General features: G+C 70.3%; 34 protein-coding genes, 2 tRNA genes and 1 pseudogene. 22 read left to right on the top strand and 15 right to left on the bottom strand.

Features of this window, described 5'->3' with window-relative positions; all coding sequences use genetic code 11:
- Positions 1 to 116: 116 nt before the first annotated feature.
- The 5 genes and pseudogenes from ACWD2L_RS25930 to ACWD2L_RS25910 form a co-directional block, all read right to left on the bottom strand.
- Positions 117 to 2,072 carry a radical copper oxidase GlxA gene (locus ACWD2L_RS25930; protein ID WP_351343174.1) on the bottom strand — a complete coding sequence of 652 codons (1,956 nt, stop codon included), beginning with the start codon at positions 2,070 to 2,072 and terminating at the stop codon, positions 117 to 119.
- A gap of 3 nt (positions 2,073 to 2,075) precedes the next feature.
- The gene (locus ACWD2L_RS25925) at positions 2,076 to 3,851 is read right to left on the bottom strand and encodes a glycosyltransferase family 2 protein (protein ID WP_351343172.1); all 1,776 of its coding nucleotides are present in this window, start codon (positions 3,849 to 3,851) and stop codon (positions 2,076 to 2,078) included.
- A 119-nt stretch (positions 3,852 to 3,970) separates the two neighbouring features.
- A pseudogene (locus ACWD2L_RS25920) lies at positions 3,971 to 4,144 on the bottom strand (thiamine-binding protein); the annotation flags it as partial.
- 96 nt (positions 4,145 to 4,240) lie between these two features.
- Positions 4,241 to 4,534 carry an MTH1187 family thiamine-binding protein gene (locus ACWD2L_RS25915; protein WP_351343170.1) on the bottom strand — a complete coding sequence of 98 codons (294 nt, stop codon included), beginning with the start codon at positions 4,532 to 4,534 and terminating at the stop codon, positions 4,241 to 4,243.
- Complete coding sequence (locus ACWD2L_RS25910; RefSeq protein WP_351343168.1) at positions 4,531 to 4,875, bottom strand: DUF3817 domain-containing protein; 345 nt, start codon at positions 4,873 to 4,875, stop codon at positions 4,531 to 4,533. Before ACWD2L_RS25910 ends, ACWD2L_RS25915 begins: the two co-directional genes overlap by 4 nt.
- Positions 4,876 to 5,005: 130 nt before the next feature.
- On the opposite strand from ACWD2L_RS25910, the gene ACWD2L_RS25905 reads away from it, so the two are divergent.
- From ACWD2L_RS25905 to ACWD2L_RS25890, 4 genes are all read left to right on the top strand, one after another.
- On the top strand, positions 5,006 to 5,644 hold the full coding sequence (locus ACWD2L_RS25905; protein ID WP_351343166.1) for an AIM24 family protein: 639 nt from the start codon (positions 5,006 to 5,008) through the stop codon (positions 5,642 to 5,644).
- Positions 5,645 to 5,649: 5 nt separating this feature from the next.
- The gene (locus tag ACWD2L_RS25900; RefSeq protein WP_351343179.1) at positions 5,650 to 6,303 is read left to right on the top strand and encodes an AIM24 family protein; all 654 of its coding nucleotides are present in this window, start codon (positions 5,650 to 5,652) and stop codon (positions 6,301 to 6,303) included.
- Between the two features lie 38 nt (positions 6,304 to 6,341).
- Positions 6,342 to 7,088: an AIM24 family protein gene (locus tag ACWD2L_RS25895; protein ID WP_351343177.1), complete on the top strand. Its 747-nt coding sequence runs from the start codon at positions 6,342 to 6,344 to the stop codon at positions 7,086 to 7,088.
- Between the two features lie 133 nt (positions 7,089 to 7,221).
- Positions 7,222 to 7,698 carry a MarR family winged helix-turn-helix transcriptional regulator gene (locus tag ACWD2L_RS25890; RefSeq protein ID WP_351343164.1) on the top strand — a complete coding sequence of 159 codons (477 nt, stop codon included), beginning with the start codon at positions 7,222 to 7,224 and terminating at the stop codon, positions 7,696 to 7,698.
- A 4-nt stretch (positions 7,699 to 7,702) separates the two neighbouring features.
- On the opposite strand, the gene ACWD2L_RS25885 is transcribed toward ACWD2L_RS25890, so the two are convergent.
- Together ACWD2L_RS25885 and ACWD2L_RS25880 are read right to left on the bottom strand one after the other, a co-directional pair.
- The gene (locus ACWD2L_RS25885; protein ID WP_351343176.1) at positions 7,703 to 9,139 is read right to left on the bottom strand and encodes a sensor histidine kinase; all 1,437 of its coding nucleotides are present in this window, start codon (positions 9,137 to 9,139) and stop codon (positions 7,703 to 7,705) included.
- 23 nt (positions 9,140 to 9,162) lie between these two features.
- Positions 9,163 to 9,834 (bottom strand): response regulator transcription factor, encoded by a 672-nt coding sequence (locus tag ACWD2L_RS25880; protein ID WP_351343162.1) that lies wholly within the window; start codon positions 9,832 to 9,834, stop codon positions 9,163 to 9,165.
- Between the two features lie 137 nt (positions 9,835 to 9,971).
- On the opposite strand from ACWD2L_RS25880, the gene ACWD2L_RS25875 reads away from it, so the two are divergent.
- A complete protein-coding gene (locus tag ACWD2L_RS25875; RefSeq protein ID WP_351343160.1) occupies positions 9,972 to 10,610 on the top strand; it encodes a PepSY domain-containing protein in 639 nt (212 codons plus the stop codon).
- Here ACWD2L_RS25875 and ACWD2L_RS25870 read toward each other — a convergent pair.
- From ACWD2L_RS25870 to ACWD2L_RS25860, 3 genes are all read right to left on the bottom strand, one after another.
- Complete coding sequence (locus ACWD2L_RS25870) at positions 10,577 to 11,881, bottom strand: MFS transporter (RefSeq protein WP_351343159.1); 1,305 nt, start codon at positions 11,879 to 11,881, stop codon at positions 10,577 to 10,579. The genes ACWD2L_RS25875 and ACWD2L_RS25870 overlap by 34 nt on opposite strands.
- 149 nt (positions 11,882 to 12,030) lie before the next feature.
- Positions 12,031 to 12,987 carry a methylmalonyl Co-A mutase-associated GTPase MeaB gene (gene meaB, locus ACWD2L_RS25865; protein ID WP_351343157.1) on the bottom strand — a complete coding sequence of 319 codons (957 nt, stop codon included), beginning with the start codon at positions 12,985 to 12,987 and terminating at the stop codon, positions 12,031 to 12,033.
- 47 nt (positions 12,988 to 13,034) lie between these two features.
- Complete coding sequence (locus tag ACWD2L_RS25860; protein WP_351343155.1) at positions 13,035 to 14,237, bottom strand: acetyl-CoA C-acetyltransferase; 1,203 nt, start codon at positions 14,235 to 14,237, stop codon at positions 13,035 to 13,037.
- Between the two features lie 138 nt (positions 14,238 to 14,375).
- Between ACWD2L_RS25860 and mce the strand changes: the two genes are divergently transcribed.
- The 9 genes from mce (at position 14,376) to ACWD2L_RS25815 (ending at position 26,092) form a co-directional block, all read left to right on the top strand.
- Positions 14,376 to 14,816: a methylmalonyl-CoA epimerase gene (gene mce, locus ACWD2L_RS25855; RefSeq protein ID WP_351343153.1), complete on the top strand. Its 441-nt coding sequence runs from the start codon at positions 14,376 to 14,378 to the stop codon at positions 14,814 to 14,816.
- Between the two features lie 242 nt (positions 14,817 to 15,058).
- A complete protein-coding gene (gene scy, locus ACWD2L_RS25850; protein WP_351343152.1) occupies positions 15,059 to 19,069 on the top strand; it encodes a polarized growth protein Scy in 4,011 nt (1,336 codons plus the stop codon).
- 192 nt (positions 19,070 to 19,261) lie between these two features.
- Complete coding sequence (locus ACWD2L_RS25845; protein WP_351343151.1) at positions 19,262 to 20,197, top strand: coiled-coil domain-containing protein; 936 nt, start codon at positions 19,262 to 19,264, stop codon at positions 20,195 to 20,197.
- A 334-nt stretch (positions 20,198 to 20,531) separates the two neighbouring features.
- Positions 20,532 to 21,251 carry a hypothetical protein gene (locus ACWD2L_RS25840; RefSeq protein ID WP_351345199.1) on the top strand — a complete coding sequence of 240 codons (720 nt, stop codon included), beginning with the start codon at positions 20,532 to 20,534 and terminating at the stop codon, positions 21,249 to 21,251.
- A 57-nt stretch (positions 21,252 to 21,308) separates the two neighbouring features.
- Positions 21,309 to 22,076: a GntR family transcriptional regulator gene (locus ACWD2L_RS25835; RefSeq protein WP_351345196.1), complete on the top strand. Its 768-nt coding sequence runs from the start codon at positions 21,309 to 21,311 to the stop codon at positions 22,074 to 22,076.
- Positions 22,077 to 22,211: 135 nt separating this feature from the next.
- Positions 22,212 to 23,282, top strand: a complete 1,071-nt coding sequence (locus ACWD2L_RS25830) for an ABC transporter ATP-binding protein (RefSeq protein ID WP_351345193.1) — start codon at positions 22,212 to 22,214, stop codon at positions 23,280 to 23,282.
- Positions 23,275 to 24,186 carry a 2-aminoethylphosphonate ABC transporter permease subunit gene (locus ACWD2L_RS25825; RefSeq protein WP_451191547.1) on the top strand — a complete coding sequence of 304 codons (912 nt, stop codon included), beginning with the start codon at positions 23,275 to 23,277 and terminating at the stop codon, positions 24,184 to 24,186. The genes ACWD2L_RS25830 and ACWD2L_RS25825 overlap by 8 nt, the downstream gene beginning before the upstream one ends.
- Positions 24,173 to 24,970, top strand: a complete 798-nt coding sequence (locus ACWD2L_RS25820) for an ABC transporter permease (RefSeq protein ID WP_351345190.1) — start codon at positions 24,173 to 24,175, stop codon at positions 24,968 to 24,970. The genes ACWD2L_RS25825 and ACWD2L_RS25820 overlap by 14 nt, the downstream gene beginning before the upstream one ends.
- 57 nt (positions 24,971 to 25,027) lie before the next feature.
- Entirely contained in the window at positions 25,028 to 26,092 is a 1,065-nt protein-coding gene (locus ACWD2L_RS25815; RefSeq protein WP_351345187.1) for a 2-aminoethylphosphonate ABC transporter substrate-binding protein, read from the top strand.
- Between the two features lie 10 nt (positions 26,093 to 26,102).
- On the opposite strand, the gene ACWD2L_RS25810 is transcribed toward ACWD2L_RS25815, so the two are convergent.
- Positions 26,103 to 26,882, bottom strand: coding sequence for an HAD-IIA family hydrolase (locus ACWD2L_RS25810; protein WP_351345184.1), 780 nt, complete (start codon positions 26,880 to 26,882; stop codon positions 26,103 to 26,105).
- Positions 26,883 to 27,017: 135 nt separating this feature from the next.
- Between ACWD2L_RS25810 and ACWD2L_RS25805 the strand changes: the two genes are divergently transcribed.
- Positions 27,018 to 27,605: a hypothetical protein gene (locus ACWD2L_RS25805; RefSeq protein ID WP_351345182.1), complete on the top strand. Its 588-nt coding sequence runs from the start codon at positions 27,018 to 27,020 to the stop codon at positions 27,603 to 27,605.
- 7 nt (positions 27,606 to 27,612) lie between these two features.
- Complete coding sequence (locus ACWD2L_RS25800) at positions 27,613 to 28,314, top strand: class F sortase (protein WP_351345179.1); 702 nt, start codon at positions 27,613 to 27,615, stop codon at positions 28,312 to 28,314.
- A gap of 221 nt (positions 28,315 to 28,535) precedes the next feature.
- Here ACWD2L_RS25800 and ACWD2L_RS25795 read toward each other — a convergent pair whose 3' ends face one another.
- A complete protein-coding gene (locus ACWD2L_RS25795) occupies positions 28,536 to 29,039 on the bottom strand; it encodes an ANTAR domain-containing protein (protein ID WP_451191542.1) in 504 nt (167 codons plus the stop codon).
- A gap of 417 nt (positions 29,040 to 29,456) precedes the next feature.
- Between ACWD2L_RS25795 and ACWD2L_RS25790 the strand changes: the two genes are divergently transcribed.
- Positions 29,457 to 30,449: a glycoside hydrolase family 6 protein gene (locus tag ACWD2L_RS25790; RefSeq protein WP_351345173.1), complete on the top strand. Its 993-nt coding sequence runs from the start codon at positions 29,457 to 29,459 to the stop codon at positions 30,447 to 30,449.
- A 125-nt stretch (positions 30,450 to 30,574) separates the two neighbouring features.
- Here the strand turns inward: ACWD2L_RS25790 and ACWD2L_RS25785 are convergent, their stop codons facing one another.
- The 3 genes from ACWD2L_RS25785 to ACWD2L_RS25775 all read right to left on the bottom strand — a co-directional run bounded on the left by ACWD2L_RS25785 (position 30,575) and on the right by ACWD2L_RS25775 (position 35,174).
- Entirely contained in the window at positions 30,575 to 32,512 is a 1,938-nt protein-coding gene (locus tag ACWD2L_RS25785; RefSeq protein WP_351345948.1) for a radical copper oxidase GlxA, read from the bottom strand.
- Entirely contained in the window at positions 32,509 to 34,491 is a 1,983-nt protein-coding gene (locus tag ACWD2L_RS25780) for a glycosyltransferase family 2 protein (RefSeq protein WP_351345951.1), read from the bottom strand. Before ACWD2L_RS25780 ends, ACWD2L_RS25785 begins: the two co-directional genes overlap by 4 nt.
- Before the next feature lie 609 nt (positions 34,492 to 35,100).
- A tRNA-Lys gene (locus ACWD2L_RS25775) sits at positions 35,101 to 35,174 on the bottom strand.
- A 234-nt stretch (positions 35,175 to 35,408) separates the two neighbouring features.
- Here ACWD2L_RS25775 and ACWD2L_RS25770 point away from each other — a divergent pair.
- From ACWD2L_RS25770 to ACWD2L_RS25750, 5 genes are all read left to right on the top strand, one after another.
- Positions 35,409 to 36,698, top strand: a complete 1,290-nt coding sequence (locus ACWD2L_RS25770) for a peptidoglycan-binding protein (RefSeq protein ID WP_351343417.1) — start codon at positions 35,409 to 35,411, stop codon at positions 36,696 to 36,698.
- Between the two features lie 98 nt (positions 36,699 to 36,796).
- Positions 36,797 to 37,909: an SPFH domain-containing protein gene (locus tag ACWD2L_RS25765; RefSeq protein ID WP_351343415.1), complete on the top strand. Its 1,113-nt coding sequence runs from the start codon at positions 36,797 to 36,799 to the stop codon at positions 37,907 to 37,909.
- Between the two features lie 151 nt (positions 37,910 to 38,060).
- Complete coding sequence (locus tag ACWD2L_RS25760; RefSeq protein WP_351343413.1) at positions 38,061 to 38,672, top strand: lytic polysaccharide monooxygenase auxiliary activity family 9 protein; 612 nt, start codon at positions 38,061 to 38,063, stop codon at positions 38,670 to 38,672.
- Positions 38,673 to 38,895: 223 nt separating this feature from the next.
- Positions 38,896 to 40,566, top strand: coding sequence for an AMP-binding protein (locus tag ACWD2L_RS25755; RefSeq protein WP_351343411.1), 1,671 nt, complete (start codon positions 38,896 to 38,898; stop codon positions 40,564 to 40,566).
- 54 nt (positions 40,567 to 40,620) lie between these two features.
- Positions 40,621 to 40,694: transfer RNA gene (locus ACWD2L_RS25750), tRNA-Lys, on the top strand.
- Positions 40,695 to 41,053 lie beyond the last annotated feature (359 nt).

The following is a 41,053-nucleotide window of genomic DNA, read 5'->3' as shown; positions in this document are numbered from 1 at the left end:
AGGGGCTTGAAAAGCCTGCTCAATCGCCGGCGGGGCTTGATATTCAAGCCCCGCCGGCGATTGAGGCGCGGGGTCCGGGGCAGAGCCCCGCGACCGCCACCACGGCTCCGTGAGCCTTACGTCACCTGGATCCACTTCGCTTCCGACGACACCCCATCCGCGTCGGACACGAACACCATGTACCACCCCGGCGGCACCAACGTCCGGTCCCGAGGGACGTCCACCGTCACCGAACCCTTGGACTTCGTGACGTCGAGGGCGATCGAGCGCTGCTCGACGTCCGTCGTGTGCGTCACCGCGGACGGCCGCATGAGGCGGGCCTTGACGATGCCGTCCGCGTCCTTCGTGCGGAACGTGGCCTCACCGCTCGCCGGGAGGGTCTCGGGGCCCGCCCCGAGGACGGGCCGCTGGTCGCCGCCGCGGTGCAGCGCGGGCGGCGTGTAGATCTCCATGCGCTGCTCGAAGTGGCCGAGCTTGGTGTTCTGCTGGTTGTCGTAGAGCGGGTCGGAGCCGAAGCTGGCGACCCGGCCGTCGGGTAGCAGCAGCGCCTCGGAGTGGTAGTTGCGGCCGACCTTGGGGGCGGCGGCCTCCCGGAAGGCGTTCTGCTCGGGGTCGTAGAACTGCGCCTTGAAGATGTTGCTGGCGCTGCGTCCGCGGTAGTCGGACGAGCCGTTCGTCGTGAAGACGGAGTCGTCCGGCATGATGACGGAGTTCAAGTAGCGGGTGCCCTGCGGGAGTTGGGGGCCCGTCTTGAAGGCGGGGTTCTCCTCCTTCAGGTCCACGACCGCCGTGCGGGACGTCGCCTTCTTGGACTCGCCGACACCACCACCGCCGAGGATCATGAACCGCTGGTCCTGCGCGGGCGGCAGCAGCAGTGAGGACGAGGTCTCCGTCTGGTCCGTGTCGGTGAGGCCGGGGACCTTCTCGAACTTGTTGGTCTTCAGGTCCCACAGGCCGGGGACGCGCCCCTTGGTGGCGGGGCCGTAACCGGCGTTCGAAGCCGGGTAGAAGAGCTTGCCGCCCTTGGTGAGGAAGAGGGCCGGGTACGTCGGGAAGTAGCGCTTGGGGCCCATCGACCACTTCTTGGTCTTCGGGTCGTAGATCTCGTTGTCACCGGGGTCGATCATGCCGACGTCGTCGAGGCCCGAGACCGCGAGCACCTTGCCGTCCTCCAGGCCGACCAGCGTGGGGTACCAGCGGGCCTTCGCCATCGGGTCGACCGGCACGTACCGCTCGGCGACCGGGTCGAACTCGTACGCCTCCTTGATCCCCTGGAAGTCCTGCTTCTCCATGGTGATCTTCTCGGAGAGGCCGTACGTGTTGTCGGCGTCCTTGCCCCGCAGGCCCTCGATCTCGTACTGGGCGTTGTCGTCGGTGACGTACTGCTTGCCCTTGCGGGCGGCCTCGACGAAGACGCGTGCCTCGCTCGCCTTGACCGTGGTCTTCCACGGCTGCATGACCCCGGCGGCGTTGCGCTTCTTGTCGTAGGCGCGCTTCGCCTTCGGGACGGTGACGTCGAACTTCGACACGTACTCGGTGCCGGAAGGGGATCGGAACTTCGTGCCCTTCTTCAGGTGCACCGCCTTGTCGGGGCTCTCGTTCTTGACGCGCATGCCGCCGCCGGCCCTCTCGACCTCGCCGTCGAGCTGCTCGTAGCGGGCGGTGCCGCCCGCCACCAGGAGCCGCCCGCCGGGGAGTTGGGCGTGGCCGCCACAGAAGAAGTCGGCGGGGGTGGGGATCTTCTTGAAGGTGTTCGCCTTCGGGTCCCACAGGACGGTGTCGAAGGTGCCCGCGTCGAAGCTCTTCTGCTCGTTGCCCGAGCCCGCGACGATGAGCACCTTGCCGGTGTGCAGGAGCGCGGCGTGGATGGCGTTCGTGCGGTACTCCTGCGGGATGTCGACCCGCGACCAGGAGCCGTACTTGGCCTTGTACCCGGGCTGGGCGATCTTCCAGTCCTCGTACCGTTCGGAGGCGAAGGTCCAGGCGGCCGGGGCGTTCAGGCCGACGAGGAGGGCGACGCCGCCCGCTCCGAAGACGGTCTTCTTCATCCGGCGCGAAGGTCTGTAGGACATGCGTCAGTTCCCACCTGTGGTCGATGTACGGGGGGCCGCCGGCTGCACGGCGCGGACCGGTTCCGTCTCCGGCCTCTTGGCGGTCACGGTCACTGCGGCCGCGGCCTCGCGGCGCTGCGTGACGAACCACACGACGGGCGGCGCGAGTGCGATGCACAGGGCGAGAACCGCCCATGTGCGCATGGCCACGTGGGTGTGGTCGAGGACGACGGACGCCACGAGCGACGTGGCGAGCACGCCCGCCCAGGCCAGATGGATACGGAAGGTCAGCCATCGGTCGGCGCTGGCGTCGCCGCCCTTGGGGGTGACGACGAAGCGGCTGGGGCGGCCGAGGAGGGCCGCGCCGAGCGACTTGAGGTAGATGGGCGCGGAGATCGCCGACATTCCCATGCCGGCGAGGCCGCCGGAGCCCTCGGGTTCGTGCGGCGAGACGTTGTGCCGCCGGTTCCAGAGGTAGAGGCCGATCTGGAGGGCGGCGGCGTCGCTGTAGAGCATGAGCCACACGGACGCGGTCACCTGCGTACCGGAGGCGCCCGTCCACAGGAACAGCACACAACTCAGCACGCCGAGCAGCCAGTTGACGGCCGTCATCGGGTAGTAGACGAGCATCATCGAGTACGAGAAGAGGCGGCCGAGCGGCATCGAGGCCGGGGCCTTCCAGTACTGCCTCAGCAGCGTCTCGTACGTGCCGCGCGACCAGCGGGTCTGCTGGGTGAAGAAGTCCGTCCAGGAGGCGGGGCCCTCGCCGACCGCGAGCACGTCGGGCGTGTAGACGGAGCGCCAGCGCTCGTGGGTGTCCGGGTTGCGGTGGCGGTGTATCTCGAAGCCGGTCGCCATGTCCTCGGTGATCGAGTCGACGAGGCCGCCGATCTGCTTCAGGGCGGAGATCCGGACGACGTTGTTGGTGCCGACGAACATGGGGGCGCGGTAGCGGTTCCCGGCGCGCTGGATCAGCGCGTGGAAGAGGAACTGCTGGGACTCGGCGGCCTTGGTGACCGGGGAGTCGTAATTGCCGTAGACCTGCGGGCCGACGACGAACGCGACGTCCGGGTCGCGGAAGTAGCCGAGCATCCGCTCGAGGAATTCGGGGTGCGGCACGTGGTCGGTGTCGACGGAGGCGAAGAAGTCGTAGTCCGCGCCGTGCGAGGCGAGCCAGGCGTTGTAATTGCCGTGCTTGGTACGGGTCTTGTGGGCGCCCTTCGCCCGGTTCCACTCCGGGACGCCCTTGCGAGTGAAGTGGTGGACGCCGAGCCGGGCGCAGAGCCGCTTGGCGTCGGGGTCGTCCCCCTCGTCCAGGAGCCAGATGTCCAGCGGCCCTTCGTGCGCGATGCGCACGGCGCCTTCGAGGGTGGCCCGCACCATCGCGAGGGGTTCCTTGCCGGGGACGTACGTCGTGAGGAACGCGACGCGGGTGCCGGGCTCGGCGCGTACCGGGATCGGGTCCCTCGCGACCATCGTCGCGTGGGCGATGGAGATGACGTTGACGAGCATGAACAGCTCGATGAGCCCGATCGCGACGAGCATCACGATGTCGAGCGAGACCAACCAGCGCTCGCCGCCTTCGCGTTCCACCCAGTGGGTGGGCCACACCAGGTACACGAGGAGTGCCCCGGTGAGCAGGGGTGCGAGCGTCATCAGCAGGACAGCTCGTATTCGGTGCGGCTCGTTCGCCAGCAGCGAGGTGTACTGCACCCGGTAGCCGCCGTCGCCGGGCGGCTCGGTGAGCGGCCCGGCGAGCCTGCTGTAGGTGTCGTAGTCGTAGCCCTCGTCAGGCCGCACAGCGCCCTCCAGGATCTGGTGTTCGACCGTCTCGGTAACCCCACAAAAGGGGACTTTCCTGGGCGTGTCGACCAGAGGAGGGCGTAAGAGTGAGGTAAGGGGAGAGCTACACCGGACAGCTACTCGGAGAGGTGTCGCTCGACCGTGTCGACCTTCGAGGTCAGGCCGTCCGTCACGGCCGGGCGGATGTCCGCCTTCACGACGACCGAGACCCGCGGCGCACGGGCCTCGACGACCGCGACGGCACGCCTGATCACGGCCATCACCTCGTCCCAGTCACCTTCAACGGACGTACTGCATCTCCCGGGGGACAACCCCCGGACCCCCGGCCACAAAAACAACCGGCCCGGCACCCCGCAGGGGGGCCGGGCCGGAACCGCAGTGCGCAGCTACTCGGAGAGGTGTCGCTCGACCGTGTCGACCTTCGAGGTCAGGCCGTCCGTCACGGCCGGGCGGATGTCCGCCTTCATGACGACCGAGACCCGCGGCGCACGGGCCTCGACGACCGCGACGGCACGCCTGATCACGGCCATCACCTCGTCCCAGTCACCTTCAACGGAGGTGAACATCGCGTCCGTGCGGTTCGGGAGGCCGGATTCGCGGACCACGCGGACCGCTTCGGCGACGTACTCCCCCACGTCCTCGCCGACCCCGAGCGGGGTCACGGAGAAGGCGACGATCATGCGCCGACCACGCCCTCCTGGCGGGCGCGGCCGGCGATCACGGCGGCCTCGCCCTCGCGCTTGAGCTTGCGCTCGGCGAAGAAGCCGCCGGTGGGCAGGACGGAGAGGACGAAGTAGAGGACGCCGGTGCCGACGCTCCACTTCGCCTTGTTCCAGGCGTCGAGCCAGAAGATCACGTACAGGACGAAGAGGACGCCGTGGATCATGCCCATCGCGGGCACCGCGTTGAAGTCCGTCGTCCGCTTCAGGACCGAGCAGATCAGCAGCAGGAGGAAGGAGACGGCCTCCGGTGCGGAGACCAGGCGGAGGCGTCGGAGGGCGGAGGCGGTCTTGAGGTCCACAGGTGCACCTTCGGCTGAGCGGGCGGACGGTCAACGATCTTGTGAATGTACGCACAAGCGTTTTCCCATTGTGGCATCGCGCCGATGGGGGCCTGTCGGCGGGCTCTCCCTGGCGGCTACCTTCGACCTCGTGGCTACGTTCCGACTGCAGGGCAGCAAAGTGCTGGCCGTCGACATGACAGGCGACAGCGTGAAGGCGAAGAACGGCTCGATGGTCGCCTACGACGGCCGGATGGCGTTCAAGAAGCTGAGCGGGGGTGGCGAGGGGATCCGGGGCATGGTGACCCGGCGCATCACCGGTGAGCAGATGACCATGATGGAGGTCAAAGGGGACGGCACCTGCTGGTTCGCCGACCGGGCGAGCGAGATCAACCTCGTCGGGCTCCAGGGCGACAAGCTCTACGTCGAGTCGAGCAACCTGCTCTGCACGGACGCCGGCCTGCGCACCGGCACCTCGTTCACCGGCGTACGCGGCGCCTCCCAGGGCAACGGCCTGTTCACGACGACCGTCGAGGGCCACGGGCAGGCGGCGATCATGAGCGAGGGCCCGGCCGTCGTCCTGCGCGTCGGCCACGACTACCCGCTGACCGTCGACCCCGGCGCGTACATCGCTCACCAGGGGAACCTGCGGCAGTCGTTCCAGTCGGGGGTCACCTTCCGTACGTTGTTGGGGGAAGGCGGCGGCGAGGCCTTCCAGATCCTCTTCGAGGGCGACGGGCTCGTCTACGTACAGCCGAGTGAGCGCAACACGATCGCGGGGGATGTGTGAGCACGATGGCGGCCTTCCGTGAGATCAACTCGAAGATGGTCGAGGCGACCGTCGTACCGGGGCAGCGGCTCTACAGCCAGCGCGGCGCGATGCTCGCGTACCAGGGGGACGTCTCCTTCACGCCCAATGTCCAGGGCGGACAGGGCGGGGTGATGTCCATGATCGGGCGGCGGGTCGCGAACGAGTCGACGCCGCTGATGACCGTGGAGGGCAGCGGCACCGTGCTGTTCGGGCACGGCGGCCACCACGTGCAGGTGATCACGCTGTCCGGCGACACCCTCTACGTGGAGGCGGACCGGCTGCTCGCCTTCGACGGGGCGCTGCGGCAGGGGACGATGTTCATGGGCGCGCAGGGCGGTGTCATGGGGATGGTGCGCGGCCAGGTCAGCGGGCAGGGCCTGTTCACGACGACGCTCCAGGGGCACGGGTCCGTGGCCGTGATGGCGCACGGCGGGGTCATCGAGGTCCCGATCACCCCCGGCCGGGCCGTTCACGTCGACCCGCAGGCGTATGTGGCGCACCACGGCGACGTGCGCAACAAGCTGTCCACGGCGCTCGGCTGGCGGGACATGGTGGGGCGCGGCAGCGGCGAGGCGTTCCAGTTGGAGCTGAGCGGGAGCGGTGCGGTGTACGTACAGGCGTCGGAGGACAAACTGTGAGCGCTCAACCCGCCGGTGGGCCGGCGATCTTCGACCCGATGACCCTGCCGGTCGACGACAACGTCAACGCGTACACCTTCTGCGTGGAACTGCGGGGCAGCCAGTGGTTCCTGCAGAAGGGGAAGATGATCGCCCACTACGGGCGGATCGACTTCAACGGCATCGGGCACGGCCGGCTCGACCGGCTCGTGCGCACCTCGTTCCACTCCCCGCTGCACGCGAGCGACTGGGTGGTCGCGGAGGGCAGCGGCAAGATGCTGCTCGCGGACCGGGCCTTCGACGTGAACTCGTACGACCTGGAGGCCGGAAACCTGACCGTCCGCGCGGGAAATCTGCTCGCTTTTCAGCCAACTCTCGCGCTGAAGCAATCGATCGTTCCCGGCTTCCTCACACTCATTGGCACCGGCAAATTCGTCGCGGCATCAAACGGTCCGGTTGTGTTCATGGAGCCGCCGATCCGGGTCGACCCGCAGGCGCTCGTCGGCTGGGCCGACTGCCCCGCGCCGTGCCACCACTACGACCACGGATATCTGACGGGCGTGATCGGCGGTCTACGTGCGATGACGGGCGTCGGCGGGGCCTCGGGCGAGGAGCATCAGTTCGAGTTCGTGGGCGCGGGGACGGTGCTGCTGCAATCCAGCGAGTCGTTGATGCCGGAACAGCAGGTGGGTGACGTACCTCACCAGGCAGGAGTTCCCGGCGGACCAGGGGCGCCCGCAGGTCAGCAGGGAGCACCGCGTCTTCCCGGACAGCTCGGCGACCTCCAGCGTCGCTTCGGGCTGTGAGCGGTAGTCTGCGGAGTGTGACGTCGAACGCGTGACCCCATTATTTTCTGGTCAGCACCCCCGGGTGCGCGGGGTGCGCAGTGTCACCCCCCACATTCGTTCACCTTTCAACTTCTTAGGTAGAATCGATTCCATGGAGACCGAGACGGCCACGCCGTGGCTGACCGACGAGGAGCAGTGCGCCTGGCGCACCCACCTGGAGGTCAACAGACTGCTCAATTATCAGCTGGAGAAGGACCTTCAGCCCTTCGGCCTGACGATGAACGACTACGAGATCCTCGTGAACCTCTCCGAGGCCGAGGATCTCCGGATGCGGATGAGCGACCTCGCGGCCGCGACCCTGCAGTCCAAGAGCCGGCTCTCGCACCAGATCACCCGCATGGAGAACGCGGGCCTGGTCCGCCGCGAGAACTGCGAGTCGGACCGCCGGGGCCTCTACACCGTACTCACCGACTACGGCATGGAGACCATGCGGAAGGTCGCCCCGCACCACGTGGCATCCGTCCGCAGGAACTTCGTGGACCTCGTCTCCGCACAGGAGCTGGGCAGCTTGCGCCAGGCACTCTCCCCCATCGCGGAACACCTGCGTTCGCAACGCGGCAAACCGTAATCCGTCAGAACCCCGTCCGGTCGGAGGGCAGCGCGAGCTCGAAGAGCGCGCCGCCCTCCGGCGCGGAACGCACCGTGAGCGAGCCGCCGTGCCGCTCCGCCACGTCCCGGGCGATGGCGAGGCCGAGTCCGGCCCCGCCGCCGTCCCGGGTGCGGGCGTCGTCGAGCCGTACGAACCGCTCGAAGATCCGCTCCCGCTCGTCCTCCGGCACGCCCTGACCGTCGTCGGCGACGCCGAGGACCACACGGCCGCCGTCCCCGGTGCGCAGCGTGACGTGCACACCGGTACGGGCATGCCGCTGCGCGTTGTCCACCAGATTGCCGAGCACGCGCGCCAACTGGCCGCGGGAACCGGTGACCTGGGCCTCCTCCTGTACGTCCACCTGTACGTCCACCGAGACGGGCAGCCGGTCGCCGACGCGCTGCGACAACTCCTCGCGCACCAGGGCGCCGAGGTCGACCTCGGCGGCGCCGGGCTTCTCTCCCGCGTCGAGCCGGGCGAGCAGCAGCAGATCGGCGGCCAGTTCCTGCAGCCGCACGGTGTCCTCGACGGCGCCGTCCACATCGAGCAACTCCGGGTGCGCCGCGCCGACTTCGAGCTGGGTGCGCAGCGAGGCGATCGGGCTGCGCAGCTCGTGCGAGGCGTCGGCGACGAAGCGGCGCTGGCGGTCCACGGAGGCCTCCAGTGCGGCGAGCGTCTCGTTCGTGGTGCCTGCGAGCCGGGCCACCTCGTCGTGGGTGTCCGGTTCCGGTACCCGCCTCCCCAGGTCCTGCGACGCCGTGATCGCGGCCATCTCGGCGCGGATGCCCTCCACGGGCCGCAGCGCGCGCCGCGTCACCAGGTACGTCACTCCGCCCACGATGACGAGCAGTACCGGGAAACCGATCAGCATGGAGGTCAACGCCGTGCTGCCCGCGCTCTGTTCGGCTTCCAGGGAGCCGCCCGCGTGCACGGTCAGATCCCCGTACGCGGTGTCCTCGACCTCGACCGCGGCGAACCGGTAGTCGGCGCTGTCGCCGTCGATGGTGGCGCTGCCGTCGGTGTAGTCGGTGTCGTTGGAGACGCTGCCGTTCTGCTGGCTGTCGTCGCCTCCGTCGTCGTCGCCGTCGTCATCGGGGCGCGCCGTGACGGTTTTGACGTCGCTCACGCCGGTGCCGGAGATCTTCTCCAGGTCCTCGGACGTGGCCAGCACCCTGCCGTCCTCGTCGAGGACCTGAACCGGGTCCTCGTCGTCCAGGTCGAGCGCTCCGGGCGCGGTGCCGGTGGCCAGGGAGGTGGCGACGCGGCGGGCGGTGGAGTCGGCGTCGCCGCCCGCCTGACCGGTGAGGTTGAAGCGCAGCGAGAGCAGCACGGTGGCACCGGCCGCGACCAGGGCGACCGCGACGACGAGGGTGGCGGCGAGGGCGGCGCGGGCCCGTACGGAGCTGAAGGGCCTCCTCAGCCTGCTCGGCCTGCTCAGCCCACTCATCGGGGCACCTCGAGCCGGTAGCCGGCGCCCCGCACCGTACGGATGAGGGAGGAGCCGAGCTTGCGGCGCAGCGCGCTGACGTACACCTCGACGATGTTCGGGTCCCCCTCGTACGCGAAGTCCCACACGTGGTCGAGGATCTCGCTCTTGGACACGAGCTCACCGGCGCGTGTCACGAGCTGCTCCAGGACCGCGAACTCCTTGGTGGTGAGCGGGACTTCACCGTCCTCGGCGTGGGTGACGCGGCGCGCGGCGGTGTCGACGGCGTAGGGGCCGACGGCGTGCACGGGGTTGGCGCTGTGGTTGCTGCCGCGGCGCCGCAGCAGCGCCTTCACGCGCGCGACCAGCACCACGTACGAGAACGGCTTGGTCAGGTAGTCGTCCGCGCCGGTGTCGAGCCCCTCCGCCTCGTCGTACTCGCCGTCCTTCGCGGTCAGCATCAGGATCGGCACGTCGTTGCCGGCGGCGCGCAGGGCGGCGCAGACCCGGTAGCCGTTCATGCCGGGCAGCATGATGTCGAGCACGACCAGGTCGTACGCCGCCTCGCTCGCCTGGTGCAGACCCTCCAGGCCGTCGTGGACCACATCGACGGCGTAGCCCTCGGCGGTGAGGCCCTTGGCAAGGGACAGGGCGAGTCGCTTCTCGTCCTCGACGATCAACAGGCGCATGTGGGCAAGGGTCGCAGGTCGAACCTGAAGAAGCCTTCAGGGTTCTTCAGCGGGGCTTCAGGGTCGTCCGGGCAGTGTGTTTCTCGAAGGACGGACAGGGCGGCCCGAAGCCGCCCAACCAGACACGGGAGAAGCTCATGAAGCGCCGTACCACTGTCATCTCCGCCATCGCCGCCGTCGCGCTGCTCGGCGGGGGCACGGCCACCGCCTTCGCGGTCGGCGACGACGGCGGCTCGTCGAAGTCGGCCGCGTCGAAGTCGTCCGTGCGGGTCAAGGACGACGATGGCGTGAGCGACCACCAGGAAGAGGCGAACGAGGCGAAGGGCGCCAAGGTCTCGGCCCAGGACGCCATCGCCGCCGCCCTGAAGCACAAGCCCGGCACGGCCGTCGGCGCCGACCTCGACTCCGACGACGGCCGGCTCGTCTGGGACGTCGACGTGATCGGCTCCGGCAACAAGTGGCAGCACGTGGAGGTCGACCCGGGCACGGGCAAGGTGCTGGGCTCCCACACGGAGCGCGACGACGACGGGGACGACAACGCGGCGCGTGTCGCGGCGACCCTGAAGGACGCGTCGACGTCGGCCGAGGACGCGGCGAAGGCGGCAGGCTCGAAGGGGACGGTCACGTCCGTGGACGCGGATGACGACGGAGTGGTCAAGGTCTGGGAGGTCGAGACGACGTCCGCGAACGGGACGGAGCACGACTGGTATGTCGACCTCCAGTCGGGTGCGGTGTCCGTGGATCACTCGTCGGACGACGACGGCGATGACGACTGACGGTCACGACTGACGGTCGCCCGGGACCGGGGCGCGGGCCACGGGGCTCCGCCCCGGATCCCGCTGCTCAAACGCCGCAGGGGCTTGAAATACGAACCCCGCTGCTCGAACGTCGCAAGCGCCGCGACCCCCGCCACCAGCGGGGCCAACGCCGCCGCCGCGAAGCAGAGGGGCAGCGGGGCGTGGCCCACGAGCAGGCCGATGCCCGCCGTGCCGGCCGAACAGCCCGCGTTCAGGGACGTGTTGACCCAGGCCCCGGCCTGCGTACGGAACCCGGCGTCCACCGAGGCGTCCGCGATCAGGTACGCCGTGGTCAGGGCCGGCGCGACGAACAGGCCCACGCACGCCGCCGCCACCGCGAGCGCGACGAGCCCCGGCGCCAGCGCCGCGGCTCCCAGCGCCACCGCGAGGCCGACCGCCAGGAACGCCAGCCGGGTGCGCGGATCCCCGCGACGGTCCACGGCCCCGTTCACGAGCCCGCCCACCGCACTGCCCGCCGAAAGTGCGGCCAGGATCCACGCAGCCGCCCCGCCCCGCCCCCGGTCCTCGGCGAACGCGAGCACCAGCAGATCGGCCGCACCGAGCGCGAACCCGACGCCGAGGGTCACGGCCACCGGCTGCCGGAGCCTGCGGGCGACCTTCCCCCGGGCCGTACGACGGCGCCCGGCAGGCCGCGGCGCCGCGGCCACCCGCGCCACGGCGGGCGAGGCGACGAACACAAGCGTTCCGACGGCCACGAGCGCGGCGCTCAGGGCGACACCGAAGGCGGCGGGGACCCACAGCACCAGCACGCCCACCAGCACGGGCCCCGACACGAGCAGCAGTTCCTCGGCGACCCCGTCGAGGCTGTAGGCGCGCTGCAACAGCCGCCGGTCGGACAGGAGTTGCCCCCACACGGTGCGCATCGTGGGCCCGAGCGGCGGCGTCAGCGCCCCGGTCGGCAGGGCGAGGGCGACGAGCAGCCAGGCGGGCGCCTCCGGCCGCCAGGCGACGGCGGCGAGGACCGCGAGCAGCGCGGCGTACGACAGGGCCATCGGGGGCAGCGCGCGGCGCGGCCCGTACCGGTCGATGAGCAGGGCGCGCAGCGGTGACAGGAGCACGCTGGCGGCGCCGTACAGCGCCATGACCGCGCCCGCGACGGCGTACGAGCCGGTGGCGGCGGTCACGGCGAGCATCAGGGAGAGAGCGACGGTCCCGTAGGAGAGGCGCCCGAGCAGGGCGGCACCAAAGGTGCGCAGGGCGTACGGGGTCCGCAACACGGCGGCGTACATGACGGTTTCCTCCGGAAGGAAGCATGCGTGGAGAACTCAACGGGGCGTGGAAGCACCGGAGTTCTCTACACACGGAGGAAGGACATGGCCGCACCGTAACAGCGGGCGCCCGCGGTGAACAGACCGTCAGGAACCCGCCGCGTTCGCGGTCATGACCCCGTGAGGCCCTTCACCAGCTCGTCCGCCGCCCGGTACGGGTCGAGGTCGCCGGACACGATGCGTTCGGCGAGTGCGCCGAGGCGGCGGTCCCCGGAGAGGTCGCCGATCCGTTCGCGCAGGGCGGTCACCGCGATCGTCTCGACCTCGCGGGCCGCGCGCGCCGCACGGCGCTCGGAGAGCACGTCGTGCTCCTCCATCCACGCCCGGTGCTTCTCCAGGGCCTCGACGACCTCGTCGATGCCCTCACCGCGCGCGGCGACCGTCTTCACGATCGGGGGGCGCCAGTCGCCGGGGGCGCGGGATTCGCCGAGCCCCAGCATGTGGTTCAGCTCGCGGGCCGTGGAGTCGGCGCCGTCCCGGTCGGCCTTGTTGACCACGTACACGTCGCCGATCTCCAGGATTCCGGCCTTGGCCGCCTGGATCCCGTCGCCCATGCCGGGCGCGAGCAGGACCACACTCGTATCCGCCTGCGAGGCGATCTCGACCTCGGACTGGCCCACGCCGACCGTCTCGACCAGGATCACGTCGCAGCCGGCGGCGTCGAGGACCCGGATCGCCTGCGGCGCGGCCCACGCGAGCCCGCCGAGGTGCCCGCGCGTCGCCATCGAGCGGATGTAGACGCCGGGGTCGGACGCGTGCTCGGACATCCGGACCCGGTCGCCGAGGAGCGCGCCGCCGCTGAACGGCGACGAGGGGTCGACCGCGAGTACACCGACCCGCTTCCCGGTCCGCCGGTACGCGCTCACGAGCGCCGACGTGGAGGTCGACTTGCCGACACCGGGCGAGCCGGTGAGCCCGACCACGTACGCGTTCCCGGTCAGCGGGGCCAGTGCGGCCATGACCTCGCGCAGCTGCGGGGACGCCCCCTCCACCAGCGAGATCAGCCGGGCCACGGCACGCGGCCTGCCCTCCCTCGCCTGCGCGACCAACGTGGGGACGTCCTGCATCACAGCTCCGTTCACCAGTTCCCGTACGCCGACGAATCCGAAAGGCGCTACGCCTTGGGTACCCGCACCACCAGCGCGTCACCCTGACCGCCACCACCGCACAGGGCGGCCGCGCCGACGCCGCCGCCGCGCCGCTTCAGCTCCAGGGCGAGGTGCAGGACGATGCGCGCGCCGGACATCCCGATCGGGTGACCCAGGGCGATGGCACCACCGTTGACGTTCACCTTTTCCGAGGACACGCCGAGGTCCTTCATCGACTGCACGGCGACCGCCGCGAAGGCCTCGTTGATCTCGATGAGGTCGAGGTCCTCGGTGGCGATGCCCTCCTTCTTGAGGGCGTGCTGGATGGCGTTCGAGGGCTGCGACTGCAACGAGTTGTCCGGTCCCGCGACGTTGCCGTGCGCGCCGATCTCGGCGATCCACTCCAGGCCCAGCTCCTGCGCCTTCGTCTTGCTCATGACGACGACCGCCGCGGCGCCGTCCGAGATCTGCGAGGAGGTGCCCGCGGTGATCGTGCCCTCCTTGTCGAAGGCCGGGCGCAGCTTGCCGAGCGACTCCGCGGTGGTCTCCGCGCGGATGCCCTCGTCCTTGCTGAAGAGGACCGGCTCGCCCTTGCGCTGCGGGATCTCGACGGGCGTGATCTCGGCCTCGAAGATGCCGTTCTTCTGCGCGGCGGCGGCCCGCTGGTGCGACAGGGCGGCCACCTCGTCCTGCGCGGGACGGGCGATGCCCAGGCGGGTGTTGTGCTTCTCCGTCGAGGCGCCCATGGGGATGTTCTCGAAGGCGTCGGTGAGGCCGTCGTGCGCCATCGCGTCGAGCATCTCGATCGCGCCGTACTTGTAGCCCTCGCGAGACTTCGGCAGCAGGTGCGGAGCGTTCGTCATGGACTCCTGGCCACCGGCCACGACCACGTCGAATTCGCCGGCGCGAATCAGCTGGTCGGCGAGCGCGACGGCGTCGAGCCCGGACAGACACACCTTGTTGATCGTGAGCGCCGGGACGTTCATCGGAATGCCCGCCTTGACCGCGGCCTGGCGCGCCGGGATCTGCCCCGCCCCGGCCTGCAGCACCTGGCCCATGATCACGTACTGCACCTGGTCGCCACCGATTCCCGCACGGTCGAGGGCGGCCTTGATCGCGAAGCCGCCGAGGTCGGCTCCGGAGAAGGACTTGAGCGAGCCGAGCAGACGGCCCATGGGCGTCCGCGCGCCCGCGACGATCACTGAGGTGGTACCGGTCGTTCCTGACATGAGGCACGGCCCCTTGGAGGTGAGGAGTGAACGAGGGTTTACCTAGAAAGGTACTGACCGGTATGGCCCGCGTCACCGGCACACGAGTGTGATCGCGCGCACGTTGCGTAACCACTCGGAGCGCGCTGCACTGACAGCATGCTGACGCGAATCGACCACATCGGGATCGCCTGCTTCGACCTCGACAAGACCGTCGAGTTCTACCGGGCCACGTACGGCTTCGAGGTGTACCACTCCGAGGTCAACGAGGAGCAGGGCGTGCGCGAGGCCATGCTCAAGGTCAATGAGACGAGCGACGGGGGCGCCACCTACCTCCAGTTGCTCGAACCCACCCGCGAGGACTCGGCCGTCGGCAAGTGGCTGGCCAAGAACGGCGAGGGTGTGCACCACATCGCCTTCGGCACGGCCGACGTCGACGCGGACGCCGCCGACATCAAGGACAAGGGCGTCCGCGTCCTCTACGACGAGCCCCGGCGCGGCTCGATGGACTCGCGGATCACGTTCCTGCACCCCAAGGACTGCCACGGCGTACTGACCGAACTCGTCACCGCCGCACCCAAGGACTCGACGGAGCACTGATCTCCACATAGCCGTGCCGGTAGGCTTGTGGGGCGGCTGCCGTCTCCAACGGCCGGTCGTGGGCCGGGGTCCGGGTATCGGGGGACGAGGGTCGGGGCAAGTCGGGCAGCACACGGCAGCAGCCGCACCGGTCCGACGGCGCCACGCCATTCGATCTGACACCATTCCCCGGGGGCTCCGTCCGCGGGATGGGCGGGGCTCGTAAGAAGAACTTGCGACCAGGGGACGGATGGGACCGCGCAGTGCGGGGCTATGAGAGCCAGGACGGCCGACGGCCGGCTGAGACCGACCATCTCTCGCGGTTCGAAGCCGAGATGGACCGGCTGAAGACCGATCGGGAGAAGGCCGTCCAGCACGCCGAGGACCTCGGCTACCAGGTGGAGGTGTTGCGCGCCAAGTTGCACGAGGCGCGCCGCAGCCTCGCGTCCCGGCCTGCCTACGACGGGTCGGACATCGGCTACCAGGCCGAGCAGCTCCTGCGCAACGCGCAGATCCAGGCCGAGCAGTTGCGCGCCGACGCCGAGCGCGAGCTGCGCGATGCCCGCGCGCAGACCCAGCGGATCCTCCAGGAACACGCCGAGCAGCAGTCCCGGCTCCAGTCCGACCTGCACACGGAGGCGGTCAACCGCCGCCAGCAGCTCGACCAGGAGCTCGCCGAGCGCCGCCGCACGGTCGAGACGCACGTCAACGAGAACGTGCAGTGGGCCGAGCAACTGCGCGCCCGCACCGAGCAGCAGGCCCGCCGCCTCCTCGACGAGTCCCGCGCCGAGGCCGACCAGGCGCTCGCCGCCGCCCGCACCGAGGCCGAGCGGGTCGCCGACCAGGCCCGCCAGCGACTCACCTCCGAGGCCGAGGAGGCGCGCTCCGAGGCGCAGTCGATCCTGGCCCGCGCCCGGCAGGACGCCGAGCGCCTCCTGAACGCCGCGTCGACGCAGGCGCAGGAGGCCACCGACCACGCCGAGCAACTGCGGACGTCGACGGGCGAGGAGTCCGAGCAGGTCCGCCGCCGCTCCGGAGAACTGAGCCGGGCCGCCGAGCAGAAGATCGCCGAGGCGGACAGCGCGCTGCGCGAGGCCCGCACCGAGGCCGACAAGGTGCTCGCGGAGGCGAAGGACGCCGCGGGCAAGCAGCTCGCGAGCGCCGAGGCGGCCAACGAGCAGCGCACCCGCACCGCCAAGGAGCAGGTGGCCCGCCTCGTGCAGGAGGCCACCAAGGACGCGGAGACCACCAGGTCGGAGGCCGAGCAGGTCGTCGCCGACGCGAAGGCCGAGGCCGAGACGCTGATCGCCGCGGCCAAGGAGAAGGCCCGTACGGTCACCGCCGAGGAGACCGCCGGCGAGCTCGCGAAGGCCGCGCGCACCGCGGAGGACGTGCTCAACAAGGCGTCCGAGGAAGCCAAGGCGACGACGAAGGCGGCGGCCGACGAGGCGGAGCGGCTCCGCACCGACGCCGAGACCGAGGCCGACCGGCTGCGCGCCGAGGCGCACGACCTGGCGACGGAACTCAAGGGCGCCGCCAAGGACGACACCAAGGAGTACCGCGCCAAGACCGTCGAGCTTCAGGAAGAGGCGCGGCGGCTGCGCGGCGAGGCCGAGCAGCTGCGCGCCGAGGCCGTCGAGGAGGGCGAGCGGATCCGGGCCGAGGCCCGCCGCGAGGCCGTCCAGCAGATCGAGGAGTCGGCCAGCACCGCAGAGCAGCTGCTCTCCAAGGCGAAGGCCGACGCCGACGAGCTGCGGACCTCCGCGACGACGGAGAGCGAGCGCGTCCGTACGGAGGCCATCGAGCGGGCCACGTCACTGCGCAAGCAGGCCGAGGAGACGCTGGAGCGCACGCGCGCGGAGACCGAGCGGTACCGCACCGAGGCCGAGGAGCAGGCCGAGGCCACCAGGTCCGAGGCGGAGCGCGCGGCGCAGGAGCTCAAGGACGAGGCCGAGCAGGCGATGCGGGCCAAGCAGGATGAGGCGGCCCACGAGCTGACCCGCCTGCACACGGAGGCCGAGGAGCGCCTGACCGCGTCGGAGACGGCGCTGAACGAGGCGCGGGAGCAGGGCGAGACGCTGCGCCGCGAGGCCGCCGAGGAGGTCGAGCGGCTGCGCGCGGACGCCGCCGAGCGCGCCCGCACGGTGCAGTCGCAGGCCGAGGCGGAGGCCGAGCGCCTTCGCGACGAGGCCGCGTCCGATGCCTCGACGACCCGCTCCGAAGCCGAGAACGCCGCCGTACGACTGCAGTCCGAGGCCGCGGCGGAGGCCGAGCGGCTCAAGACGGAGGCGCAGGAGTCCGCCGACCGGACCCGCGCCGAGGCGCGGACCGCCGCCGAGCGGATCGCCACCGAGGCCGCCGAGACGCTGGCCGCCGCCCAGGAGGAGGCGGCCCGGCGCCGCCGCGAGGCCGATGAGACGCTCGGCAGCGCGCGCGAGGAGGCCGAGCAGGAGCGCTCGCGGGCCCGCGAGCAGAGCGAGGAGCTCCTCGCGGTGGCACGCGCGCGTGTCGACGAGGCGCAGGCCGAGGCCGTACGTCTGGTCGAGGAGGCGGACCAGCGGGCGACCGAGATGGTCTCGGCCGCCGAGCAGACGGCGCAGCAGGTGCGCGACTCCGTGGCCGGTCTGCACGAGCAGGCCCAGGAGGAGATCACCGGGCTGCGCAGCGCCGCCGAGCACGCGGCGGAGCGCACGCGGACGGAGGCGCAGGAGGAGGCCGACCGGGTCCGCTCCGACGCCTACGCGGAGCGCGAGCGCGCCACCGAGGACGCGAACCGGGTCCGTTCCGAGGCCACCACCGAGGCGGAGGCCGCCAAGGCGATGGCGGAGCGCACCGTTTCGGAGGCCTTCACGGAGGCGGAGCGGCTGCGCACGGACGCCTCAGAGCACGCCCAGCAGGTCCGTACGGAGGCCTCCGACCTGCGCTCGGCCGCCGACCAGGACGCCTCGCGCACCCGCGCGGACGCCCGCGAGGACGCCAACCGGATCCGCTCGGACGCGGCCGAGCAGGCCGACACGCTGATCACCGAGTCGGCCACCGAGGCCGAGCGCCTGACGACGGAGACCAACGCCGAGGCGGAGCGGGTCCGCTCCGAGTCCACGGCGAAGGCCGAGAAGCTCGTCGGTGACGCGAGCACCGAGGCCGAGCGGCTGCGCGCCGAATCGACGGCCGCCGCCGAGCAGTTGACCCACGAGACGCGGGCCGAGGCCGAGCGCGTACGGACCGAGTCCGTGGCCAATGCCGAGAAGCTGATCTCGGACGCGTCCGGCGACGCGGAGCGGCTGCGCGCCGAGGCCGCCGAGACGGTCGCCTCCGCGCAGCAGCACGCCGAGCGGATCCGCACCGAATCCGAGCGCGTCAAGGCGGACGCCGCGGCCGAGGCGGACCGCATCACGGCGGCCGCGCGCGAGGAGTCCGAACACACCCTGGACGAGGCCCGCAAGGACGCCAACAAGCGGCGTACGGAGGCCGCGGAGCAGGTCGACAAGCTGATCACGGAGTCCGCGGCCGAGGCCGACAAGCTGACCCGCGAGGCGCAGGAGGCGGCGCAGAAGACGACCGCCGACGCGGAGTCGCAGGCCGACACGATGGTCGGCGCGGCCCGTACAGAGGCCGAGCGTCTGATCGCGGAGTCGACCGTCGAGGGCAACTCGATCGTGGAGAAGTCCCGTACGGACGCGGACGAGTTGCTCGTCGGCGCCCGCAGGGACGCGACGCAGATCAGGGAGCGCGCCGAGGAGCTGCGGGACCGGATCACGACCGAGATCGAGGAGCTGCACGAGCGCGCGCGCCGCGAGTCCTCGGAGGCCATGAAGAACGCGGGCGACCGCTGTGACGCCCTCGTCAAGGCCGCGGAGGAGCAGCTCTCCGAGGCGCAGACGAAGGCCAAGGAGCTGCTGAACGACGCGAATTCGGAGGCCGGCAAGGTCCGGATCGCGGCCGTGAAGAAGGCCGAAGGTCTTCTCAAGGAAGCCGAGCAGAAGAAGGCCGACCTGTCCCGCGAGGCGGAAAAGATCAAGGCGGACGCGGAGGAGGAGGCCACGGCCATGACCGAGAAGGGCCAGCGGGACCTCGACGTGCTGGTCAGGCGCCGCGAGGACATCAACGCCGAGATCTCCCGTGTCCAGGACGTACTGGAGGCGTTGGAGAGCTTCGAGGCTCCGACGGGCGGGGGCGCCAAGACCGCGTCCAATAGCGGCTCCGCCGCGGGTGGCGTCAAGGCGGGGGCCACCGCAGGGGCCACACGTTCGGGTGGCAAGAGTTCGGAGGGCTAGCCTTTCGGCCAACTATCGTGCTCGCCAAGGACGTTTGGTCCTGTTCTGGCAAGTACTCCGTCCCTACGCCACTCAAAAGGGGTGACATTCTAGAGCTGAAGGCTGACCAATCCGACATCCGCCCGATGACACGCCGCTACGCCCCCTAGGATTCCCCCTATCACCTCACCGGTCTCATTCGACAGGAACCCCATGAGCGACACTTCCCCCTACGGCTTCGAGCTTGTGCGGCGTGGGTACGACCGCGCTCAGGTGGACGAACGGATCTCCAAGCTCGTCTCCGACCGTGACAGCGCTCTTGCTCGTATCACTGCTCTGGAAAAGCGCATCGAGGAACTCCACCTCGAGACGCAGAACGCCCAGGCGCAGGTGAACGACGCGGAGCCGTCGTACGCCGGCCTCGGCGCGCGCGTCGAGAAGATCCTCCGCCTCGCCGAGGAGGAGGCCAAGGACCTGCGCGAAGAGGCCCGCAGGGCTGCCGAGCAGCACCGGGAGCTCGCCGAGTCCGCGGCCCAGCAGGTGCGCAACGACGCGGAGTCGTTCGCCGTCGAGCGCAAGTCCAAGGCCGAGGACGAGGGCGTTCGGATCGTCGAGAAGGCCAAGGGCGAGGCCACCGCGCTGCGCTCCGAGGCGCAGAAGGACGCGCAGTCCAAGCGCGAGGAGGCGGACGCCCTCTTCGAGGAGACGCGCGCCAAGGCCGCCCAGGCCGCCGCCGACTTCGAGACGAACCTTGCCAAGCGCCGCGAGCAGTCGGAGCGTGACCTGGCCTCGCGTCAGGCCAAGGCCGAGAAGCGCCTCGCCGAGATCGAGCACCGCGCCGAGCAGCTCCGCCTCGAGGCCGAGAAGCTGCGTACCGACGCCGAGCGCCGCGCCCGCCAGACGGTGGAGACGGCTCAGCGTCAGGCCGAGGACATCGTCGCGGACGCGAACGCGAAGGCGGACCGGATCCGCAGCGAGTCCGAGCGGGAGCTGGCGGCACTCACCAACCGCCGCGACTCGATCAACGCGCAGCTGACGAATGTCCGCGAGATGCTGGCCACCCTCACGGGTGCGGCGGTCGCCGCCGCGGGCGCCCCGGCAGAGGACGAGCCGGCCTCCCGCGGAGTCCCGGCCCAGCAGTCCCGCTAATTCAAGCCCCGCCGGCGGCCCCGGCCCCGGCGGGGCTTGAAAGGCCTGCTCAATCGCCGCAGGGGCTTGAAAGATCGCCTCAATCGCCGGCGGGGCTTGATAATTCAAGCCCCGCCGGCGATTGAGGCGATCTTTCCAGCCCCGCCGGCGTTTGAGGCGCGGGGTCCGGGGCGGAGCCCCGGGGCCGTAACGCCGGTGCCGGGGGCCGGGCGGCTGGGCCGATCGAGGGAATCGCGCGGCGCGGCGTGACCGGCCAACCCACGCCCCGCCGAACCGCGATGGAAAGGTGTCGGCTCACGACTGTCGTCAACTCCGCGAACAGTGAAGGGCCTTCATGCGACCGCGCCGCCCGCTCGCCCTCGCCGCCATCACCCTCACCACCTCCGCTCTCACCGCCCTCGGCCCCCCGAACGAGGCCACCGCCGACACCGGCACCCAAGCCTGCGCGGCAGCGAACCGCGGCGACTTCCCCATCGACACCCGCATCGACGAGGGCCCCGCCACCTACCACCCCGGCGACGCCCCCCGGCACTTCTCGCTCGACCTCACCAACACCACCACCGCCCGCTGCGCCGACCTCCACCCCGTCCTCGTACTGGTCGACGAGGACCGGAAACTGACGCCGAAGCACATCGCGCTGGAGTTCCGCGACGCGGGCCGCTGGCGCCCCGTGACCGTCGAGCGGACCGCCCGGGACGAGAACATCGGCGTCTTCGACGGCTTCCCCGGGTTCTCGGTCGGCGCGGGCGACACGGTCACCGTCGACGTCCGCCTCGCGTTCGCCGACGACACCCGCCCCGACGACGTCGTCGCCAACGCCGCGCTCGTCCGGCGCAAGGACGACGACGGCGACTGGGTGGGAGAGTCCGACGACTATCCGTTCGCCATTGAAGAGTCCGCGGGTCCGGGTTCGACCCTCGCGGACGAAGCGGGCGAGCTCGCCCGGACGGGCCCGCGCGCCCTGCTCGGACTGGGGGTCGCGGCCGGCACCCTCCTCCTCGCCGGCGCGACCCTCGTGGTGGGAGCCCGACGGCTCCGCGTCGGCGGACGCTGAGCCAGGGCCCAAGGGGACGCAAGACAGGTGTTCACCCGCATCTGCGACCATCCCCGCGTGGACTACCCGAACGACCAGGCCCCCGGCGCCCCCGTGCGCGACGGCATCCCCGAGCACGGACGCATCCCGAAGTACTACGCCGTCAAGGCCCAAATCGCCGCGCTGCTCAGCGAGTTGAGTGAAGGGGAGGCCCTCCCCGCCGAGCGCGAACTCGCCCTGCGCTACGAAGTGGCCCGCGAAACCGTGCGGCAGGCCCTGCGCGAGCTGCTGCTCGAAGGGCGGCTGCGGCGGCACGGCAGGGGCACCGTCGTCGCCGGCCCGAAGCTGGCGCAGCCGCTGTCCCTCGCCTCGTACACCGAAGGAGTCCGCCGACAGGGCCGGCGCCCGGGTCGCACCCTCATCGGCCTCGAACGCTTCCCGTGCCCGCCCGCGCTCGCCGCCGAGATCGGCCTCGAACGGGCCGAACCCGTCTGGCACATGGAACGCGTACTGCTCGCCGACGACGAGCGCGTGGGCCTTGAGTCGACCTACGTGCCCGTGGCCCGGGCGCCGCGACTCGACGCCGAGTTCGACCCCGACTCCTCGTTCTACTCCTACGTCCACGACCGCCTCGACATCGAGTTCGGCTCGGCCGACGAGCGCATCGAGACGGTGCTCGCGACCCCGCGCGAGGCCCTGCTCATCGGCACGCCGCCCGCGCTGCCGATGCTGCTCATCCACCGGATCTCGTACGACACCGGGCGCCGCGCCACGGAGCGGGTGCGGACGCTCTACCGCGGGGACCGCTTCTCGTTCACCGCGCGTCTGGGCTCGGACAGCTGGTAATTACCCACGGCTCCCCTCTCCCTCCTCCAGAAATAACAGAACGGTAACGGGTCTGGTCCAACCTTGGGTGCCCGTTCACCGTCCCGTTGCCGCGCCGCTCCGCGCGGGACACCCGCCGCCGGGAGCGTGGCCGCCGTGAGAGACAACGACCAGAAGCTGAGCGGCATCCGGTTCGACCGGGTGTCGGTCGCGTACGGCGGCACCACCGTTCTCGACTCCCTCGACCTGACCGTCGAGCCCGGCGAGGTGATGGCCCTCCTCGGCCCCTCGGGCTCGGGGAAGACCACCGCGCTGCGCGCCGTCGCCGGGTTCGTGCGGCCCGCGTCCGGGAGGGTGTTCCTCGGCGGCCGCGACGTCACCGACCTGCCGCCGCACCGGCGCGGCATCGGCATGGTCGTGCAGAGTTACGCGCTCTTCCCGCACCTGCGCGTCGAGGACAACGTCGCGTTCGGGATGAAGGCCCAGAGGGTGCCGAAGGGTGAGATACCCGGCCGCGTCGCCGAAGCCCTCGAACTGACCGGCATGGCCTCCTACGCCAAGCGGTACCCGCGCGAACTCTCCGGCGGCCAGCAGCAGCGCGTCGCCATCGCGCGCGCCCTCGCCGTCCGGCCCGGCGTGCTGCTCCTCGACGAGCCGCTGTCCGCGCTCGACGCGACACTCCGCTCCGGCATGCTCGCCGAACTCGCGCGGCTGCACCGCGAGTTGCCCGACGTCTCGATCCTGTACGTCACCCACGACCAGGTCGAGGCGCTCACCCTCGCCGACCGCATCGCCGTCATGGACAAGGCCCGCCTCCAGGACGTCGGCACGCCGCAGGACCTGTACCGGCGCCCGCGCACCGAGTTCACCGCCTCCTTCGTCGGCAACGCCAACCTCCTCCCGGTGACGGTGGGTTCGGGCTCCGTATCGCTGGGAGGTGCCGAGCTGAAGCTCCCGACCCCGGATGCCGCCATCGGCTCCACCGCCACGCTGTGCGTCCGCCCGCACCTCGTCGGCCTCGGCGAAGGCCCCAACTCCCTTACGGGCAAGGTCTCCGAGGTCCAGTGGCGTGGCTCCACCCACCGCCTGCACGTCGACGTCGACGGCCATCAGGTCAAGGCGGACCTGCGCGAGCTGCGTGACCCGCCCGTGCTCGGCGACCGGGTCACCCTGCACTTCGCGCCGGACGATGCGGTGCTGCTCTCCGCAGGGGTGACCGATGGCTAGTACCGTCCCGGGCCTCAAGGAACGTGAACCGGCACCGGGGACTGTGCCCACCCGTTCCGCCGTGCGGAACACCTGCCCACAGCGGCGGCTGCCGCGCATGATCTGGGCCCTGCCGCCCGTCGCCGCCCTCGCGGTCGTCTTCCTCTACCCGCTCTTCCTCGTCGTCCAGCAGTCGCTCACCCCCGACACCGGCGGCACATCCCTGAAGCCGTACGCCGATGTCTTCGCGTCGTCCGCGTTCCGCGAGGCGCTCGGCACGACGGTGTGGCTCGCCGTCGGGTCCACGGTCGGCTGTCTCGTCCTCGGCTTCGCGCTCGCGCTGATCGTCGCGTTCGTGCCGTTCCCCGGCGCGAAGGCCGTCGCCCGCTTCATCGACGTCTTCCTGTCCTTCCCCTCCTTCCTGATCACGCTCGCCCTGCTGTTCGTGTACGGGCAGGTGGGCATGGCCAACGGGGTGTGGACGGACGTCACAGGCGCCGCAACCGGCCCCTTCCAGTTCCTGGCCACGCCGTGGGGCGTGCTGCTCGCCGAGATCACCTACTTCACGCCGTTCGTGATGCGCCCGCTGCTCGCCGCGTTCTCGCAGGTCGACACGGGACAGCTGGAGGTCGCCGCGTCGCTCGGGGCGCGGCCCGCCCGGATCGTGCGGCAGGTGATCCTGCCGGAGGCACTGCCGGCGCTCGCCGCCGGTGGCTCGCTGGTCCTCGTCCTGTGCCTCAACGAGTTCGGGATCGTCCTGTTCACCGGCGCCAAGGGCGTCACGACGCTGCCGACCCTCGTCTACAGCAAGGCGATCCTCGAATCCGACTACCCGGGCGCATGCGTCGTCGCGGTCGTCAACGTCCTTGTCTCCGTGAGCCTTTACGGCCTGTACCGGGTGGTGAGCCGCCGTGCTCGTACATAGCAAGGCCGGCAAGTGGGGCGCCTGGGGCCTCTTCTTCGTCCTCTTCCTGCCGCTGTTCGCCCTGCCGCTTCTCGTCGTCCTCGCCGCGTCCTTCGCCACGAACTGGTCCGGCGCCCTGCCCTCCGGCCTCACCGGCGGCCGCTACGAGGCCGCCACCAGCGGCGACTCCCTCACCGCCCTGACCACCAGCCTGGTCACGGCCGTCACCGCGAGCGTGCTCGCGCTGGTCGTCGGCGGCTGGGCCGCGCTCGCCGCCGCCACGCTGAACAAGCGCGGACGCCGCGTGCTGGACGCCCTGTTCGTGCTTCCGGTCGCCGTGCCGTCCGTGGTCGTCGGCCTCGCGGTCCTCGTCGCGTTCAGCCGGCCGCCGATGCTGCTCAACGGCACCCGCTGGATCGTGATCATCGCCCACACGATCCTGGTCACGGCCTTCGCCTACCAGTCGGTGTCCGCCGCCCTCCAGCGCCTCGACCCCTCCTACGAACAGGCCGCGGCCTCGCTGGGCGCCCGCCCCGCGTACGTCCTGTGGAAGGTGAAGCTGCCACTGCTTCTGCCCTCCCTGAACGCCGCCGCGGGCCTCTGCTTCGCCCTGTCCATGGGCGAGTTGAGCGCCACGATGATGCTCTACCCGCCGAACTGGATGCCGCTCCCGGTGCAGATCTACGCGACCACCGACCGCGGCTCCCTCTTCACCGGCTCCGCTATCGCGGTGGTCCTGATGGCCGCCACGCTGCTCGTCCTGCTGGCCATGTCGCGGATCCGCACCAAGGCCTCGTACCGCTGAAGACCCCGCTGTAGACCTCGCTGAAGTCCCATACGTAGCAACGGAGTTCATCACGCCATGCGCAAGCACACGCTCACCACCGTCGCCGCCGCCACCGGCGCTCTCGCCCTCGCCGCGACCCTGACCGGCTGCGGCGGCAGCTCCGCCGCGTCCGACGAGAAGACCGTCACCGTCTACAGCGCCGACGGCCTCAAGGGCGAGAACGGCGACGGCTGGTACGACAAGGTCTTCAAGGACTTCACCAAGAAGACCGGCATCAAGGTCGACTACGTGGAGGGCGGCTCCGGCGAGATGGTGCAGCGCGCCGTCCGCGAGAAGGTCAACACCCAGGCCGACGTCCTCGTGACGCTCCCGCCGTTCATCCAACAGGCCGACAGCAAGGGCCTGTTGGCGAAGTACGCGCCCAAGGGCTCGGACCAGGTCGACGGCGCCGACAAGGCGGCGAATGGCACCTGGACGTCCGTCGTGAACAACTACTTCGGCTTCATCTACAACAAGAAGGAGCTGAAGCAGCAGGCGCCCACCACGTGGGAGCAGCTCCTCGACGCGAAGTACAAGAACAAGCTCCAGTACTCCACGCCCGGCATCGCGGGCGACGGCACCGCCCTGCTGGTCAAGGCCATGCACGACTTCGGCGGCAAGGAACAGGCCATGGCCTACCTGAAGAGGCTCCAGGCCAACAACGTCGGCCCGTCCGCCTCCACCGGCAAGCTCGCGCCCAAGGTCGACAAGGGCGAACTCCTCGCCGCCAACGGGGACGTGCAGATGAACTACGCCCAGTCCAAGGACATGCCGAACCTCGGCATCTGGTTCCCGAAGAAGGGCTCGGGGAAGCCGACTTCCTTTGCTCTGCCGTACGCGGGCGGCCTCGTGAAGAACGCCCCGCACACCGCCAACGGCAAGAAGTTCCTGGACTTCATGCTCGACGCGGAGCAGCAGAAGCAGGTCAGCTCCGTCGGCGGCGGCTTCTCGCCGCGCGCCGACGTGAAGGCCACCGACGCCAACGCCGTCGAACTCGCCAAGATCATGGACGGCGTGCAGATCTTCGAGCCGGACTGGAACGACATCGCCAAGAACCTCCAGACGTACGTGGACGACTGGAAGACGGCGACCGGCAGCTGAGAGGCCGGTGTCAGACCAGGTCGACGAGGTCCGCGATCGAGTCGACCACCTTGGTCGGCCGGAACGGGAAGCGGTCGATGTCCGACTTGGCGGTGAGCCCGGTCAGGACGAGATACGTCGTCATCCCGGCCTCCAGGCCCGCCAGCACGTCCGTGTCCATCCGGTCGCCGATCATGGCGCTGGACTCCGAGTGCGCCCCGATCGCGTTGAGCCCTGTCCGCATCATCAGCGGATTCGGCTTCCCGACGAAGTACGGGTCCTTGCCGGTCGCCTTGGTGATCAGCGCCGCCACCGAACCCGTCGCCGGCAGCACACCCTCCGTGGAGGGGCCGGTGTTGTCGGGGTTGGTGGCGATGAACCGGGCCCCGCCGTTGATCAGCCGGATCGCCTTGGTGAGCGCCTCGAACGAATACGTACGGGTCTCCCCGAGGATCACGAAGTCGGGGTCCGAGTCGCTGAGGATGTAGCCGACCTCGTGCAGCGCCGTCGTCAGACCCGCCTCGCCGATCACATACGCCGTGCCGTTCGGCCGCTGGCTGTCGACGAACCGGGCGGTGGCGAGCGCGGACGTCCAGATGTTCTCGATCGGGACTTCCAGGCCGATCCGGTTCAGACGGGCGTGCAGGTCACGGGCCGTGTACATGGAATTGTTCGTCAGGACGAGGAACGGCTTGCCGGAGTCCCGCAGCTTCTTGATGAACGCGTCCGCGCCCGGGATCGGCACCCCCTCGTGCATGAGGACCCCGTCCATGTCGGTCAGCCACGATGCGATGGGCTTGGGCTCTGCCATGTGTGCGGACTCCTCGGCGCTCGATCGACTGACCGCCATCGTATGCACCCGCCCCGCCAGGTGTGACCTGCCACGGGAGTCTCCCGGGATGCGGAACGCGGCCGCAGGCGTGAGCCTGACTGGAGGAGGTTCACGATGCGTGCAGGACTGCTTGCTGTCGGTATCGCGGGGGCGGTCGTCCTGGTGACCGCACCGGCCACCGCGGCCCAGGCCGCCGAAGGCGGTGGAACGATCACCGTCACACCACGGGACGCGCCCGCGGGCACCGAGGTCGACCTGCGGGTGACCGGCTGCGAGGGCACCACGGGCAGCGCCAGTTCCGCGGCCTTCGTGTCACCGGCCCGGCTCGCGCCCTCCGCCGACGACCCCACCCTGTTCGCGGAGGCCCGCGTGAAGTCCTCCGCCGGGCCCGATGCCTACTCGGTCTCGGTGACCTGCGACGGCGTCGAGGGCAAGGTCACCGGCACCCTCCGCGTCCTCGACGGATCCGCCGCCGACGCCTCGCCCACACCGTCCCCGACCGCCCCCGTGCACGCGGGCGGCGGCGGCACCGCCGAACGGCAGGCCCTCGCCGTCCACCGGCCCTCCACGGCAGCGCCCAGCGAGGGCCCCGGCACCCGGCACGCCCTCATCGGGCTCGGCCTCGCCGCGGTCGCCGCCGTCGCCGTGGCCGTCCGCAGCGTGCGCCGCCGCAGGTCACCCGGTTCGCCGACGAGGCGCTGAACCCGCCATGAGTGACCGGTCGCAAGGCGCCGGGCGGCTCCTCACAGGGGTCGCCTGGGTGGTGCTGCTGCTCGGCCTGTGGCTGTGGGGCCACGGCGCCACCGACCTCAACCTGTCCTCGCCGACGACCGGGGACGCGGCCGCCGTCGGCCGGCCGTCGGACGTCGACCTGCCGGCCGCCCACCAGCCGGACGAGGGCGCGCAGCCACGCCGCGTCGACATCCCGGCGCTGCGCGTCCAGGCGCCCGTCGTGGCCCGAGGCCTGGACGGGAGCGGCGGCATCGACCCGCCGTCGTACGCGCGGGCCGGCGTCGTCGGCTGGTACGGAGACGGCGTGAAGCCGGGGGAGCGGGGCACCTCGCTGTTCGTCGGGCACGTCGACACCGAGAGCAGGCCCGCCGTCTTCTACCACCTCAGCGAGGCCGAGCCCGGCGACACGGTGCGCGTGACGCGGGCCGACGGCTCCGTCGCCGAGTTCACCGTCGACGACGTCCGGGTGCTCTCCCGCGAGAACTTCGACCCGGCCGAGGCGTACGGGTCGCACGAGGCCGAGCGTGCGGAACTCCGCCTGATCACCTGCGGCGGCAGCTTCGACAAGGCCTCGGGCACGTACTCCGCGAACGTCATCGTGTCCGCGTACCTGTCGGACGTGTCCCGGTCGAACGTGTCCCGGTCGGACGTGGACAGCGCGTCCCAGAAGGCGAGTTGAGTGCCGAGCGCCGCCCCACCTGGTCCGGCCGGTAGCCGCTCCCCCCGGAGCCGCCGGCCGGACCGGTCCTCTACCGCGCGGGCGGCGGGCTGCGGGAGGGCCCGGCCCAGGCACGGGAGGTATTGGTGGTCCGTTGGTTGGATCGGACCGGCCGAGGACTGGGGCCGCTCATCACGACTTTAGAGCGATTGGGTGGATCGGCACAGGGTGCGGTCGAGGGTTCACGTCGGTTCGGGCCTGACCTGTTCGTCGGGCAGCGTGCGGCGGATCACGGCGCGCGCGACCTGGTCGAGCGGCAGCCGGTTCGAGCGGGCGTACCGTCTCAGTGCCGTGAACGCGGTATCCGGAGCGGTCGCCCAGCGCTCGGCGAGCATGCCCTTCGCCTGCTCGATCCGCACCCGGCTGGCGAGCGCCACGCCCAACTGCTCGGTCAGATCCTGGTACCGGGCGTGCACACGGTGATTGTGCAGCCCGGTGGTGGCGGCGTCGGCGAGCACCTGGGCGATCGCGAACTCACCTTTGTGTGCGGCTGGTTCGGTCTGGAAGACGGTGAGCGCCCCCACCAGATCGTCGGCCTCGCGCAGCGGAACCGCGTAGGCGGAGGCGATCCCGCCGCGGCGGGCGATGGCGGTGAACGCGGGCCAACGTGCCACGGAGTGCGCGGAGTTCAGGTTCACGGGGGCCACGGCCAGGCCGGTGCGCAGGGTGTCGTGCGCCGGGCTCACGGGACTGTCCGCGGCCACCAAACTCCCCCCCCCCGACTGTGTCGGGATACTGGCCTCGGTGGCCGGCCGGGGTGGGGCAGTACGGGCTGGCGAGGAGCACGGCCGCGCCCAGGGCGCCGAGCAGGTCCACGCAGTGTTCGGTCAGCCGTCGCAGATAGCGCGGCGGGTCGAAAGCGTCACGGAAGATCTCCGCATACTCCAGCAGGGCAACTGCCAGGCGCAGTTCACTCGTCTCATCGGACAAGGTGCGCCCCTTTCCACTCCGCGTATCGGAGTGTTCCTGGTCGCCGCCTACCCGAGCCCTGCCCGCTGTAACAGGTCCTTGACAAGCGGCGCACGCGCTCGTGGCGCGACAGGGGTGTATGCCAGGATTGAGAGCCAGGCAGTGCACCCAAGGGGGAGTGGATGTACCGGAAAATGAGGGCTGGAGCGGTCGTCGTGGGGGCGGCGCTGCTCATGTCCGCCTGTTCCTCCGGCGGCGGGGACAAGAACGAGGGGGACGGGTCGACGGATCCTGTGAAGCAGCAGCCCAAGGGCGCGGACCCGTTCTGGGTCAACCCCGACAGCAAGGCCGCGAAGGCCGTGGCGGAGTTGGCGAAGGACGGCAAGGACGACGAGGCCGCGAAGGTCCGCAAGATCGCCGAACAGCCCAGCGGTGAATGGCTGTTGCCGGAGAACGCGAGGGACCAGGCGCGCGGCTTCACCGAGGCCGCGCAGAAGGCGAACAGGGACGCGCTGCTGGTCGTCTACAACATCCCGCACCGCGACTGCGGCCAGTACTCGGGCGGCGGCGCGGCGGACGGGAACGCGTACCGGGAGTTCATCGACCAGGTCGCCGAGGGCATCGGGGACCGCCCCGCGACGGTGATCCTGGAGCCGGACGCGGTGCAGCACATGGTGGACAACTGCACACCGGAGCAGTTCCACGAGGAGCGCTACGACCTGCTCAAGGGCGCCATCGCCAAGTTCAAGTCGCTGAAGGACACGAAGGTCTACCTCGACGCGGGCAACGCGGGCTGGGGCAAGCCCGACCAGATCTACGAGCCGCTGAAGTGGTCGGGCGTCGACCAGACCGACGGCTTCTCGGTCAACGTGTCGAACTTCTACACCACCGAGGACTCGGTCAAGTACGGCAAGGAGCTCTCGGCGAAGATCGGCAACAAGCCGTTCGTCGTCGACACGAGCCGCAATGGCAACGGGCCGTACACGGGGGGCGCGGCGGACGAGCGCTGGTGCAATCCGCCCGGGCGGGCACTCGGCGAGGAGCCCACCACCAAGACCGGTGACCCTCAGGTGAAGGCCTACCTGTGGATCAAACGCCCGGGAGAGTCGGACGGCACGTGCAAGGGGGGTCCGAAGGCGGGGGAGTGGTGGAGCGCCTACGCGGAGAAGCTGGCGGGAGCCAACTGACGGCTCCCTGACGCCCGGTTCGGCAATATCAAGCCCCTGTGGCGATTGAGCAGCGGGGTCCGGGGCGGAGCCCGGGGGGTTCGGCCCGGGAGCCGCCTGCTCAATCGCCGCAGGGGCTTAAACGGCTACGGCACCCGGACCCATTGCGCCTTGCTGGGGGTGCCCTCGTCGTCCGTGACGAACAGCATGTACCACCCCGACTCCACCAGCGACCGACTCCCCGGCAGGGACACCGTCACCGAGTCCGCCGACTTCTTGAGGTCGAGCGCGATCGACGTCTGGTCCACATCCGTCACATGCGTCGACGCACTCGGCCGAATCAGCCGCGCCGTCTTGATGGACGACGCGTGCTCCGTCTTGTACGTCGCCGAGCCACCACGCCGGATCGTCTTCTGACCGCCCTCAAGGGACGGCCGCGAGTCCCGGTACAGATACGGCGGCGTGTACATCTCGATGCGCTGCTCGAACGTCCCCGGCTTGGTGTTGGCCTTGTCGGCGTAGAGCGAGTCCGAGCCGAAGAACAGCACGCGCCCGTCGGGCAGAAGCAGCGAACCCGAGTGGTAGTTGCGGCCCACGTTCGGGTCGGCGACCTTCCTGAACGTGTTCTTCTTCGTGTCGTAGAGCCGGGCCTCGAGGATGTTGGTGTCACCGCGCCCGCGGTAGTCCTCCGAGCCCCCGGAGACGAGGACCGAGTCGTCGGGCAGGATCGAGGCCTGCGGGTACCGGGTCCCCTTGTCCAGCTTCGGCCCGTCCACGAACTTCGGGCTCTTGTCCTTCAGGTCGACGAGCCGGGTCTTCTCGCTGGAGAGCTTGGACTCGCCGACGCCACCGCCGCCGATCACCATGTACTTCTGGTCCTGCGCGGGCGGCAGTTCGACGGTGTTGGCCGTCTCCAGCATGTTCGGGTCCGAAAGACCGGGTATCTTCTGGAACTTATTGGTCGTCAGATCCCAAATGCCGGGCTTGCGGCCGACGTTGTCGGGCCCATAACCCGCGTTCGCGCCCGAGTAGAAGATCTTCCCGTTCTGCATCTGGAACAGCGCGGGATACGTCGGGAACTGGCGGACGTCCTTCAGGTACGTCCACTTCTTCGTCTTCGGGTCGTAGACCTCGTTCTTGCCCGGGACCAGCTGCCCGATCTCGTCGAGCCCGGAAACGGAGAGGACCTTGCCGTCGGAGAGCGTGGTCAGCGTCGGGTACCAGCGCGCCTCGTTCATCGGGTCGACCTTGATGTACTTCTCGGCGACCGGGTCGAACTCGTAACTGTCCCTGATCCCCTGGAAGTCCTTCTTGTCCAGGGCGAGCTTCTGCGCGATGCCGTAGACGTTGCGCGCTTCCTGGCCGGTCAGGCCCTGCACCCGGTAGTTGTCCTGGGTGCCGGTCTCGTACTTGGCGCCGCGCCGCTGCGCCTCCACGTAGACCCGGCCGAGGCCCGGCTCGTTGCGCAGGAATTTGCCGGTCGCCGGGTCGAAGACCTTCTTGGCGCGCTCGACCGTGATGTTGTCCTTGGCGACGAACGACCTGCCGTTCTCCTTGCCGGTGAAGACCGTGCCCGCCTTGATGGTCTTGGGCGCGTCCGGGTCCTCGTTGTGCACGATCATCAGGCCGCCGGCCTTGGTGACGTCACCCTTGAGTTTCTCGTAGCGCTTGGTGCCGCCCGCGATCAGCAGGTTCCCGTTCGCCAACTGCGTATGTCCCGTGCAGAACAGGTCGGTCGGCGTGGGAATCTTCTTGATGGTCTTCTTCACCGGGTCGTAGATCCGGGTGTCGAACTTCTTCGCGTCGAAGTTCTTCTGATTGTTCCCCGACCCGGCGACGAGCAGGATCTTCCCGGTGTGCAACAGCGCCGCGTGAATCGTGTTCAGGCGCATGTCCTTGGGGAAGTCGATGACGTCCCAGTGCCCGTTCTCGGCCTTGTACTCCGGTTTGTTGATCTTGTACTCGTGATACTTGGCCGATCCGAAGCGGTACAGCCAGGGTCCGTTCATCCCGGCCAGCGCCAGGACCACCACCGTGCCGATGACTATGCGCCGGGCACGGCGGCGGCTCGCACCGTCTTTCACTTGTTGTGTCCCCCCAGGGATATCTGCTTGGTCTGATCATTGCCCCAGTCCACCCGCGTACCGGCGTCGTGCGGCTGGGCGGCCCAACTCGGCTTCTGCTGGGGCGCGGTGTGCGCCCGCGCGGGCGCCGCCCGCTCCGGCTGCTCGGGGCGCTCCGGCTGCGGGGCCCGGGCGGGCGGCTTCGGCTTCTTCTTCTCCTGGCGGAGCATGTGGCGCCACGCGAACATCGGGGCCGCGGTGATCAGCAGGGCGAAGCAGGCCCAGGTGATCATCGCCGGGTGGGAGTGGCCGAAGTAGAAGCCCGCGCCGATCGAGCCGCCGAAGATCAGGATGAAGTACCAGTGGTAGCGGAAGGTCCCGAACCAGCGGTCGGGGCTCGCCGAATCGCCCTTGGGGGTCACCACGAACTTGCTCTTGCGGCGCAGCACGGCGTCGAAGAGCGCCTTCGCGTACAGCGGCGCCGACAGCGCGGACATCACCATGCCGGCCACGCCGCCGGAGCCCTCCGGCTCGTGCGGCGAGACGTTGTGCCGGCGGTTCCAGATGTAGAGGCCGATCTGCAGCGCCGATGCGTTGCCGTACAGCATCAGCCAGACCGTCGGGTCGATGTTCACACCCGAGGCGCCGAGACCCAGGAACAGCGCGCAACTCAGCGCCGCCAGGATCCAGTTCATGGCCGCCATCGGGTAGAAGATGATCATCATCGTGTAGTTGAAGAGCTTGCTCGGCGGGAGCGTGAAGAAGCCCTTCCAGTACTGCTTGAGGATCGTCTCGTAGGTACCGCGCGACCAGCGCATCTGCTGGGTGAAGAAGTCCGTCCAGGCGCTGGGGCCCTCACCGACCGCGAGCACGTCCGGCGTGTACACGGAGCGCCACTTCTTGCCGGTGGCGGGGTTGCGGTGGCGGTGGATCTCGAAGCCGGTCGCCATGTCCTCCGTGATGGAGTCGTACAGGCCGCCGATCTGCTTGAGCGTCCTGATGCGCACGGCGTTGGACGTGCCGACGAACATGGGCGAGCCGTAGCGGTTGCCGGCGCGCTGGATCAGCGCGTGGAAGAGGAACTGCTGGGACTCGGCGGCCTTGGTGACGAAGTTGTCGTAGTTGCCGTAGACCTGAGGGCCGATCACGAACCCCACGTCGGGGTCGCGGAAGAAGCCGAGCATCCGCTCCAGGTAGTTGGGCAGCGGTACGTGGTCGGTGTCGACGGAGGCGAAGAAGTCGTACTCGTCGCCGTGCGCGTCCAGCCAGGCGTTGTAGTTGCCGTGCTTGGTCTTGGCGCGGTGCGGGCCCTTCGGCTGGTTCCACTTCGCGACTCCCTTGCGGGAGAAGTGTTGCACGCCGAGCCGCTCGCAGACCTCCTTGACCGCGGTGTCGTCCCCCTCGTCGAGCAGCCAGACGTGCAGCAGGCCCCGGTGGCGCAGCTTCACGGCCGCCTCCAGGGTCTTCGTCACCATCTCGAGCGGCTCCTTGCCGGGCACGAACGAGGTGAGGAACGCGACGCGGGTGCCGGTCTCCGGCACGACCGGGATGGGGTCGCGGGCGACCAGCGTCGCGTGCGCGTTCGACAGCACGTTCATGCAGCGGAAGAACTCGATGAGCCCGATCGCCACGAGCATCACGATGTCCAGCGCGGGCAGGAAGTCGTAGGCGGGGTAGTCCCGTTCGGTCCAGTGCGCGGGCTGCAGCAGCCAGAACAGCAGGACGAGCGAGAGCAGCGGGGCCGCGCCCAGCATCAGCGCGGCCCGGATCCTGTGCGTCTCCTGTGAGAGCAGCGAGCGATAGCGCACCCTGTACGGCTTGTTGGGGTCGGGCTGGGTCAGTGGCCCGGCGAGCCGGCTGTAGTGCTCGTAGTCGTAGCGCGGCAACGATTTCCTGATGCGCCGGAAACCGCCCGTGCGGTGCGGTGGCACGCGCAGCTGGGTCGTTTCGGACGGGTCGAATTCCCGCTCTGGCCGGGCGCCTGTCGGCGTCGACGTCATGAGTCATCCCCCCGCACGCGTCACCGCGTGGTCGTCGGTCCTGCGCCCGGGAACGGGCCCCCTGACCGTGCCCCCGGACGTATCACTGGCGGGCCACCGTCCCACCCTTACCTATTTACATAAGACTGGTACGGCGGCCTTCCGGTTGCATGATGCCCCCCTCGACATCGCTTCATGAGCGGGGCCCCCTCCCCGCGCGCTCGGCAACCGGCTCGGGCCCGGTGTGACACGGTGCCCATTTCAACTGCCTTGTACCGTAAGCATCTTGGGAGCCAATGGCTCCATGACAGAGTGCTGTGACCCGGTTCATGATCGCAAGGCCGATACGCAGCGAAACGTGCTGTTTACCGGTCTTGATACGGGGTTGCGCCACCCCGGTGTTGCGGCCACGGGGCTCCGCCCCGGACCCCGCGCCTCAATCGCCGGCGGGGCTTGATCCATCAAGCCCCTGCGGCGATTGAGCAGATCTTTTGAGCCCATGAGCGGGGAGTGGGCAAATCAAGCCCCTGCGGCGCTTGAGCAGCGGGGTCCGGGGCGGAGCCCCGCGGCCGCAACGACGGCGGACATGACGAAGGCCCCCCGCGGTAGCGAGAGGCCTTCGTCGTCAGGTGCGCCATCAGGGACTCGAACCCCGGACACGCGGATTAAGAGTCCGCTGCTCTAACCAACTGAGCTAATGGCGCCGGATGACCCGCACAACTTTACCCGACCCTCTGGGGTGCCTTTGACCACTCGACGCGCCGGGAGGAAGGGTGAAATCTGATGATTTCAATCATTCGGACCGTCAACATGCGATTTACCCGGACAGTTGAGACGCTTCCAGCGTGCGGAATCGAGGCTCGTTATTCCAAAGTCCGGCACCGGAGTGTGAGGGGAATCGCATGGAGCGGATGCAGCACGGGGACACGGCGGAGCCGATGGGCGCCCCGGTCTTCGAGGACATCGACCCGGCCGAGGACTGTGACTGCGCAGGCTGCGAGGCGTGGCGGCGCGCGGTGCCGTACCCGGTGCGGACCAAGGTGGGAGCCCGGCACGCCCTGGTCCTCGCCGCCGCCGCGGGCACCGTCATCGGTGGTCTCCAGACCACCCCGGCGGCCGCGGCCGAACACCACGAGGCCAGGCCGCTGACCCCGGCCCCGGGTGACGAGGCCGGCACGACACCGCAGGGCCGCGCCGGACCGCTGCACGGGGCGCCCGCCCCGACCGCCGGATCCGTGTCGATGGCCCAGGCGAAGGCTCTGCGCAAGACCTCCCGGGCCGCGATCCTCGACCGCGCCAGGACGTGGGTCGCGGCCAAGGTCCCCTACGACATGAACAAGTACTGGAAGGACGGCTACCGCCAGGACTGTTCGGGCTTCGTGTCCATGGCCTGGGGGCTGCCGGGCAACGAGTGGACCGGCTCCCTCGCCCAGTACGGCACCCGGATCACCAAGGCGCAGCTGCAACCCGGCGACATGCTGCTCTTCCACAACCCGGCCGACCCGGAGAAGGGCTCGCACGTCACGATCTTCGGCGGCTGGGCGAACGCGTCCCACACCCAGTACATGGCGTACGAGCAGACCAAGCCGGGCACGCGGGCGCAGGCCACCCCGTACGCGTACTGGAGCCACTCGAGCAGCTACGTCGCGTACCGGTACAGGGCGGTCACGGACGGCAGTTCGGGCTCGAGCGCGTCGACGACGAAGTTCCCCGGCGCCAAGTACTTCGGCCCCGGCAAGAACAACGCGTACGTGACACGGCTCGGCAAGATGCTCGTCGAGCGGGGCGGCAAGCGGTTCTACAAGGTCGGGCCGGGCCCGCAGTGGAGCGACGCCGACCGTCAGGCCACGCGTGCGTTCCAGCGTGCGCAGGGCTGGCGCGGGTCCGCGGCGGACGGCATCCCGGGGCCCACGACCTGGTCGTACCTGTCGACCGGGCAGGGGCGGAGCATCCCGGCCACCGGGAGTGGCGGCGCCGGGCAGACCGGGTCCTCCGCCTTCCCCGGCACGGCGAAGTTCCGGCCCGGCGCGGAGAACTCCGACGTCACGCGGCTCGGCAAGCAGCTCGTGAAGAAAGGATTCGGCAAGTTCTACACCAAGGGCCCCGGACCGCGCTGGAGCGAGGCGGACCGGCGCAACGTCGAGGCCTTCCAGCGGGCCCAGGGCTGGCGCGGCAAGGCGGCGGACGGCTACCCCGGCCCCGAGACCTGGCGGCGGCTGTTCTCGTGACGACCGGAACAACCGAAGGGCATCCGGCTCGCCACGGCTCCGAAACAACCGAGGGCGGGCTGCCCGCCACGGCTCGTGAACGCAACGCGGAGGGTTCCATGAGCGAAACCGACGGAGGGACGCGCGCCGCGCGGCTCATCCGCAATGAGTCCACCACCGAGATCCCGGTCCACCTCCTCTTCCGCGACGACCCGGACCCGGTCGCCGTGCCGCTGCGGCCCGCGGTGGTCACCAAGGCCCAGGTCGAGCGCTCGACCACGAAGACCCCGAACCGCCCCGCGCCCGCCCGCACTCCGCGCCGGTCCGCACCCTCCGTCGACCCCGGCCTGGAGGAGCGGTCCTGCCGGGCGCTGCCCGGCGCCCTCGGAGTGTTCGGCGGTGCGGTGGGCGCGGCCGGGGCCGCGGCCTCGCTCGGCTGGGCGGGCGCGCTGCCCCGGATCATGACCGACCATCTCGCGGGCCTCGACGCGTACATGGGCGCCGGGTTCGGGCCCGCGCAGTGGGCGGCGCTCGCCGGATCGGGCGCGCTCGCCCTGTTCGGCGTGGGCGGGCTCGCACGCGGGCGCACCGGCGGGGCCTGGGTGCTCACGCGCTTCGGCCGCTACCGCGGGAGCGTGCGCAGGGCGGGGCTGCTGTGGCTGAACCCGCTGCTCGCGCGCCGCCGGGTCGACCTGCGCCTTCGGCACTGGCGCAGCGAGCCGATGCCGGCGGTCGACACCAATGGCGAGGCGCTGCGCGTCGTCGTGCTCGTCGCCTGGCGGATCAAGGACACGGCGCGGGCGGCGCTCGGGACCGAGGACCACGAGACGTATCTGCGCGAGTGCGTGGAGACGGGCCTCGCGCGCGTGCTGTCCCGGCTGCCCGCCGTGGTCGGCGACCGGGACGCGCCCGTGCTGCGCAACGCCGAGGCACTCGGCGATCTGCTCACCCGGCGCCTCGCCGAGGACGCGGCGCCGGTCGGCATCGAGGTGTTCTCGGCGCAGCCCACACGGATCGAGTACGAGCCGGAGGTGGCCGCGGCGATGCGGCGCCGCCGGATCGCGACCCTCGACGCGCGCCGCCGCGACACGGTCCTCACCTCCGTCGTGGACTCGGTGGAGGACACGGTGACCCGGCTGACAGCGCGCGGGCTCGTCGATCTCGACGACTACGAGCGCAAGTTGCTCGTGAAGGACCTGACGGTGGCGTTCTACACGGGCCGCGGGGAGTGAGCCGCTGGGGGTGAGCGGAGGCGCTCGTGCCGGGAATTGCGATTGGTCTGGACATGCCCAACTGGCGGTCCTAGATTGTGCGTTGGTCTAGACCTGGACAATCGCTGTGCGTACGGCTTCCGGCACCCCCAACACCCCCAGGAGCGGCAGCATGCGAAAGACCTCAAGGCGTACGAAGGCGTACACGGCCCTGCTCGGCCTGACGACCGCGGGAGCGTTCGCGCTCTCCGCGGGCGGGGCCAGTGGTCACGGGTACACCGACCTGCCCGTCAGTAGACAGAAGTTGTGCGCCAACGGTGGCGTCAGCGGCTGCGGCGACATCCAGTGGGAGCCGCAGAGCGTCGAGGGGGCCAAGGGCTTCCCGGCGGCGGGGCCCGCCGATGGCAAGCTCTGTTCGGCAGGGCACGGCAACTTCAGCGCGCTCGACGCCGCCAAGCAGCCGAACGGGAATGCCTGGCCGACCACGAAGGTGACGGGCGGTCAGAGTCAGACGTTCCGCTGGCAGTTCACCGCGCGGCACTCCACCACGGACTTCCGCTACTACATCACCAAGGACGGCTGGGACCAGTCGCAGCCACTGACCCGGTCGGCGCTTCAGACGGCGCCGTTCCTCACGGTTCCGTTTAGTGGGCAGCCGCCGGCGACGTTGTCGCACTCCGGCACGTTGCCCTCCGGGAAGTCGGGGCATCATGTGATTCTCGCGGTGTGGAACGTTGCGGACACGGCGAATGCGTTCTACGCGTGCTCGGACGTGACGTTCTGAGTGGGTGGCCCCGGTGTGCCGCCCCACGGTGCGCCGGGGCCTCCGGGCCACACGCCTCCGGGCTCCGCCCCGGACCCCGCGCCTCAAACGCCGGCGGGGCTTGAAAGGCCTACTCAATCGCCGCAGGGGCTTGATTTCCTCACTCGCCGCTCATGGGCTTGAAATGCCAAGCCCTTCGCAGGGCCCTCTACATCTGACGGTGTGTCAATTACCGTTCTCCGTCATGGGAACCATGACGAGGCAGACCTTCTCGGAACTCATCCAGGGGCGCTGGGGCGACCACAGGCCCGGGCTCGCGTACGAGGACCAGGTGTTCAGTCACCACCAGGTCGCGGCCGGCGCGGCGGCCCGCGCGGCGCTTCTCGGTGAGCTGCTGCCGCGGGCGGCGGACCCCCATATCGGGCTGCTTCTCGACAACACCCCGGAATTTCCGCAGTGGTTGGGCGCCGCCGCGCTCTCCGGCGCCGCCGTCGCCGGCCTCAACCCGACCCGACGCGGCGCCGAACTCGCCCGCGACATCACGCACACGGAGTGCCGGGTCCTGGTCACCGAGCGGGCCCACCTCCCGCTGCTCGACGGGCTCGACCTGCCGGGCGTCCGGATCCTCGTGACCGACACCGGCGCCTACGAGGAGCTGCTCGCGCCGTACGAAGGGGCGAAGCCGGAGTCCGACGGTCGGGTCGGTCCCGACACCCGCATGCTGCTCTACTTCACGTCCGGGTCGACCGGGGCCCCGAAGGCGGCGCTGTGCACGCAGGGTCGGCTTGCGGCGGCCGGACAGTCCCTGGTCGCCAACTTCGGAGTCGGTGCCGACGACGTGCACTACATCTGCATGCCCCTCTTCCACGGCAACGCGGTCATCGCGGACTGGGCGCCGGCCGTCGTGGCGGGGGCGGGGGTCGCGCTCCGCCGTCGCTTCTCGGCGTCCCAATTCCTGGGCGACGTACGTCGGTTCGGTGCCACGTACTTCACCTACGTGGGCCGGGCCGTCCAGTACATCCTGGCCACCGAGGAACGGCCGGACGACCGCGACAACCCCCTCCGGGTGGGGTTCGGTACGGAGGCCGGGGCCGTGGACGCGGCGCGGTTCGAGGAACGGTTCGGGGTGCGGCTCGTCGAGGGGTACGGGTCCTCGGAGGGCGGCGCCGCGGTGCAGCGCACGTCCGGCACCCCGGCGGGGGCGATCGGCCTGGCGGCCCCCGGCAGCGATCTCGCGGTGCTCGACCCCGAGACGAAGGCGGAGTGCCCGCCGGCGCGCTTCGACGAGGGCGGGCGCCTCCTCAATGGCGCGGAGGCCATAGGGGAGCTGGTGAACCGGGGCCGTTCCCCCTTCGAGGGCTACTGGCGCAACGACGCCGCGTACGCGGAGCGGGTCCGCGAACACGGCTGGTTCTGGACCGGCGACCACTTCTACCGGGACGGCGACGGGTTCCTCTACTTCGCGGGGCGCGGCGACGACAAGATCCGCGTCGACAGCGAGAACCTCGCCCCCGCCATGATCGAGAACATCCTCGCCCGCTGGCCGGACGCGGCGGCCGTCGCGGTCTACGGGGTGCCGGATCCGGTGGCGGGTGACCAGGTGATGGCGACGGTCGCGCTCCGCGAGGGCCGCGCCTTCGACCCGGCCCGCCTCGACGCCTTCCTCCGCTCCCAGCCCGACCTCGGTACGAAGATGGCGCCCCGGTTCGTCCGGGTGGTGGAGCGGATGCCGGTCACCGCGACGAACAAGGTGCGGCGGGGGGAGCTGCGCCGCGAGGGCTTCTGGGGCGGCGGCGACCTGTGGTGGCACCCGCCGGGCGCCCCCGGCTACCGCCGCCTGACCACCGACGACCACGTGGGCCTGACGGCGCAGTACCGGGAACGCGGCCGCGCGAATCTCCTCACGCCCCCGTGACACCGGTGGTCAAAAGCACCCCCAGGGGCCGGGTAGTATTTACCTCGTCAACCGGCGCCATTAGCTCAGTTGGTTAGAGCAGCGGACTCTTAATCCGCGTGTCCGGGGTTCGAGTCCCTGATGGCGCACTTGAAGACGAAGGCCCTCCGCAAGCGCGGGGGGCCTTTGCCGTGCGCTCGGGGTCACCCCGGCGCCGGCAGGCGCGGCTGGGGGTCCGGGGGTTATCCCCCGGGGAGTACAGCATCCGCGTGTCCGGGGTTCGAGTCCCTGATGGCGCACTTGAAGACGAAGGCCCTCCGCAAGCGCGGGGGGCCTTTGCCGTGCGCTCGGGGTCACCCCGGCGCCGACGGGCGCGGCTGGGGGTCCGGGGGTTATCCGCCGGGGAGTACAGCATCCGCGTGTCCGGGGTTCGAGTCCCTGATGGCGCACTTGAAGACGAAGGCCCTCCGCAAGCGCGGGGGGCCTTTGCCGTGCGCTCGGGGTCACC

The sequence above is a fragment of the Streptomyces sp. NPDC002754 genome (genome assembly GCF_053592315.1).
The sequence above is the reverse complement of the archived record's forward strand: the minus strand, read 5'-3'. Positions and strand labels throughout refer to the sequence as shown.

Bases quoted from the DNA above. Each gene is read 5' to 3' on its own strand.
- ACWD2L_RS25765 (WP_351343415.1), top strand. From the start codon at position 36,797: ATGAGCGAAACCGACGGAGGGACGCGCGCCGCGCGGCTCATCCGCAAT.
- meaB (WP_351343157.1), bottom strand. From the start codon at position 12,987: ATGCAGGACGTCCCCACGTTGGTCGCGCAGGCGAGGGAGGGCAGGCCG.
- ACWD2L_RS25790 (WP_351345173.1), top strand. From the start codon at position 29,457: ATGAGGGCTGGAGCGGTCGTCGTGGGGGCGGCGCTGCTCATGTCCGCC.
- ACWD2L_RS25760 (WP_351343413.1), top strand. From the start codon at position 38,061: ATGCGAAAGACCTCAAGGCGTACGAAGGCGTACACGGCCCTGCTCGGC.
- ACWD2L_RS25840 (WP_351345199.1), top strand. From the start codon at position 20,532: ATGCGACCGCGCCGCCCGCTCGCCCTCGCCGCCATCACCCTCACCACC.
- ACWD2L_RS25900 (WP_351343179.1), top strand. From the start codon at position 5,650: ATGGCGGCCTTCCGTGAGATCAACTCGAAGATGGTCGAGGCGACCGTC.
- mce (WP_351343153.1), top strand. From the start codon at position 14,376: ATGCTGACGCGAATCGACCACATCGGGATCGCCTGCTTCGACCTCGAC.
- ACWD2L_RS25815 (WP_351345187.1), top strand. From the start codon at position 25,028: ATGCGCAAGCACACGCTCACCACCGTCGCCGCCGCCACCGGCGCTCTC.
- ACWD2L_RS25895 (WP_351343177.1), top strand. From the start codon at position 6,342: ATGACCCTGCCGGTCGACGACAACGTCAACGCGTACACCTTCTGCGTG.
- ACWD2L_RS25880 (WP_351343162.1), bottom strand. From the start codon at position 9,834: ATGCGCCTGTTGATCGTCGAGGACGAGAAGCGACTCGCCCTGTCCCTT.
- ACWD2L_RS25780 (WP_351345951.1), bottom strand. From the start codon at position 34,491: ATGACGTCGACGCCGACAGGCGCCCGGCCAGAGCGGGAATTCGACCCG.
- ACWD2L_RS25770 (WP_351343417.1), top strand. From the start codon at position 35,409: ATGGGCGCCCCGGTCTTCGAGGACATCGACCCGGCCGAGGACTGTGAC.
- ACWD2L_RS25805 (WP_351345182.1), top strand. From the start codon at position 27,018: ATGCGTGCAGGACTGCTTGCTGTCGGTATCGCGGGGGCGGTCGTCCTG.
- ACWD2L_RS25755 (WP_351343411.1), top strand. From the start codon at position 38,896: ATGGGAACCATGACGAGGCAGACCTTCTCGGAACTCATCCAGGGGCGC.
- ACWD2L_RS25870 (WP_351343159.1), bottom strand. From the start codon at position 11,881: ATGTACGCCGCCGTGTTGCGGACCCCGTACGCCCTGCGCACCTTTGGT.
- ACWD2L_RS25810 (WP_351345184.1), bottom strand. From the start codon at position 26,882: ATGGCAGAGCCCAAGCCCATCGCATCGTGGCTGACCGACATGGACGGG.
- ACWD2L_RS25875 (WP_351343160.1), top strand. From the start codon at position 9,972: ATGAAGCGCCGTACCACTGTCATCTCCGCCATCGCCGCCGTCGCGCTG.
- ACWD2L_RS25915 (WP_351343170.1), bottom strand. From the start codon at position 4,534: ATGATCGTCGCCTTCTCCGTGACCCCGCTCGGGGTCGGCGAGGACGTG.
- ACWD2L_RS25930 (WP_351343174.1), bottom strand. From the start codon at position 2,072: ATGTCCTACAGACCTTCGCGCCGGATGAAGAAGACCGTCTTCGGAGCG.
- ACWD2L_RS25825 (WP_451191547.1), top strand. From the start codon at position 23,275: ATGGCTAGTACCGTCCCGGGCCTCAAGGAACGTGAACCGGCACCGGGG.
- ACWD2L_RS25800 (WP_351345179.1), top strand. From the start codon at position 27,613: ATGAGTGACCGGTCGCAAGGCGCCGGGCGGCTCCTCACAGGGGTCGCC.
- ACWD2L_RS25845 (WP_351343151.1), top strand. From the start codon at position 19,262: ATGAGCGACACTTCCCCCTACGGCTTCGAGCTTGTGCGGCGTGGGTAC.
- ACWD2L_RS25860 (WP_351343155.1), bottom strand. From the start codon at position 14,237: ATGTCAGGAACGACCGGTACCACCTCAGTGATCGTCGCGGGCGCGCGG.
- ACWD2L_RS25890 (WP_351343164.1), top strand. From the start codon at position 7,222: ATGGAGACCGAGACGGCCACGCCGTGGCTGACCGACGAGGAGCAGTGC.